Annotated in this window: 56 protein-coding genes and 1 riboswitch (1 of these 57 running past the window's edge); of the genes, 49 read left to right on the top strand and 7 right to left on the bottom strand. The window is 53.4% G+C overall.

Features of this window, described 5'->3' with window-relative positions; all coding sequences use genetic code 11:
• From AAA927_RS10545 to AAA927_RS10480, 14 genes are all read left to right on the top strand, one after another.
• Positions 1–283, top strand: the end of a protein-coding gene (locus tag AAA927_RS10545) for an ABC transporter ATP-binding protein (RefSeq protein WP_338217791.1). It extends 617 nt beyond the left edge of the window; the window shows 283 of its 900 coding nt (coding positions 618–900); its start codon lies beyond the left edge, outside the window; the stop codon is at positions 281–283.
• Entirely contained in the window at positions 276–1,511 is a 1,236-nt protein-coding gene (locus tag AAA927_RS10540; protein ID WP_338217790.1) for an ABC transporter permease, read from the top strand. The genes AAA927_RS10545 and AAA927_RS10540 overlap by 8 nt, the downstream gene beginning before the upstream one ends.
• A 5-nt stretch (positions 1,512–1,516) precedes the next feature.
• Positions 1,517–1,906 (top strand): GntR family transcriptional regulator, encoded by a 390-nt coding sequence (locus AAA927_RS10535; protein ID WP_338217789.1) that lies wholly within the window; start codon positions 1,517–1,519, stop codon positions 1,904–1,906.
• Positions 1,899–2,759 (top strand): ABC transporter ATP-binding protein, encoded by an 861-nt coding sequence (locus AAA927_RS10530; RefSeq protein WP_338217788.1) that lies wholly within the window; start codon positions 1,899–1,901, stop codon positions 2,757–2,759. The genes AAA927_RS10535 and AAA927_RS10530 overlap by 8 nt, the downstream gene beginning before the upstream one ends.
• Positions 2,752–3,390, top strand: coding sequence for an ABC-2 transporter permease (locus AAA927_RS10525; protein ID WP_338217787.1), 639 nt, complete (start codon positions 2,752–2,754; stop codon positions 3,388–3,390). The genes AAA927_RS10530 and AAA927_RS10525 overlap by 8 nt, the downstream gene beginning before the upstream one ends.
• A gap of 115 nt (positions 3,391–3,505) precedes the next feature.
• Positions 3,506–3,847, top strand: a complete 342-nt coding sequence (locus AAA927_RS10520) for a DUF1831 domain-containing protein (protein WP_125581023.1) — start codon at positions 3,506–3,508, stop codon at positions 3,845–3,847.
• 106 nt (positions 3,848–3,953) lie between these two features.
• A complete protein-coding gene (locus AAA927_RS10515; RefSeq protein WP_338217786.1) occupies positions 3,954–4,718 on the top strand; it encodes a nucleoside phosphorylase in 765 nt (254 codons plus the stop codon).
• A gap of 69 nt (positions 4,719–4,787) precedes the next feature.
• Positions 4,788–5,315, top strand: a complete 528-nt coding sequence (locus tag AAA927_RS10510) for a helix-turn-helix transcriptional regulator (RefSeq protein WP_338217785.1) — start codon at positions 4,788–4,790, stop codon at positions 5,313–5,315.
• Positions 5,316–5,417: 102 nt separating this feature from the next.
• On the top strand, positions 5,418–6,548 hold the full coding sequence (mnmA, locus tag AAA927_RS10505) for a tRNA 2-thiouridine(34) synthase MnmA (protein ID WP_125581019.1): 1,131 nt from the start codon (positions 5,418–5,420) through the stop codon (positions 6,546–6,548).
• Between the two features lie 341 nt (positions 6,549–6,889).
• Positions 6,890–7,420: a methylated-DNA--[protein]-cysteine S-methyltransferase gene (locus AAA927_RS10500; protein WP_338217784.1), complete on the top strand. Its 531-nt coding sequence runs from the start codon at positions 6,890–6,892 to the stop codon at positions 7,418–7,420.
• Positions 7,421–7,533: 113 nt separating this feature from the next.
• A complete protein-coding gene (locus tag AAA927_RS10495) occupies positions 7,534–8,202 on the top strand; it encodes a histidine phosphatase family protein (protein ID WP_338217783.1) in 669 nt (222 codons plus the stop codon).
• A gap of 12 nt (positions 8,203–8,214) precedes the next feature.
• Positions 8,215–8,883, top strand: a complete 669-nt coding sequence (locus tag AAA927_RS10490; protein ID WP_338217782.1) for a tetratricopeptide repeat protein — start codon at positions 8,215–8,217, stop codon at positions 8,881–8,883.
• Positions 8,876–11,305, top strand: coding sequence for an SF1B family DNA helicase RecD2 (recD2, locus tag AAA927_RS10485; protein ID WP_338217781.1), 2,430 nt, complete (start codon positions 8,876–8,878; stop codon positions 11,303–11,305). The genes AAA927_RS10490 and recD2 overlap by 8 nt, the downstream gene beginning before the upstream one ends.
• Before the next feature lie 12 nt (positions 11,306–11,317).
• Complete coding sequence (locus AAA927_RS10480; RefSeq protein ID WP_338217780.1) at positions 11,318–12,535, top strand: GNAT family N-acetyltransferase; 1,218 nt, start codon at positions 11,318–11,320, stop codon at positions 12,533–12,535.
• Positions 12,536–12,588: 53 nt separating this feature from the next.
• Here the strand turns inward: AAA927_RS10480 and AAA927_RS10475 are convergent, their stop codons facing one another.
• From AAA927_RS10475 to AAA927_RS10465, 3 genes are all read right to left on the bottom strand, one after another.
• Positions 12,589–13,539, bottom strand: coding sequence for a diacylglycerol/lipid kinase family protein (locus AAA927_RS10475; protein WP_338217779.1), 951 nt, complete (start codon positions 13,537–13,539; stop codon positions 12,589–12,591).
• 125 nt (positions 13,540–13,664) lie between these two features.
• Positions 13,665–15,347, bottom strand: coding sequence for a ribonuclease J1 (gene rnjA / locus AAA927_RS10470; RefSeq protein WP_338217778.1), 1,683 nt, complete (start codon positions 15,345–15,347; stop codon positions 13,665–13,667).
• A 3-nt stretch (positions 15,348–15,350) separates the two neighbouring features.
• Positions 15,351–15,563, bottom strand: coding sequence for a DNA-dependent RNA polymerase subunit epsilon (locus AAA927_RS10465; protein ID WP_125581004.1), 213 nt, complete (start codon positions 15,561–15,563; stop codon positions 15,351–15,353).
• Between the two features lie 205 nt (positions 15,564–15,768).
• Between AAA927_RS10465 and AAA927_RS10460 the strand changes: the two genes are divergently transcribed.
• Positions 15,769–16,215: a hypothetical protein gene (locus AAA927_RS10460; protein ID WP_338217777.1), complete on the top strand. Its 447-nt coding sequence runs from the start codon at positions 15,769–15,771 to the stop codon at positions 16,213–16,215.
• A gap of 37 nt (positions 16,216–16,252) precedes the next feature.
• Here AAA927_RS10460 and def read toward each other — a convergent pair whose 3' ends face one another.
• A complete protein-coding gene (gene def / locus AAA927_RS10455; protein WP_338217776.1) occupies positions 16,253–16,807 on the bottom strand; it encodes a peptide deformylase in 555 nt (184 codons plus the stop codon).
• A gap of 188 nt (positions 16,808–16,995) precedes the next feature.
• A riboswitch (M-box (ykoK) riboswitch) is annotated at positions 16,996–17,159 on the top strand.
• Between the two features lie 236 nt (positions 17,160–17,395).
• Here def and AAA927_RS10450 point away from each other — a divergent pair.
• From AAA927_RS10450 to AAA927_RS10400, 11 genes are all read left to right on the top strand, one after another.
• Positions 17,396–18,208, top strand: coding sequence for a hypothetical protein (locus AAA927_RS10450; RefSeq protein ID WP_338217775.1), 813 nt, complete (start codon positions 17,396–17,398; stop codon positions 18,206–18,208).
• 265 nt (positions 18,209–18,473) lie between these two features.
• Complete coding sequence (pdhA, locus tag AAA927_RS10445; protein ID WP_338217774.1) at positions 18,474–19,580, top strand: pyruvate dehydrogenase (acetyl-transferring) E1 component subunit alpha; 1,107 nt, start codon at positions 18,474–18,476, stop codon at positions 19,578–19,580.
• A gap of 2 nt (positions 19,581–19,582) precedes the next feature.
• Complete coding sequence (locus tag AAA927_RS10440; protein ID WP_338217773.1) at positions 19,583–20,560, top strand: alpha-ketoacid dehydrogenase subunit beta; 978 nt, start codon at positions 19,583–19,585, stop codon at positions 20,558–20,560.
• Positions 20,561–20,575: 15 nt separating this feature from the next.
• The gene (locus AAA927_RS10435; protein ID WP_338217772.1) at positions 20,576–22,198 is read left to right on the top strand and encodes a dihydrolipoyllysine-residue acetyltransferase; all 1,623 of its coding nucleotides are present in this window, start codon (positions 20,576–20,578) and stop codon (positions 22,196–22,198) included.
• 3 nt (positions 22,199–22,201) lie between these two features.
• Positions 22,202–23,605 carry a dihydrolipoyl dehydrogenase gene (gene lpdA / locus AAA927_RS10430; protein ID WP_338217771.1) on the top strand — a complete coding sequence of 468 codons (1,404 nt, stop codon included), beginning with the start codon at positions 22,202–22,204 and terminating at the stop codon, positions 23,603–23,605.
• Positions 23,606–23,736: 131 nt separating this feature from the next.
• Positions 23,737–24,615, top strand: coding sequence for a Rossmann-fold NAD(P)-binding domain-containing protein (locus tag AAA927_RS10425; protein WP_338217770.1), 879 nt, complete (start codon positions 23,737–23,739; stop codon positions 24,613–24,615).
• The gene (locus AAA927_RS10420; protein WP_338217769.1) at positions 24,612–24,890 is read left to right on the top strand and encodes a UPF0223 family protein; all 279 of its coding nucleotides are present in this window, start codon (positions 24,612–24,614) and stop codon (positions 24,888–24,890) included. The genes AAA927_RS10425 and AAA927_RS10420 overlap by 4 nt, the downstream gene beginning before the upstream one ends.
• A 4-nt stretch (positions 24,891–24,894) precedes the next feature.
• The gene (locus tag AAA927_RS10415) at positions 24,895–25,665 is read left to right on the top strand and encodes an inositol monophosphatase family protein (RefSeq protein WP_338217768.1); all 771 of its coding nucleotides are present in this window, start codon (positions 24,895–24,897) and stop codon (positions 25,663–25,665) included.
• 278 nt (positions 25,666–25,943) lie between these two features.
• On the top strand, positions 25,944–27,788 hold the full coding sequence (gene typA, locus AAA927_RS10410) for a translational GTPase TypA (RefSeq protein WP_125580985.1): 1,845 nt from the start codon (positions 25,944–25,946) through the stop codon (positions 27,786–27,788).
• Positions 27,789–27,996: 208 nt separating this feature from the next.
• Entirely contained in the window at positions 27,997–29,337 is a 1,341-nt protein-coding gene (locus AAA927_RS10405; RefSeq protein ID WP_338217800.1) for an Nramp family divalent metal transporter, read from the top strand.
• Between the two features lie 106 nt (positions 29,338–29,443).
• Positions 29,444–29,791 (top strand): hypothetical protein, encoded by a 348-nt coding sequence (locus tag AAA927_RS10400; RefSeq protein WP_338217767.1) that lies wholly within the window; start codon positions 29,444–29,446, stop codon positions 29,789–29,791.
• A gap of 48 nt (positions 29,792–29,839) precedes the next feature.
• Here AAA927_RS10400 and AAA927_RS10395 read toward each other — a convergent pair whose 3' ends face one another.
• Positions 29,840–31,165, bottom strand: a complete 1,326-nt coding sequence (locus AAA927_RS10395; RefSeq protein ID WP_338217766.1) for a C1 family peptidase — start codon at positions 31,163–31,165, stop codon at positions 29,840–29,842.
• Positions 31,166–31,461: 296 nt separating this feature from the next.
• Here AAA927_RS10395 and AAA927_RS10390 point away from each other — a divergent pair, with 296 nt between their 5' ends.
• The 9 genes from AAA927_RS10390 to holA all read left to right on the top strand — a co-directional run bounded on the left by AAA927_RS10390 (position 31,462) and on the right by holA (position 42,398).
• Complete coding sequence (locus AAA927_RS10390) at positions 31,462–32,631, top strand: FtsW/RodA/SpoVE family cell cycle protein (protein ID WP_338217799.1); 1,170 nt, start codon at positions 31,462–31,464, stop codon at positions 32,629–32,631.
• Complete coding sequence (locus AAA927_RS10385; RefSeq protein WP_338217765.1) at positions 32,624–36,061, top strand: pyruvate carboxylase; 3,438 nt, start codon at positions 32,624–32,626, stop codon at positions 36,059–36,061. The genes AAA927_RS10390 and AAA927_RS10385 overlap by 8 nt, the downstream gene beginning before the upstream one ends.
• Positions 36,062–36,088: 27 nt before the next feature.
• Positions 36,089–36,397, top strand: coding sequence for a YlbG family protein (locus AAA927_RS10380; protein ID WP_338217764.1), 309 nt, complete (start codon positions 36,089–36,091; stop codon positions 36,395–36,397).
• The gene (gene rsmD, locus AAA927_RS10375) at positions 36,384–36,941 is read left to right on the top strand and encodes a 16S rRNA (guanine(966)-N(2))-methyltransferase RsmD (protein ID WP_338217763.1); all 558 of its coding nucleotides are present in this window, start codon (positions 36,384–36,386) and stop codon (positions 36,939–36,941) included. Before AAA927_RS10380 ends, rsmD begins: the two co-directional genes overlap by 14 nt.
• Positions 36,942–36,944: 3 nt before the next feature.
• Complete coding sequence (gene coaD, locus AAA927_RS10370) at positions 36,945–37,454, top strand: pantetheine-phosphate adenylyltransferase (protein WP_338217762.1); 510 nt, start codon at positions 36,945–36,947, stop codon at positions 37,452–37,454.
• Complete coding sequence (locus AAA927_RS10365; protein ID WP_435891527.1) at positions 37,429–38,502, top strand: SepM family pheromone-processing serine protease; 1,074 nt, start codon at positions 37,429–37,431, stop codon at positions 38,500–38,502. The genes coaD and AAA927_RS10365 overlap by 26 nt, the downstream gene beginning before the upstream one ends.
• Before the next feature lie 73 nt (positions 38,503–38,575).
• A complete protein-coding gene (locus AAA927_RS10360; RefSeq protein ID WP_338217760.1) occupies positions 38,576–39,193 on the top strand; it encodes a helix-hairpin-helix domain-containing protein in 618 nt (205 codons plus the stop codon).
• A complete protein-coding gene (locus AAA927_RS10355) occupies positions 39,190–41,361 on the top strand; it encodes a DNA internalization-related competence protein ComEC/Rec2 (protein ID WP_338217759.1) in 2,172 nt (723 codons plus the stop codon). The genes AAA927_RS10360 and AAA927_RS10355 overlap by 4 nt, the downstream gene beginning before the upstream one ends.
• Positions 41,358–42,398 carry a DNA polymerase III subunit delta gene (gene holA / locus AAA927_RS10350; protein WP_338217758.1) on the top strand — a complete coding sequence of 347 codons (1,041 nt, stop codon included), beginning with the start codon at positions 41,358–41,360 and terminating at the stop codon, positions 42,396–42,398. The genes AAA927_RS10355 and holA overlap by 4 nt, the downstream gene beginning before the upstream one ends.
• A 103-nt stretch (positions 42,399–42,501) precedes the next feature.
• On the opposite strand, the gene rpsT is transcribed toward holA, so the two are convergent.
• Positions 42,502–42,756 carry a 30S ribosomal protein S20 gene (gene rpsT / locus AAA927_RS10345; RefSeq protein WP_125582876.1) on the bottom strand — a complete coding sequence of 85 codons (255 nt, stop codon included), beginning with the start codon at positions 42,754–42,756 and terminating at the stop codon, positions 42,502–42,504.
• Positions 42,757–43,004: 248 nt separating this feature from the next.
• Between rpsT and rpsO the strand changes: the two genes are divergently transcribed.
• From rpsO to AAA927_RS10285, 12 genes are all read left to right on the top strand, one after another.
• Positions 43,005–43,274: a 30S ribosomal protein S15 gene (rpsO, locus tag AAA927_RS10340; protein ID WP_125582878.1), complete on the top strand. Its 270-nt coding sequence runs from the start codon at positions 43,005–43,007 to the stop codon at positions 43,272–43,274.
• A gap of 499 nt (positions 43,275–43,773) precedes the next feature.
• Positions 43,774–45,456 (top strand): ribonuclease J, encoded by a 1,683-nt coding sequence (locus AAA927_RS10335; protein ID WP_338217757.1) that lies wholly within the window; start codon positions 43,774–43,776, stop codon positions 45,454–45,456.
• A gap of 115 nt (positions 45,457–45,571) precedes the next feature.
• Positions 45,572–46,486, top strand: a complete 915-nt coding sequence (locus AAA927_RS10330) for a hypothetical protein (RefSeq protein ID WP_338217756.1) — start codon at positions 45,572–45,574, stop codon at positions 46,484–46,486.
• A gap of 225 nt (positions 46,487–46,711) precedes the next feature.
• Positions 46,712–47,902, top strand: coding sequence for an elongation factor Tu (tuf, locus tag AAA927_RS10325; RefSeq protein WP_203633885.1), 1,191 nt, complete (start codon positions 46,712–46,714; stop codon positions 47,900–47,902).
• Between the two features lie 152 nt (positions 47,903–48,054).
• Positions 48,055–49,242 (top strand): aminotransferase-like domain-containing protein, encoded by a 1,188-nt coding sequence (locus AAA927_RS10320; RefSeq protein ID WP_338217755.1) that lies wholly within the window; start codon positions 48,055–48,057, stop codon positions 49,240–49,242.
• Positions 49,243–49,368: 126 nt separating this feature from the next.
• Complete coding sequence (locus AAA927_RS10315; RefSeq protein WP_338217754.1) at positions 49,369–50,160, top strand: Cof-type HAD-IIB family hydrolase; 792 nt, start codon at positions 49,369–49,371, stop codon at positions 50,158–50,160.
• A 45-nt stretch (positions 50,161–50,205) separates the two neighbouring features.
• The gene (locus AAA927_RS10310) at positions 50,206–50,772 is read left to right on the top strand and encodes a histidine phosphatase family protein (RefSeq protein WP_338217753.1); all 567 of its coding nucleotides are present in this window, start codon (positions 50,206–50,208) and stop codon (positions 50,770–50,772) included.
• A gap of 116 nt (positions 50,773–50,888) precedes the next feature.
• Positions 50,889–52,226, top strand: a complete 1,338-nt coding sequence (gene tig / locus AAA927_RS10305; protein ID WP_125581678.1) for a trigger factor — start codon at positions 50,889–50,891, stop codon at positions 52,224–52,226.
• A 769-nt stretch (positions 52,227–52,995) separates the two neighbouring features.
• A complete protein-coding gene (gene clpX, locus AAA927_RS10300; RefSeq protein ID WP_204118754.1) occupies positions 52,996–54,249 on the top strand; it encodes an ATP-dependent Clp protease ATP-binding subunit ClpX in 1,254 nt (417 codons plus the stop codon).
• Between the two features lie 145 nt (positions 54,250–54,394).
• A complete protein-coding gene (gene yihA, locus AAA927_RS10295; protein ID WP_338217752.1) occupies positions 54,395–55,006 on the top strand; it encodes a ribosome biogenesis GTP-binding protein YihA/YsxC in 612 nt (203 codons plus the stop codon).
• Positions 54,993–55,283, top strand: coding sequence for a nucleoside triphosphate pyrophosphohydrolase family protein (locus AAA927_RS10290; protein WP_125581686.1), 291 nt, complete (start codon positions 54,993–54,995; stop codon positions 55,281–55,283). The genes yihA and AAA927_RS10290 overlap by 14 nt, the downstream gene beginning before the upstream one ends.
• Positions 55,284–55,351: 68 nt before the next feature.
• Positions 55,352–56,122 (top strand): sulfite exporter TauE/SafE family protein, encoded by a 771-nt coding sequence (locus tag AAA927_RS10285; protein ID WP_338217751.1) that lies wholly within the window; start codon positions 55,352–55,354, stop codon positions 56,120–56,122.
• A gap of 41 nt (positions 56,123–56,163) precedes the next feature.
• On the opposite strand, the gene AAA927_RS10280 is transcribed toward AAA927_RS10285, so the two are convergent.
• Complete coding sequence (locus tag AAA927_RS10280) at positions 56,164–56,316, bottom strand: SPJ_0845 family protein (protein WP_338217750.1); 153 nt, start codon at positions 56,314–56,316, stop codon at positions 56,164–56,166.
• 175 nt (positions 56,317–56,491) lie between these two features.
• On the opposite strand from AAA927_RS10280, the gene AAA927_RS10275 reads away from it, so the two are divergent.
• Together AAA927_RS10275 and AAA927_RS10270 are read left to right on the top strand one after the other, a co-directional pair.
• Positions 56,492–57,241 carry an amino acid ABC transporter ATP-binding protein gene (locus AAA927_RS10275; protein ID WP_125581690.1) on the top strand — a complete coding sequence of 250 codons (750 nt, stop codon included), beginning with the start codon at positions 56,492–56,494 and terminating at the stop codon, positions 57,239–57,241.
• Between the two features lie 74 nt (positions 57,242–57,315).
• The coding region (locus tag AAA927_RS10270; protein ID WP_338215342.1) for a helix-turn-helix domain-containing protein at positions 57,316–57,671 on the top strand (356 nt) is incomplete at its 3' end.

The following is a 57,671-nucleotide window of genomic DNA, read 5'->3' as shown; positions in this document are numbered from 1 at the left end:
GGAGGTGCTGACCGGGACAGTGGCGGAAATTAGAGCCCAGTATGGCCGGGTGCGGATTCACCTCGATGAACCGGCCTTGACCAAAGCCGAACTGGCCGCTTTGCCAGGGGTGGCGCAGGTGACGCAAACCGGTAGCCACTTTGAGCTGGCCTTGGCGGATGAGGCCGCCGGGAAAGCGATTTTTGACCGCGTGACCGCTGGCGGTTATATTGCTGGGTTTCGGCAGCAGGCGCCGTCGCTAGATGAGATTTTCCGGATGAAAGTAGGTGAACCTGATGCGTAAGTTGAACTTGATTGCCAAAATGGTCTTTCGTAAAAACATGCACAGTTTTAGTTGGTGGAGTCTAGTGCTGATGCCACTCATTGCGCTTGCCATCATTGGTGGGATTTCTTGGTATATGGATCAGACCAACCAGCCGGCGCAAGTGGCCGTGGCGGCGCCAGCGGCAGTGCAGGCGAGCTTGAAGCACAGTAGCGACCCAGAGTTTCAGCCAGTAACCAGTGTTTCTGCCGGGCAGAAACTGTTGAAGGCAAGTAAGGTCGATGGCTTGCTGACGGTGGCGCAGGCGACGAGTCCAAGCGTTAAGCTGATGGTGCGCGACGATGGGGAAACCGTCGATCCAGCGACCATTAAAACCACGTTGACGGCGTTGAATACGCAGGCTGTGGCCAAATCGCTTGGTTTATCGCAAGCGGCGCTGGCACAAATGTTGCGGCCCACTCAAGTCAAGGTCAAAACCGTGACGGTGAGCGGCGGTCAGCTTAAAGCTGCCGCCAACAAGTCGGAGGGCCTTAAAAGTATCCTTGCGTTGGCGGTAGGTTTTCTTATGTATCTGTTCCTCATGAGCTATGGCAGCATTGTGGCGCAAGAAATTGCCACCGAAAAAGGGTCGCGCATCGAAGAGTCGATTTTGGCCGCGATCAAAGCGCAAACCCAATTTTATGGCAAGTTATTGGGCATTGCTGAGTTAGTCGGGGTGCAGTTGTCCGCTTATGCGGTGCTGGGCGGCGGGGCGTGGCTGCTACGAAAGCACTGGCCAGCGTTGGATGATCTACTGCGACTGGTCGATTGGCAGCAAATCGGCTGGTCATTTGTCCTGGTGATGCTCGGCTTCTTTGTGCTTGGCATTCTCAGCTACACGATTTTAGCCGCGCTGTGCGGCTCTTTGGTCAGCAATCAGGAGCAAGCGGGTATGGCACTTCAGCCCGTGCTGTATCTGGCGATGATTGGCTACTTTGCGGCGCTGATGGTCAGCAATGGCTCCGGCCCGATTATCAATGTGATGAGTTACCTCCCGTTTCTGAGCCCCATGATTATGCCGGCCCGCTTTGGGGTCGATCAGGTGGGTCTGCTCCAAGTTGGCATCGCCCTTGCCATCAACTTGGTCTTCCTGCTCGGCTTCAGCATTTTTGCCGCGCGGGCTTATCGGGCGAATGTGTTGGTTTACAGCGATAGTGGCATTTTGGCGGCTTTGAAGAAGAGTCGGTCAGTGGCTAAAGCGCAGAGGTGAGTGCGGTGCGAATTGTGATTCAAAATCGAGCGGGCGAGCCGATTTATCAGCAAATTATCGATCAAATCCAAGCCGCTATTTTAAGCGGTGAACTGCAACCGGGCACCTTGCTGCCTTCAATTCGGGGGCTGGCGAAAGACTTGCAAATCAGCGTGATCACGACGACACGTGCCTATCATGATCTGGAACAAGCCGGCCTGGTGCAAAATGTCCAGGGGAAAGGTACCTATGTTCAGCCCCAGGACCCGGCACTGCTACGCGAACAGAGCCTACGTCAAGTGGAAGCAGGTCTGCAAGCGGCCCTTGATGCCGCCAAAATCGGTCAAATTCCGGCGGCAACCCTGCACGAGATGTTGGATAACTTGATAGCAGCGGGAGGTGAGGACCATGAATGAGCGGCTGAACGTGACTAATTTGGCGAAAACCTATCCCGAGTTTGCGCTAGGGCCGTTAACCTTTGATTTGCCGGCTGGGTACATCATGGGTCTGATTGGGCCAAATGGGGCAGGCAAAACCACGACGTTGCGCTTACTCCTGGACATGGCCCAACCCAGTGCCGGCGAGTTTACCTTGAATGGCGCCAAGACCGCCGATGCGCGGCAGCAGGCCCGCGATGACCTCGGGGCGATGCTGGATTCAACCACGCTGCCTGACGTCTGGACCGTCAAGGACATCGATGGCAATATGCACCGCCTCTTTCGGCGCTGGGATTCACAGCAGTTTTTGGAGCTGGTGGCGCAATTTGATATCAACCCGAAAACCATGTATCGTCGCCTGTCCAAAGGCACGCAAAACAAAGTGAACTTGGCGGTGGCGTTAAGCCATCATGCTAAACTCCTGATATTGGATGAACCGATGGCAGGGCTGGATCCGATTGCACGGGATGAATTACGCCAGCTGTTGCAGTCGTATATTCAGGATGGTGAGGCTAGTGTGCTGCTCTCCAGCCATTTAACGGATGATTTAGCGCAGTTTGCAGATTATCTCTTGTATCTAATTCACGGTCAGCAGCGCTTTTTTGGTGAAACAGACACGCTGCTTAGTCGTTATCTGTTAGTGCAAGGTGGCTCGTCAGAGCTGACTGCAGCGCTTAAACACCGTGGGCTGGGCCTGCGCCAAAGCAGCGTTGGGTTCTCTTTGCTTCTGCCGACTACGGACCAAGCGCTGGCTGCAGGGCTGGTCACCTCCACGCCGGATCTGGATACTTTGATGATCTACTTAGGCAAGCGAGGTGAAGACCATGCGTGATATTGCGACGATGATGAGATTAGACTGGACCACCACTAAGCTACATTCAATTTGGTGGATTGTGGGGTTAGCCGACCTCGTGCTGGTGCTTCTGGGCGTCTTTCTGGCTAATACTAGCTTTTTGATGTTAGGGGCCGCAGCGGGGATGGCCAGTTCCGCTTTGATGATGCCGTTTGTAGGCAGTCAGCAGCACGGGCTTGAAGGCATGCTGGCACTGTTGCCGCTGCGCCGGCGGACCGTGGTGTGGGGACATTATGGCTTTGCTTTAAGTTTGGTCGCAGCTTTGGTGTTGAATTTTGCAGTGGTGGACGTGGTCACTGGGCTCATTCGGCCCGCCGAAGCCAATCTCAGCCGCACCCTCGGCGTGGCGGCAGGCGTGTTCTTCTTTTTCGTATTGACCACCGCCATCGAATACCCGATGCTGCTGAAATGGGGCTTTGAACGGGCGCCATTTGCTGTCTATGGCACCTTGTTTGGGCTTTGCGCGGTGTTGGGGCTGGTGGCTTATCTGGATCCCTTTGCGCAGCTGCCAGTGTGGCCCACAGTGGCAGTGGGCCTAGTGGCGTTGCTGGTGGTGCTAAGCGGCTCCTTGATGATTAGTCTGCACGTCTATGAAACTCGTGAAATCTGACGACTGTTTGCTCCTAATCAACGGCTTAGGCCGCGCTCTGGCTTTCAGAAGCGCTTGCATCATGGTAAAATAAGGCTAGAGTAATCACGCATTGGCGTGAAAGGGGAGTGGCAAGATGGCACTAAAAGCAACTGGGGCAGCATTGGGCGACCCGAAAACCTATCAAATTTCACCTAATATCAAGCGCTACACGCTCATGGATTTGGGGTTTGTCAAAACTAAGAATGGCAATTTCCAGCTGGAACGCGCACTGGATCCCAATTCACCATTCACGCAAGCTAACAAGCTGAAAATCACCTTTAAGGCTGACCTGTCTGGTTTCCAAATGGATACCACGACCGCTAATGGCTTGAAGGCCATCAACATTTTCAAGTCAGAGCAGACCAAGGACAATGTTGAGCAGTATCAGTATCTAATTGATAACCTGATTGAGCGCGAAGTCTTAGCGATTCAATAGCCAGTGAGGCACTGCAAACGCAGTGCCTTTTTGATTCTGGCTGGTGCATTGCTGTCGCCATTCATTTATGCTTTAATAAGGCTCAACAATGAAGGAGAGTGGCGCCATGTTACTCGAGGAATTCGATCCTAATCGTCACGCTTTGATCAACCCAGCCGATGTGGCGAAAAGGCAAACTTTTGCGACTGATTTTCCAGAAACGGTGCTATGTCCTTTTTCGGCCAAACTCGTGGCAGCATTGCTGGCAGCCAAGCAATTGACCCAGATTGGTGGCTTGTCTTCCATCAATGGCGTTGAACCGATTTACCAGTATGAAACCGGGGGCAAACGGTTTGCCTTAATCATGCCCCGCATTGGCGCAGCCAATGCGGTGGGGTTGTTGGAAGAGGTGTATGGAGCAGGCGGGCGAAACTTTGTGGTCTTTGGTTCGTGCGGGGTGCTGGATTCGAGCCTTGCCGCTGACACGTTGATCATTCCGACCGAAGCCATTCGTGATGAAGGTACCAGTTATCACTATGCTCCGGCCGCCCCGACGATTGCTGCTGCCCCGGCCGCAGTGACAACGATGAATGCTGCGTTTGATGCGGGTCATTTTGCCCATCAACAAGCAATCACCTGGACCACCGACGCGTTCTATCGGGAAACCGCTGCGCGCAAACAGCGGATGCTGGGGCTAGGCGCGCAGGTCGTGGAAATGGAAGCGGCGGCGCTGTTTGCTTGGAGCCAATTTCGCCACCTTGGTTTGTACCAGTTTTTCTACACTGCGGATCATGTGGCCGAGGCCGGTTGGGACGAACGCAAAGCTGATCGCAAACGCCCGGAACACGACTTTTTTGCCGCCGCAGTAGCAGTGGCCGCAGCCGTTAGCTGAGCGAACACTTTTGTCATCTCGGCTTTTGGCGCCTGATGAGGTGGTATGCTGAAAGCAGAAGGTGATGACATGACATTTCGGATGGGAAAAAATCTCCAGGCGGCGCGTGAAACGTTGAACCTGTCGCCGCAAACCGCGGCATTGCGAATCGGGGTGGCCGCGGCGCAGGTTGAAAACTGGGAAACGAATCGTCAGCAGCCAAGTCTGGCACAGCTGGTCTTGATTAGCCAGCGCCTAGGCCTCACCCCACAAACGATGCTGGGTGTGACGGTGCAGCCAGCGCCACCGGTGATTGGCATGCGCCAGCAAAATCGCAGCATGGCCTGGTCGGCCACGAGTGATGAACTGCGGCGCGGCATGCTGGCGCTTTTGATTCAGCTAGCGGCCAGCCTGACGCAGGTTCAGGCCGCCGCACTGATGCCAGTGCTGAATCAGCATTTTGCCCTGGTGCTGGAAGGGGTCACCAGTGTGCCCAACATCACGACAACGCTGGGACTGGCCCTGAGCAAGGCGATGCGGCAGCAAGGCCTGCGCTTTGAGCCGGCCCAGGACGACATTTTCACGGCCATCATGCGCATGACCCGCAGACGGGTCTAACGCTTACTTTCCGTTAGCGTTGTAATTCTGCGCCGCGCTGGTATAATGAGTACTACTGGAATTGACGACCTTCAAATCGGATAACTCCAGAATCTGATTGAAATGATGGTGATCATTTTGGACAATAGCAACACCCGCGTTGTGGTGGGCATGTCCGGCGGGGTGGATTCTTCCGTCTCGGCGCTTTTGCTCAAGCAGCAAGGGTATGATGTTGTCGGTGTCTTCATGAAAAACTGGGACGACACTGATGAAAATGGCGTTTGTACGGCGACGACAGACTATGAGGATGTCGCCAAAGTCGCCAGCGAAATTGGTATTCCGTACTACGGCATCAACTTTGAAAAAGAGTATTGGGACCGCGTTTTCCAGTACTTTTTGGATGAGTACAAAGCCGGCCGGACGCCAAATCCCGATGTGATGTGCAACAAGGAAATCAAGTTTAAGGCGTTTCTTGACTACGCCGACGAACTGAATGCCGACTACATTGCCATGGGCCACTACGCCCAAACCACAACCGATGCCGACGGTGTGGTGCACATGCTGCGCGGCGCTGATGGCAACAAGGATCAGACCTATTTTCTGAGTCAGCTTTCGCAGGCGCAGTTGGCCAAGTCCATGTTCCCTATCGGTGGCATGCAAAAGTCTGAAGTGCGGCGCATTGCTGAAGAGGCCGGGCTCGCGACGGCACACAAGAAGGATTCAACGGGGATTTGCTTTATCGGTGAGCGGAACTTCAAGCAGTTCCTGTCCACTTATCTGCCGGCTCAGCCAGGCCAGATGATGACTTACGATGGCGAGGTGAAGGGCCAGCACGATGGCCTGATGTACTACACCATCGGTCAGCGCTCGGGCTTGGGCATTGGCGGTAACTCTGAGAATTCCGAGCCTTGGTTCGTCGTTGGTAAGGACTTGGCCAAGAACATTTTGTATGTTGGTCAGGGCTTTAACAATCCGCACCTAATGGCGACGCACTTGGAGGCTTCGCAGATGAACTTCTTCACTGGCCATGCGCCAGCGCAGGACTTCCATTGCACCGCTAAGTTCCGGTATCGCCAAAAGGATACCGGCGTCACCGTGCACATGGATGGCGATAAGGCCACCATCGAGTTTGACGAGCCAGTCCGGGCCATCACGCCAGGGCAGGCAGTCGTCTTGTACGATGGCGACGAGTGCTTCGGTGGCGGGACCATCGAAGTCGCTTATAACGATGCCAAAGTTTTGCAGTATGTCTAGCTTGCAGTGGGGCTGTGACAAAAGGCGGGTTTGGAGCCGACAGGTAGCCTTTCTAACGCATGTCAGCCTGTACGCGCCTCGCGCTACGGGCTGATCAAGCCATCCACCAAGTCCGAACTTTGGACTCGGTGGATGGCGTAGCTGCTGCCGCATGTCAGCCTGTACGTGCTTTGCACTACAGGCTGATCAAGCTGCTCGGCTCCGGCCTTTTGGCACGTAACTCTGCTGGAATATTTGGAGTGAATTTAGGGGCTGTGACAATCGTCACAGCCCTTTTTTTACGATTTTCGCTTCTCCAAACACTTGTTCGCGTGCTACAATTTAACCAAGGAGATGAGCACATGCAAGCGAAAACAAGGATCACTTCGCCGCTGGGAGCCATGACCCTGCTGGCGGATGAGCAAGGTCTGCTCGGGGTGTGGTTTGATGGTCAACAATACTTTGGGGGTCAGTTTGATTTGGCCACGGCGGTTGACACGCAAACACCAATTTTGCGGCAGGCGACCCACTGGCTGCAGCGCTATTTTGAGGTCGGGCCGCAGCCGCTAGGGGATTTGCCGCTGCATTTAACCGGTACGCCCTACCGCCAGCACGTGATGCAAGCGTTGTGCCAAGTGCCAGCGGGGCAGGTGGCGACGTATCAGCAACTGGCAGATCAAATCAGTCAGCAGCAAGGCCATCCGACCGCGGCCCGAGCCATTGGCGGAGCGGTGGGCCACAACCCGCTCAGCGTGATTGTGCCATGCCATCGCATTGTTGGCCAAACCGGCGCTTTGGTTGGGTATGCTGGCGGCCTGGAGCGGAAAGCTTGGCTGCTTAAGCATGAAGGCTTGGCGGTGACTGAAGACGGGTTGCGCCTCGCTGATTGCTAACGCTGCCGATTAGCGCTGTCGGTTAACTGCCACCAGATTTTTAGCCGACCCTTGAATTACTGCGCCTAAATCGCGATAATTGGGAGAGATAGAAGTCAATTGGAGGGTCAGGCGTGACGCGTTTATATTTTGTTCGGCATGGGAAGACAGAGTGGAATCTTGAAGGGCGCTATCAAGGCGCAAACGGCGACTCGCCGCTACTGAAGGAGAGCTACGAGGAAATCAGTCAGCTAGCGCATTACCTCACGGCTCATCAGGTTAAGTTCAGCCACGCTTACGTCAGCCCACTGCCGCGCGCGAAAACGACGGCCCAATATCTGATCAAACAACTGGGGCAAACCATTCCGGTGACCATCACCGTGGGGATGCGCGAGTTTAATCTTGGCCGGATGGAAGGGATGCGCTTTACTGATGTGGCCAAACGTTATCCGCAGGAGCTGTACAGTTTCCGCCATGCTCCGGCTGAGTATGACCCGACCACGATTCAAGGTGAGTCCTTTGCTGAACTGATTGACCGCATGGAGCCAGTCGTGTTAGACGCGGTGAGGGCCGATCACACCGGTGTTGAAAACCTACTGTTCGTCAGTCACGGCGCGGCGCTGACCGCGCTGGTGCAGACGCTTTTGGGTAAGCCCATCAAGGACTTGCGCAAGGCTGGTGGGCTGACCAATAGCAGTGTGACGATTTTGGAAGCACATGGTCCGCAGTTACCCTTCAAACTCATCAAGTGGAACGAGACGTCTTACATCACTAAGAAACTAGAAGCCAGCGATACGATTTGAGGAGGCCAAGCAATGAGTGAACAAGCCATGATCAAGCAGTTCAATCAAGGTGACCATGATGCCGCCATTCGCGCAGCCGTTCAGCGCATCGATGACAAACCGACCGACCCGAAACGCTACGCGGTACTAGCCACGATGCTGATTGGCATTCACGCTTTTGATGAAGCCAGTCAGTTGCTAGTGCGGGCGCTGGGGCTGTTTCCTAACCATCCAGAATTGACGTATGATGCTGGCTTATTGGCTTTCAGTCAAGAAAATTTTGACCTCGCCAGCAAGTACTTCAAGCAACTGGCGCAAGGGCAAGGCAACTTGCAAACCGATGCTCAATACATGCTGGCGCTGAGCGAGCAGCATGCTGGTCGCACCCAAAAAGCCTTGGCTTACGCGCTCACGGCCCATGAAGCCGCTCCGGAAAAGGTGGATGCGGCGCTGCTAGCGGCGCAACTGTTGCTCGGCTTTGGGGCGTTTAGCGATGCCAGTTGCTTGCTCAAGCCGTTTCTTAAAATGAAAGATGTTGGGGTCTTATTCACGTATGGGATGGCGCAGACTGGCGCTGGGATTGATGGGCAAAAGTGGCTGGATGAAGCCAAGGCCCTTGATCCTAAAGGCTACCAAAGTAAAGTCGGTCAGGTCCGCGATATCGCCGGTTTTTTGAAAGCGCAAGGGCAAGCCGATGAATGAGGATGAACAGCCAACCGTCAGTGGTCGGGTCAAGAGTCTTTTCTTCCAAAGCCCGACTTCTTTTTTTAAGATCATTTTGATCACCATCACCAAGACCAACATTCAATGGCCTGATGACGAAATTGTGGTCACCGGGAACTTCGGCGACATCAAAGAAGACGAAACTTACACCTTCGTTGGCAAAGTCGTCAATCATCCGAAATATGGCCTGCAATTTGCCGCTGACAATTATCAGGTGGATAAGCCGACCTCCAAGCAAGGCTTGGTGGCTTATTTGAGTTCCGATCGCTTTCCTGGCATTGGCACCATCACCGCGCAAAAAATTGTGGATGCACTCGGGGTCAAGGCGATTGATAAGATTCTCAAGGACGAAAAGGTCCTGATTCCGTTGGGTTTGAATGCCGCTAAGCGCGCGGTGCTGGTGGATAATTTGCAGCTGAATTTGGGGATGGAACAGGTCATCATTGGCCTCAATGACTTTGGCTTTACGTCCAATATGGCAGCTAAAATCTATCAGCTCTACAAAACCGATGCGCTGGACGTGATTGAGGACAATCCTTACCAGCTGATTGCCGACATCGACGGGATTGGGTTCAAGCGGGCCGACGCGATTGCAGCGCGAATGCACATCGCCCCAGATGCCCAAATTCGCTTAGGTGGCGCGGTATTGGACGAACTGAGTCGCATGACGGATGGCGAAGGCGATACTTATGTTGAGTTGCCCATGCTGATCAATAATGCGGTGGGACTACTTGAAGGCGCACGCAATGTCGAAATCGATCCCAATCAGGTCGGTCAAGCCATTTTAACGCTGACCAAGAAAAATCAACTGTATGTCGATGGCCAAAAGGTGTTCCCGAAGCGGCTTTACGATGCCGAAGGCGAAATTGCCACCCGGCTCAAACAACTGCTCGGCGATGACACCAAGCCGGCCAAGCACACCGCCAAAGTGATCAAACAAGTGGAAAAAGAGCAAGGGATAGCCTATGACGATACCCAGCGCGAAGCGATTCAAACTGCCATCGAACAGCCGCTGTTTTTACTCACTGGTGGTCCTGGAACCGGCAAAACCACGGTCATCAACGGTATTGTGCGCGCGTATGCGGCGCTGAATGATTTGAGCCTTGACGTCAATTCCTATCACGATGAGCCTTTTCCGTTGATGTTGGCGGCGCCGACTGGCCGCGCCAGCAAGCGCATGATGGAAACCACTGGCCTGCCGGCGAGCACGATTCATCGCCTGCTGGGTTTGGCTATTGACACGCAAGATTATGAGCCCAAAGAGTTGCCTGATGGCCTGCTCATTGTCGACGAGATGTCGATGGTGGACACTTATTTGTTCCGCACGCTACTGGCGGCGCTGCATCCTGGTATCAAGTTAATTTTGGTGGGGGATAAAGATCAGCTGCCATCAGTCGGGCCGGGCCAGGTCTTCGCCGACTTGCTCCGCAGTCATACGCTGCCGGCGTTAGAGCTGACGCATATTCACCGCCAAGACGCCGACAGCTCCATCATTCCGCTGGCGCATGCCATCAACACCGGCAAGCTCCCGGCCGATTGGCAGCAAAATCGTGCTGACCGCTCGTTCATTCTGTGCCCGCCGGAGCAATTGCCGCGGGTCGTGGGGCAGGTCGTGGGGCGGGCGGCCCAGCAGTTTGATCCCGCCGATATGCAGGTGCTGGCGCCGATGTATCGCGGCACCGCTGGCATCGATCAGCTTAATCCTTTGATTCAAGATATTCTCAATCCCAAAAAGGATGACCGGACCAAGGAAGTCGATGCGGGCCTGGTGCATTACCGGATTGGTGACAAAGTGCTCCAGCTGGTGAATAGCCCGGAGCAGAACGTCTTTAACGGCGAGCTGGGCATGATCACTGGGATCACCATGGCCAAGCAAGCTGAAAGCAAAACGGATGAATTGACTATCGACTTTGATGGCAACGAGCTGCAGTATAAGCGCAGCGATTGGACGAAAATCACGCTGGCGTATGCCACCACGATTCATAAAGCGCAGGGGAGCGAGTTTCCGGTGGTCATTTTGCCGCTGACTTTAGGCGCGCGGCGGATGCTACGACGTAACTTGCTGTACACGGCGGTGACCCGAGCGCGGAACTTCTTGATTTTGCTCGGCGATCCGCGGGCCTTTGAATTGGCGGTGCAGGCCGTGGCTGATAATCGCAAAACGGCGCTAGTGGCGCGATTAACCGCCGTTTTGCCGGCTAAATTCGACCTGGTCAACGCGGCGACTGGCGCGCCGCCAGTTGACACTCCGCCGAATGCTTTAGATAATGGAACCAAAGCGCCAGCCGCGCCAACCGATTTTCGCTTGACGCCGGCCTTAGTAATGGCGCAGACCATTGACCCGTTGATTGGGCTGAATGGTCTCACGCCGCAGCAGCTTGCCGCTGCAGGCAAAGCCTAGAAGGAGTTTGGTATGGAAGACGATAGTCGAAGCGGGTTAGAAATTCGCCCTGTGACCCCGCACGATCTTGAACAATTTAATAATTTACTGGCCTATGTGTTTCAGGTGACCGCCAAGGAAGTCGAAGAATCCGGCTATGAAGACGGTGAACTGGAACGCGCCAAACGGCCGGTACTGGAAAAATCCGATGTCATCGGTTGGTGGCATGGCGATGAGCTGATTTCTCAGCTTGCCGTCTACCCTTGCCGCGTGAATATTCACGGCCGGGTCTTTCAAATGGGTGGTTTAACTGGCGTTGGGACCTATCCCGAATACGCCGGTCACGGCTTAATGCATGATTTGGTTAAGTTGGCCCTTCAACATATGCGCGAACACCAGCAATGGATTTCTTACCTGTATCCTTACAGCATTCCTTTTTACCGGAAAAAAGGCTGGGAAATCATGTCCGATCATTTGACCTTCGATGTTAAAGACACCCAGCTGCCAAAATCCGTGCCGGATATGCCTGGCCATGTTGAGCGGCTGGAAATTGATGATCCTGATGTGATTGAAACCTACAATCGCTTTGCCTTGCACAATCACGGCGCGATGATTAGAAACCAGCTGAACTGGGACGAATACTGGCGCTGGGAAGACGAAGACGAGCGCATCGCCGGCGTGTACTACGATGAAAATGACCTACCGCAGGGCTATGTCTTGTATTGGATCGCTGATGAGGTCTTCCACATCAAGGAAATGGTGTACAACACCCAAGAAGCCCGCAGTGGCCTGTGGAACTTTGTGGCGGCGCATTTTTCCATGGTGGAGCATGTCAAAGGCAATATCTACAAAAATGAACCGCTGCATTTTCTGCTGGATGATGGCGATATCATGCAAACCATTCACCCGTACTTTATGGCGCGGATTGTCGATGTCGCGGAATTTCTGAAGGCTTATCCGTTTGTGGAACCCGATAAGCCCGTGCACTTTGTGGTCAGCGACCCCTTGGCAGAATGGAACGTGGGCGTCTTTGGCCTGTGGTGGGATGACAAAGGCCAGCTGCATGTGACGGACCGGCCTGTGGGCGAAGAGGTTAAAATCGATATCGCCACCTTGACCACCATGCTGATGAGCTATCGGCGGCCGTCGTATTTGGCCCAAATCGAGCGCCTGCAAGCTAGTCCCGCGGCGATCAAGCTACTGGAGCGGATTATTCCCATGGAAGAACCTTACTTTTCTGATTATTTCTGATTGGAATCAAATACCGGTTGTCGGCTGCTAATGCAGCTTGACAACCGGTATTTTTAATCGAGTTTAAACCAGAAGCGTTGGGTCGTGGTAGTGAACTCAAGCTCAAAGGCCCGGGTCCCCATTTCTTCGCCGTCCATTTGTCCCGGCTCTAGGGCCGTGGTTTCAAGCCGCAGGTGCTTGCCTTTCAGGTAATGCACCTGCGGATATTGCGCGGCCTTGCCCCGAATCATTTGTACGAGCAAAAACAAGAAGGCGAGCCAGTTCGGGTGCTCCACCACCACTAAGTCTAGCAGGCCATCGGTGGGCGTGGCGTGGGGCATGAAGCGAATGCCGCCGCCAAAATAGGGGTGATTGGTGGCATCGACCAGAAAGGCCCGGGGGATGAGCTCCATTTTGCCGGATTGGTCGTAAACGACTACGTCAAAGGTTTTCGTTGTAAAGAAGGTTTTCACCCCGGAGAAGAAATAGGATAGCTTACCTAGGTACAGCCGATTCAAAATTCGTTTGATGCGGCTATGGGTGTTGGAAGCGACCACGGCGGCATCGAAGCCGATGCCGACATTGTTGACGAAATAGCCAGTTTCATGGTGCGTATGCTCGGTGTAGCGGCCAATGTCTAGCGTCAGTGGCTGCTCGGCCGCCAGCACTTGGGCCAAGGCTTTCATCGGATCCTCGCTGAGGCCGACTCCGCGGGCGAAGTCGTTGCCTGAGCCGGCCGGAATGTAACCGACAGGCAGGTCGCTTTGCCGCGTCATGCGCAGGCCGGTGATGGTTTGGTTCAAGGTGCCATCGCCGCCGATGGTCAACACCACCGCGTCCTGGCGCTCATTGAAGCTGCCAATTTGCCGGGCCAGTTGGATGGTATGGCCGGCGTAGCGACTCACGCGCGTTTCATAGGCGATTTGCCGCGCGTCGAGTTCGGCTTTCACGGCGTGGTAGATTTTAACTGCGTTGCCCGAACCGGCAGCGGGGTTGAAAATAATATAGTAGAAGCCAGCGGCCATGTGGGGATCCTCCTCAAAAATCACTAATGCCGATTATACCGATTAGAATAAATTGACACAACTGATTGCCATAATCCACTAAAAAAGCACCCAAATGTTTAAGGTTCACATCTGGGTGCCAGATCTTACAAGGTAATCAGCATTGGCAAAATCACAGGGTGGCGTTCAGTCTTATCAAACAGGAATTCCTGCAAATTAGACGTGATGGCCTCTTTGAGCATGCCTTCGGTGACTTTCTCGTTTTGCTTGAAGGTATTCTTGATGGTCCGGTAGACGCGGTGCTGCGCCTGGTTGATCAGCTCGCCGCTTTCCCGCATATAGATGAAGCCCCGGGACAGCAGGTCGGGACCAGCGAAGACGGCTTGTTTTTGCATGTTGATGGTGGCGACGACCACGACCAAGCCTTCTTCAGATAACAGGCGGCGGTCACGGATGACGGCGTTACCGATGTCGCCAACGCCATTGCCATCGACGTAAACATCGCCAGCCGGGAAGTGGCCAGAACGCCGGACGGTATCAGCGGTTAAGGCCAAGACATCGCCATTGTCCATGATGAAGCAGTTTTCTTCCGGCACGTGGCATTCTTGGGCCAACTCGGTGTGAATTTTCAGCATCCGGTATTCGCCGTGAATGGGCATGAAGAACTTGGGCTTCATCAGCCGCAGCATCAGCTTTTGTTCTTCCTGACCACCGTGACCAGAGGTGTGGACGTTATTGACCTTACCATGGATGACCGTGGCGCCGGCTTCTTCCAGCTCGTTGATGACGTGGTTCACCGAGACGGTGTTACCAGGAATCGGGTTGGACGAGAAAATCACCGTGTCGCCAGGTTGAATGGAAATCTGCCGGTGGGTGCCATTGGCAATCCGCGACAAGGCCGCCATTGGTTCGCCTTGCGAGCCGGTGCAGAGAATCATGACCTGGTCGGCTGGCATTTTGTTTAATTCATGCGGGTCGATCAGTTCGTCATCCTTAACGTCGAGGTAACCGAGTTCCCGACCATTGACCATCGCGGTTTCCATCGACCGGCCGAAGACCGCAATTTTGCGGCCGTGTTCCCGAGCGGCGGAAATGGCTTGGGCCATCCGGCTGATGTTGGACGCGAAGGTGGCAAAAATGATGCGGCCTTCAATGCCATCGAGAATGTGGCGAATCGAGCGGCCGACGAAACGTTCGGATTTGGTGAAGTTAGGAATTTCGGCATTGGTACTGTCTGACATCAACAGCAGTACGCCTTCTTCACCGAGTTTGGCCATGCGCTGCAAGTTAGGGGCGGGCTGATCGCCAACTGGCGTCAAGTCGAACTTATAATCCCCAGTTTCAACGATGGCACCATAAGGGGTGTGCACCGCCACGCCCAGGGTATCTGGGATACTGTGGGTGGTGCGGAAGAAGTCGATCCACAAGTTTTTGAACTTCAGGACGTCTTCTTCTTTGAGTTCATGCAGCTCGGTGGTCCGCAGCAGGCCATGTTCTTCCAGTTTGCCGCGAATCAAAGCCGCCGCCAACGGTGGGGCATAGACGGGAACGTTTGGCACTTCCTTGAGAAAATAAGGAATGCCGCCAATGTGGTCTTCGTGCCCGTGGGTAATGACCAAAGCCTTGATTTGGTCTTGGTGTTCCACCAAATAGGAGTAATCGGAAATCACGTAATCAATCCCAAGCAGGTCATCTTCTGGGAACTTGATCCCAGCATCGATGACGATGATTTCATCTTGGTATTGAACCCCGTACATGTTCTTCCCAATTTCTCCTAAGCCGCCGATGGCAAACACGGCGACTTCGTTTTTCTTAATATTGAGTTTCATAAATTAAAACTCCGTCAGTTTGAAATCAGCAGACTTTTTTTCGTAGTCCAAAAAGTTGCCGGATAGTTCTTGCACGAGCTCGATGTTGTAGGGGGTGTTTTTTTCCACCAACGCCCGCGCAATGGCTGCAGAATCTGCTTCAAGATAAAGGGTCTGGGTGGTTTCCCGCTTCGGGTTGCGCACCTTGTCTGATTGATATAAAACTTTGTAAATCATAAAAAAAGCTCCTTTTTATCCGCGAAAAAGGCGCACCAAGGCGCGCAATTTCGCAATTTTTGCCGGTCAAATGTTGAAAACTCAACAGTTACAAACATTTTAGCATAACTGCGGCGGTTTCGCTATGGACCCCGCAGGCACCGTTAAGCTTCGGTCGGTGCGGCTGGGGCCCAATAGCGTATAATGGAAGAAAGGAAGTGAACGCATGTATGGGTTGATTTTGGTCTTATTGATCGGCATTGTGGCGGCAGTGGTCATCTGGTGGCGCATTATGCGGCGGCGCCAGGCTTTACGTTTGTTTATGCATCACAGTCAAAAACTGACGGATCAAATCGTGGCGGAGAGCCTGACCGCCTTGCATTGGCCGTATCAACCGCCGCTGCGTTCCGCACCAGTGGCGGATGTCTGGGGCCATGGGATTATGGGCTTTGAATACGAAACAGCCACCCCTAAAATCACCATTACCGCCGGCCAGCTGCAAAATCAGTTGAAACTCATTGCTACGCAGCAGCATATTGCCAGCTCCGATCCGCAATATCCCGCTTTTGTGGTCACCGATTTTTGGCAGCGCGCCGGTGTTGTTCACTTTGATGTCGCGTTTGTGACCAATGCGCCGACCATCGCTTATTTGCAGGATATTCAGCGGGTTTAGGGCAGAAAAAAACCGGCGCGCCGGCCGGTCAAATCACTTAGTCGATCAAAACACCTTCAGGAGTCATCTTGAACGGTGTTTTTTTGTTGATGTGGTCATAGAACAAGATCCCATTTAAGTGGTCGATTTCATGTTGGCAAACAATCGCCGCATAGTTCTTGAGCCGCACCTTTTTGGTTTCGCCTTCAAGGTTTTGGTAGCGAATGGTGATGCGATCATGCCGCACGACGTAACCTTCAATGTCTTTGTCCACGCTCAGGCAGCCTTCGCCTTCAGAGAGGGCGGCATCTTGCACCGAGTTGGAAATGATGACTGGGTTGATGAGGGTTTCTTGGAATAAAATCGTGTCATCTGGGCCGGGCACGAGCACGGCGGCCATGCATTCAGAAACGCCGACTTGCGGCGCGGCCAAGCCAACACCGGGCCGCAGTTTGTATTGCTTGTTTTCCTCTTCGTCTTGGCTGATCACCAAGTATTCCATCAGGTCGTGGGCGAGTTGTTGGTCGGTCTCAGATAAGGGGAATTCTACTTTCGCTGCCCGCTTACGCAGGACTGGATCGCCGTCGCGGGTAATGTCTTTCATTAGATACAAGGTTGTGACCCTCCAGTTTGTCAATTTCTTTTCTACTCTAGCACAATTAGCCGCCGCGGTGAACGGATGGCGGCTAAAAATTCGCTGTGCTGAGAGATGAGAAAATGCTCATTTATGCCGGTACAGCAGCGTTTGCAGTTGACTTTTTCAGTTCAAGCCGGTATAGTAATAAGCGTAGGTAAATAACTGGTGCTTCCCGTTAGGTGAGGCTCCTATACGAACAATGCTGCTGCTCAGAAACATCCAGAGATGCCAATGAGTCAACTGCGCTTGTCTACAAAGGCTTGCGCTAACGTAGCTGAAGATTTTTTTCTAGGCGTATAGTGCTAAAACTAAACGATTGGGATGCAAGAACTGCGCGCATACTCAATCGGTGTGCGTTTTTTCTGTTTCGCAGAAAAATAACCCAAGGTGGAACTTGGGGGCACAACGGCGAGTGAATGAAAGAAGGTGAGCACATGAAACAAGCAGTTGATGGTGGTAGTCCGGACAATGCAGATCCCGGAAGGCTTGATCGTGTGCCACCACTTATATGCCATAAGTCATAAGGCGCATCGCTAAGCCTCTCTGGGAAGAGAGGAGCATACGATGTTGATGCAAGTACAAAGCGGCTTGAGTCAAGCTCAAGTCCAAAAAATCCAATTTGGCACCAGCCAGCGTGCCCAGACCCTGCGGCCAACCTTTCCACTGCGTCAGCTCGCGGTGCTGACGCTTGGCCTCGCATTGTTGGCGGACCGCCTGTTTGACCAAGCCTGGCTGGGCCTGGTACCGGTTGTCGTAGCCGCAATCCTGATCTTGGCCGCACGCCATGTGTTTAACCAATGGACCAAGCGGCTCGACGCTGATCGCCCAGTGCTCGTGATTCGCGACGGGTTGCGCCGGGCAATGAAGCGCAACAGTTTGGTCGTCGGTGACGTGGTTGAATTCAACGCTGACACGGTTTTGCCGTTTGATGTTGAAACCAGCGCACCGGTGCAGGTTGCAGGCTGGCTCAAAGTTATTTTGACCTTGACCAACCAGACTTGTGCCGCAGGAATCGCCCCGGCTGGCAGCACCTTGCTGGCCGATGCCCAGGTGGTCATTGTGGCCACCGGTGATCAGCGGCTCGGTGTGCAACTGACCCACGCCGTTTTTTCTGGACAGCAGGCGTTAAGCCTGTGGGCCTTTGCTAAGATGGGGCTTCACCTCTTACTTAGTCAATGCAAAGCGGTTGGCCAATGGTTCGTTGGCCTGCGCTTTAGTCAAGTTAAAGCCGTATCAGGCTGGGTTTTGCCTGATGCGCAAGGTTTTACCCCGATCGTGTTCGATTGGTCCCTGGTAGAAAACCAGCAGGCCGCGAAAGAAGCAGCCTTCCGGTACCACCAGGATCCTGTCACGTCGCCCAGTCTCGTGGCCGGTTAATGCTTAATGCTCTAAAGTCCTCACCTCAAAGTGAGGACTATTTTTTTTGCCTTTTGAACACCACTGTTATCAGGCAAAACTTAAAACTGTTTCAACAAGATTGTGAGGCCTTTCACAGTTGTTGTAAAGGCATTTCACTTTTCTAATCTTAAATGTAAAACGCTTGCATTCCGCATTTTGTGATGATAGGCTTGATTTGTAGGAAATGTAACTAATACAGTTACACAAAAATAGTGAAACAGTACAACGAAAAGAGGGACTGATTATGGCAAAGCATGCAGCGGTTGATTTTGAGCAGTTGTTAAGCGGCCAGGCAACAGATTTTCCTGAGATCCAGATTCTTAATGAAACTGGCGAGGTGGTAAATCCTGACTTGATGCCTGACTTAGAGGATGATCAGCTGGTGGCGCTGATGCGGCAAATGGTGTGGTCACGGGTCCTTGACCAGCGGGCCACGGCTTTGAACCGGCAAGGGCGCTTAGGCTTTTATGCGCCGACGGCTGGTGAAGAAGCCAGTCAGTTAGCCAGTGCCTTTGCAATGAAGAAAACGGACTGGTTGCTGGGTGGCTATCGTGATGTCCCGCAGCTGATTCAACATGGCCTCCCGCTGGCGAAGGCGTTCTTATGGTCACGGGGCCATGTGGTCGGCAATGAGTATCCTGCAGACCTCCACGCCTTACCGCCTCAAATCATCATCGGCGCTCAGTATGTGCAAACTGCTGGGGTGGCTTTGGGCCTGAAGAAAAACGGCAGCGATGAAGTGGCCTGGACGTATACCGGTGATGGTGGCACTTCACAAGGGGACTTCTATGAAGGGGTCAACTTTGCCGGGGCCTTCAAAGCCCCTGCGATTTTTGTGGTGCAAAACAATGGCTTTGCGATTTCTGTCCCGCGGGCCAAGCAAACCGCGGCAGAAACCTTGGCGCAAAAAGCGGTGGCCATGGGAATTCCAGGGATTCAAGTCGATGGCATGGACGCCCTAGCCGTTTATGAAGTGATGAAAGAGGCGCGGGCGTTCACGGCCGCGGGCAATGGCCCAGTGCTGATTGAAACACTGACTTATCGTTATGGGCCACACACCTTGTCTGGAGACGACCCAACCCGTTATCGCAGCAAGGAAACCGATGAACTTTGGCAAAAGCGCGATCCGCTGATTCGGATGCGCCAGTTCCTCACCGCCAAGGGATTGTGGGACAAGGAGCAGGAAGATGCATTGATTGAGCAAACCAAAGCCGAAATCAAAGCGGCCATCAATGAGGCGGATCAAGCCCCGAAACAAACCGTTTCCCGTTTCCTGAAAGATACCTATGAAGTTGCACCGCAGAATGTCAAAGCCCAGCTAGCGGCCTATGAAGCAAAGGAGGCTAAGTAATCATGACTCAGAAAACGATGATTCAAGCGATTACCGATGCCCTGGATATCGCCCTGAAAGATGATCCGAAAACCCTCGTCTTCGGTGAAGATGTCGGCAAAAACGGCGGGGTCTTCCGTGCCACCGATGGCTTGCAGGCCAAGCATGGCGAAGACCGGGTGTTTGATACGCCGCTGGCGGAAAGTGGCATTGGCGGCTTGGCGATTGGCCTAGCCTTAACTGGTTGGCGGCCGATTCCTGAAATTCAATTTTATGGGTTTATTTTTGAAGTGATGGATAGTATCGGCGGGCAAATGTCGCGGATGCGGTATCGCATGGGCAACACCCGGCAGATGCCAATTACCATTCGCGCACCGTTTGGTGGCGGCGTGCACACGCCGGAAATGCACTCGGATAACTTCGAAGGGCTAGTTGCCCAATTCCCAGGCATGCGCGTGGTGGTACCAAGTAATCCCTATGATGCCAAAGGGTTGCTACTGGCTTCAATTCAAAGCAATGATCCCGTCCTGTTTCTCGAACACATGAAACTGTATCGCTCCTTCCGCGGCGAAGTGCCTGAAGGTAGTTACACCGTGCCGCTGGATCAAGCGGCCGTGACCCGGGAAGGCACAGACATTACCGTCGTGACCTATGGCGCGATGGTGCGCGAAGCGATCAAGGCCGCAGATGAACTGGCCAAAGAAAATATCAGTGTGGAAATTATTGACCTGCGTACAATTGCCCCACTGGACACGGCTACAATTATCCACTCGGTAGAAAAGACCCATCATGCGGTGGTGGCCCAAGAAGCCCAGCGCATGGGCGGCGTCGCCAGCACCGTGATTGCCGAAATTTCGGAGCACGCCATTTTGAGCTTGGATGCCCCAATCGGGCGGGTCGCAGCGCCAGATACGCCGTTTCCATTTGGTGAAGCGGAATCCATCTGGCTCCCGAACGCGAAGGATATTGCGGCCCAAGTCAAAGCGACGTTGGCATTTTAAGAAAGGGACATCATCATGGCATACGAATTTAAATTACCTGATATTGGCGAAGGTATCGCTGAAGGCGAAATCGTCAAATGGCACGTGCAGCCTGGCGATACCGTTGAAGAAGACGATACCTTAGTCGAAATTCAAAACGACAAATCAGTCGAAGAAATCCCTTCTCCAGTGAGTGGGAAGATTTTGAAGGTCCTGGTACCGGAAGGGGAAACTGCCACCGTTGGCGAAACTCTGGTGGAAATTGATGATGGTAGCGGATCGGCAGCAGAAACAGTACCCGCTGCCCCTGCCTCAGCCGCGCCTGCCGCACCAGCGCCGGCGAGTGGTGAAGGCCGCTACGAATTCAAATTACCGGATATCGGTGAAGGGATTGCTGAAGGGGAAATCGTCAAGTGGCACGTCAAAGTTGGCGATCACGTCGAAGAAGACGACACCTTACTTGAGGTCCAAAACGACAAATCAGTGGAAGAAATTCCTTCACCAGTCACCGGCACCGTCACCAACATTCTGGTAGCAGAAGGCGAGACTGCCACGGTGGGACAAACTTTGATCGAATTAGATGCGCCAGGGCACAACGCACCAGCCGCCGCCTCGGCGACTGCCCCAGCTACTCCGGCTGCCCCTGCACCTGCGACCCAGGCCGCGCCAGCGCCAGCGGCACCAGCCGCGCCAGTGGCGGCAGTTGATCCCAATCGTGAAATTTTGGCCATGCCTTCCGTGCGGCAGTATGCTCGCCAGCAAGGCGTTGACTTAAGTCAGGTGCCAGGTACTGGCAACCGCGGCCGAATTTTGAAGGCTGATATTGATGCCTTTAAAGCGGCCCCAGCCGCGCCGGTGGCGGCCGCGGCACCCCAGGCGGCACCAGCCCCTGCGGCTAAGCCAGCCCCAGCTAAGCCAGCGGTCGCGGCCTATGCGCCAGCCGCAGACGTTGCAGCGCTGGAAACGCGCGAAAAGATGACGCCAACGCGCAAGGCCATTGCCAAAGCCATGTTGGCCTCCAAGGCTCGCAGCCCGCATGTGACGAGCTTTGATGACGTTGAAGTCTCTAAGCTCATGGCCCACCGCAAAGCCTACAAGCAGATTGCGGCCGATAAAGGCATCAAGTTGACCTTCCTGCCGTACATTGTCAAGGCTTTGGTCACGATTTTGCGCGACTTCCCAGCGCTGAATGCCTCGATTGATGACAGCACCGATGAAATTGTGTACAAGCACTATTTCAATGTTGGCATCGCCACGAACACCGAGCACGGTTTGTATGTGCCAGTCATTAAAGACGCGGACCGCAAATCAGTCTTTCAAATTGCCAAGGAAATCAGCGAAAATGCCCAAAAGGCCTATGATCAGAAATTGCGGCCCAACGAAATGACCGGCGGCTCGATGACCATCTCGAACGTTGGCTCGATTGGCGGCGGCTGGTTCACGCCAGTCATCAATCAGCCGGAAGTCGCCATTTTAGGCGTGGGCAAAATTGCCAAAGAGCCATGGGTCAATCCGGAAGGCGAAATCGTGGTGGGCAACATGCTCAAGTTGTCGTTGAGCTATGACCACCGCCTGATTGATGGCGCGCTGGCCCAAAACGCGTTGAATGAACTGAAGACACTGCTGGCAGATCCTGATCTGCTGCTGATGGAGGGATAACACATGGTCGTTGGAGATTTCGCAATTGATTTGGACACGGTTGTCATCGGTTCTGGCCCTGGCGGCTATGTGGCGGCGATTCGCGCGGCGCAAATGGGCCAGAAAGTGACGGTGATTGAAAATACCTTCATCGGCGGGGTGTGTCTGAATGTCGGCTGCATTCCCAGCAAGGCCTTGATCAATGCTGGTCACGCTTTTCAGGCGGCGCAAGGCGGCAGCGTCTTTGGGGTTCAAAGCCAAGGCGCAACCCTGGATTTTGCCAAAACCCAAGACTGGAAGCAACATCAGGTCGTGGAGAAACTCACCGGGGGCGTGGGAATGTTATTCAAGAAGCATCATATTGACGTGGTGTGGGGCACTGCCTTTTTGAAAGATGACCACAGCCTGCGCGTGATGCAAAAAGATTCGGCGCAGACCTACACGTTCAAAAACCTGATCATCGCGACTGGCTCGCGGCCGATTGAAATCAAAGGTTTCAAGTTCGGTCCGCATGTGCTTGATTCCACGGGTGGTCTGAATCTGCCAGCAGTGCCGAAGGAGTTTGTGATTATTGGCGGCGGCTACGTGGGTTCGGAACTGGCCAGCGCCTACGCCAATCTGGGTGCTCATGTCACAATTTTGGAAGGCACGCCATCAATTTTGCCGAACTTTGAAAAAGACATGGTGCAACTGGTCACAAAATCGTTCCAAAAGCGCGGTGTGACTGTCATTACCTCAGCCATGGCGAAACAGGCGGAAGAGACTGCCGATGGCGTCAAGGTCACCTACACAGTGGACGGCCAGGATCAAACCATTGCGGCGGATGCCGTGATGGTCACGGTGGGCCGGCGCCCGAATACCGACAACCTTGGCTTGGAAATTGTGGGCATCAAAACCACTGAGCGGGGATTGATCGAAGTCAACGCCCAAGGGCAAACCAACGTGCCTAACATTTATGCGATTGGCGATATCGTCGCCGGCGCCGCTTTGGCCCACAAGGCCAGCTACGAAGGCAAAATCGCAGCTGAAGCCATCAGTGGCAAATCAGTCGCAGTGGACTACAAGGCGATGCCAGCAGTGTGCTTCACAGATCCGGAACTCGCCACGACTGGCCAGACCTTGGCGGAAGCCAAAGCGGCCGGCATCAAGGCGAAGGCTTCTAAGTTCCCGTTTGCTGCCAATGGCCGGGCCATCAGTCTGGATCAAACCGATGGCTTTGTGCGGATGGTCACCAATGAGAACGGCACCTTGATTGGCGCCCAGGTGGCGGGCCCTGGCGCTTCAGATCTGATTTCCGAATTGACCTTAGCCGTGGAAACCGGGATGAACGCCGAAGATATTGCGCTCACCATCCACCCGCATCCAACCTTAGGGGAAGCCATCATGGACGATGCCGAATTGGCCTTGGGCATGCCGGTGAACATTTAATCTCGCTTCATCAGGTGCGGCTTTGCCATTGGCGGAGCCGCATTTTTGTGGGCGCGGTAATTTGTGACCTAAATGTATTAATATTCTTCCTTAAAATTAGATAAAATTGACTTTATCTGGGAGGACATTTTATGAAAAAAGTTGTGGTATGTGGGCAAAGTGTTGCCACGGCCGAAATTGCCAGTCGATTAATCCAAAGTCGCTTGCCGCTGGCGGTGATGGTAAGCGCCGCCCAGCCTGAGGCACTAGGCTTAGCGGCCTTGAGCGCGTTGAGTGCGGTGTGTGACAATCCGTTTAGCAAAGCCACGCCGAAGCAATTCGCGACGGCTGACGTCTTGGTGCTGACGGACTACGCTGAGGCCGGGGACCTCACCGCGAATTTGGCGGGGATGCGCAAAGTGATTAACGAAGCGATGGCGGCTGGTTTTGCTGGCAAAGTGATTGTCGCGATGCAAGCTAGTGAGTTGGGGACTTACTTCGCGCAACGCTTTTCGGGTTTACCCAAAACCGCGGTGCTGGGACTCGGCACCATGGCGCTGACCCAATGCTTCGAGCGCCAAATTGCCAACGCGTTTGACGTGCCTGCCGATGCGGTCACGGCGTATGCGGTAGGAACGCAGCAGGATTTTGCCTTGCTTTGGAGTCGGGCATTTATTGGCGCGACGGCGGTGATGAGCTTATTGCAAGGTGAAGATGGCGCTGCTTTGATGGCGCAGTGCACTGAGGCCTGCACGACCTTCGCAGAGCATGTTGACGCCACTGTCGCTGGCCGGTTAGTGGAGCGCTTGCTGGCGGCCTTATTTGGGCGCGCCTTGATTGCACCGGTGGCGAGCCTGTATGATAATGAGGCCAAGCCGACGGTATACGCGCGGCCGGTGCAAATTGATGCCCGCGGCGTGACGCCAGCTTTTGAAGTCAAAGGCTCTGAAGCCGAGAACACTCAGCTGGAGGCGTGCCTTACCCGGCTGGCTGCACAAATCGCGGCAGTGGAAGCAGGAGAGAAAGCATGAAACCGAATTATGAATACCCGCTAGACTTAGACTGGTCGCAGGCTGAGATGGTCAAAGTGACGACGTTTTATCAGCTGGTGGAGGATGCTTATGAAAAAGGGGTCAACCGGGCTAACTTGCAAGCCGCTTATCAAGGTTTTAAGCAGGTGGTGCCGACGAAAGGCGAAGAACGCCAGCTTGGCCGTGCCTTTGAGGCGGTATCTGGTTACTCGTTCTACCGGGTCGTCAAGCAGGCGCAGGCTACCACGAGTAATCGCTTTAAAATGAAGGAGTGACATTGTGGATATCAAAGCCCTCGATGAAACGGTCAAAGGCTGGCTGCAAGTGAGCCGCCAGCAAATTCTGGCGGCGATGCAGCAACCACTGACCGTAGCCACCAAAAGCAATCGCAATGATTTAGTCACGAATGTCGACAAAGCCAACCAAGCCTTTCTGATTAAGGAAATTCACGCCGCTTTTCCCGATGCCAGTATTGAAGGGGAAGAAGGGCAGGCGGCCAAGGCTGATCGCCTGGCCGGGCTGGTGTTCTTCGTTGATCCGATTGATGGCACGATGAACTTCGTCAAGCAGCAGGCCAACTTTGCCGTGATGATTGGCGTCTACCAAGACGGTCAGCCGCTATATGGCGCAATCATGGATGTGATGCGCAACGAGGTGATTACCGGTGGGCCGAACCTAGCGCCGAACCTGAATGGTGAGCCATTGACGCCGCCGCTGGATCGGCCTTTTGAAGCCAGTTTGGTAGGCATCAGCGGGCCGATGGCAATCAAAAACCGCCTGCATCTCGGCGAGTTAGGCTTGGCCTCCTCTGGCGTGCGGATGTCTGGCAGCGCAGGGATGGAGTTTAAAAGTATCGCCTTGGGCCGGTTAGGCGGCTATGTGTCATGGCTCCAGCCTTGGGATGTGGCAGCGGGGCTTGCCATCGGTCAAGGGTTCGGCCTAGTGGTGACCCGCGGCGATGGCCAACCGCTTGATTTACTGGAAGCCGGGGTCGTCGTGGCAGGCATGCCTCAAGTCCACGCGGCCTTTATTGCCGGCATGAATGCGTAATCAGGAAACCTAGGCGGGGTTTCTTTTCAGAAAGTCTATCCACACCCCCGCCTTTGTGCTATAATTTCAAAACGAAGACTGCCTCGCATGAGGCATGTTTTTTTGAGCAAAAAAAGCGGTGTGCTTGCGGGAACGACGAAAGCCGCCGTCTGAGTCAGGACCCAAAATCTCCTGATGGCCTGGCGGTAAAACCGCGCAGGTCGTGCAGCCGATGAGGCGAGGCAGCAGTCAAGTCGTGCCCTTGAAAAGCAAGGCACGCTGAAAGGAAGTTTAGATACTTGAAGACACGTGACGATATTCGGAATATTGCGATCATTGCCCACGTCGACCATGGTAAGACCACCTTGGTTAACGAAATGTTGAAGCAATCCGATACCTTACCAGAACACACCCAAATTGGCGATCGGGCAATGGACACCAATGCCATCGAAAAAGAACGTGGGATCACGATTCTGTCCAAGAACACCGCCGTGAAGTATGGCGATACCACGATTAACATCGTGGATACCCCAGGGCACGCGGACTTTGGTGGTGAAGTGGAACGGATCATGAAGATGGTCGACGGCGTTTTGTTGGTCGTGGATGCGTTTGAAGGCACCATGCCTCAGACTCGTTTCGTTTTGAAAAAGGCGCTGGAGCAGCACCTGACCCCAATTGTGGTCATTAACAAAATCGATCGTCCCGGTGCTCGTCCCGCCGAAGTGGTGGATGAAGTGCTCGAACTCTTCATCGAACTTGGCGCTGACGAAGACCAGCTTGAATTCCCAATCGTTTATGCTTCCGCGCTGAACGGGACTTCCAGCTACTCCGATGATCCGGCTGACCAAAAGCACACCATGGTGCCTTTGTTCGACACCATTTTGAAGACCATTCCGGCGCCGGTCGATAATTCCGACGAACCGCTGCAATTCCAAGTGTCCATGTTGGACTACAACGACTATGTGGGCCGGATCGGGATTGGCCGCGTGTTCCGCGGCACGATTTCCGTTGGGGATAATGTTACCGTCATGAAGCTTGATGGCAGCAAGAAGAACTTCCGCGTCACCAAGATCTTTGGGTTCTTTGGTTTGAAGCGCGTCGAGGTCCAAACCGCTAAAGCCGGCGACTTGATTGCCGTGTCCGGGATGGAAGACATCTACGTTGGTGAAACCGTCGCCGCAGCCGATACCCCAGAAGCGTTGCCAATTCTGCGGATCGATCCACCGACCTTGCAGATGATGTTCATGCAAAATGACAGTCCGTTTGCCGGCCGTGAAGGCGACAAAGTGACCGCCCGCAAGCTGGAAGACCGGCTGAAGGCGCAGCTGCAAACTGACGTGTCCTTGCGCGTTGAAGACACGGACCGCGCCGGCGCCTGGATGGTTTCCGGCCGTGGTGAATTGCACTTGTCCATCTTGGTGGAAGAAATGCGCCGCGATGGCTTCGAGCTGCAACTGGGCCGCCCAGAAGTTATTTATCGCGAAATCGATGGCCAAATGATGGAACCTTACGAAGAAGTCCAAATCGACGTGCCAAGCCAATACACTGGTACGGTCATCGATGCGATGGCGCAACGTAAAGGTGAAATGCAAGACATGGCCGATGAAGGCAATGGCCAAACCCGGCTGGTGTTCTTAGCGCCATCACGCGGCTTGATTGGTTACTCCACCGAGTTCCTTTCATCCACCGGTGGTTACGGGATCATGAACCACACCTTCGAAAAGTACATGCCAGTCGTTAAGAACTGGACGCCAGGCCGGACTAACGGGGCCTTGGTTTCCATCAACGCCGGCACGGCGACAACCTATTCCCTGCAAAGCATTGAGGAACGTGGGCAACTGTTCATCGATGCCGGGGTTGAAGTTTATGAAGGCATGATTGTCGGCATGAATAACCGGGAAACCGACATCGCGGTTAACGCGACGAAGGGGAAGAACCTGACCAACACCCGGGCAGCTGGTAAAGACCATGCTGCTGCCATCAAGACGCCAAAGGACATGAGCTTGGAAGAGTCCATCGAATTCTTGAATGACGACGAGCTATGTGAAGTGACCCCAGAAAGTGTTCGCCTACGCAAGAAGATTTTGAACACCGGCGAACGTCAAAAAGCAGATAAGCGCAAGAAGATTGCGGCTTCGAAGTAATGAAGCACCAGGCAGCCGCCAACCAGCGCATGGTTGGCGGCTGTTTTTTATGGCCGGTTTTGGTTGGCTAAATCAAGGGAAAAAGGTTTCAGAACCGGCCGCAGACCGGTATACTTAAACCAGCAAAGCCGAATAGTAGAAACAATGAAAAAGCGTGGTACTTGGAGGTGGGAAGATGGCCAAGCCATCCCGGAAAGACAAACAGGTGATGTTTGCCGAGGAAACGCCAGGGAGTAAAAGCCTTGACGAGATTAACGGTAGTATCGCCGTGCCCAAGGACGCCGGCTTTTGGCGGACGCTCTTCACTTACACTGGCCCTGGCATTTTAATCGCCGTGGGTTACATGGATCCAGGGAACTGGATCACTTCGATTGCCGGGGGCGCGCAGTTCAAATACACGTTGCTCACTGTGGTTTTGATTTCCAGTTTAACGGCCATGTTGCTACAGGCCATGGCGGCTCGGCTTGGGATTGTCACCGGCAAAGACCTCGCCCAACTGACCCGCGAACGCACGGGCAAAAAGACGGGCATTGTGCTGTGGATCATTACCGAACTCGCGATTATGGCCACTGACGTCGCAGAAATCATTGGTTCCGGGATTGCCCTGGAGCTCTTGTTCAAAATCCCGCTGATTGTCGGCATCTTGATTACCGCTGCTGACGTCCTGATCTTGCTGGTACTGATGCGGCTGGGCTTTCGGAAAATCGAAGCGATCGTGGCGGTGTTGGTGGCCGTGATTTTGCTGGTGTTCTCCTATGAGGTGCTCCTCTCCAACCCAAGCGTCGGGGATATTCTCCGAGGCTATATCCCCAGTCCGACGATTTTAACTAACCGTTCCGAACTTTACTTGGCGCTGGGGATTGTCGGGGCCACGGTGATGCCCCATGACTTGTACCTGGGCTCTTCCATTTCCCAAACGCGCGCGGTGGATCGCAAGGATCGCGCTGCCGTCAAAAAGGCGATTCGCTTCACGACAATTGATTCCAACATCCAGCTGACCATTGCGTTTGTCGTTAACAGTTTGCTGCTGATATTAGGGGCGGCGCTGTTCTTCGGCACGAATTCCGATTTAGGGCGCTTTGTGGATCTGTTCAACGCCTTGCAGGACCGGCAGGTGGTGGGGGCAATTGCCAGTCCGGTACTGTCGATGCTGTTCGCCGTGGCGCTGTTGTCTTCCGGGCAAAGCTCCACCATCACCGGCACGTTAGCCGGCCAGATTATCATGGAAGGCTTCATTCGCCTGAAGATGCCGCTGTGGGCGCAGCGCCTGTTGACGCGGTTGCTTTCGGTGACGCCGGTGCTGATTTTTGCCATTATCTTCAAAGGTGACGAAGCCAAAATCGAAGGTTTATTGACCTTTTCGCAGGTCTTTCTCAGCGTGGCCTTACCGTTCGCGGTGATTCCGCTGGTGCTTTACACCTCGAATCGGGATTTGATGGGTGAATTCACCAACCGCGCGTGGGTTAAATACACGGCCTGGTTTATTACCGTCGTGCTGATTATCTTGAATATCTGGTTGATTTTACAAACCTTTGGGCTGACCGCCTAAGCCGATGAAGCTGCTGTGATGGCAGCTTTTTTGGTCGGCTGCGAAGGCCTTTTGCTTGCGCCGGCGCCGCGCAGTCTTTAAAGTGCAGGGCAAAGGGGGAGAGCAGATGTTAGATGTGAAGGATAGTTTAGCTAACTTAACTTGGACCACCACGCACCATTTGGCCCACATTCAAAACCGGCATCCATTTATGCGCCGCTGGGCGGTGCAGTTTGAACTGGCGTACACCGACTTTCGCGTGATTCAAATTGCCTTGCAACTGGAGGGCCATCACCACGACCTGCTGGCTGATTTTGCGCAAACGTATGAGGCCATTCACCGGTATGAATTTGCCTTTGCCGGCGACGGATTAGAAGGGTTTGATCAACAATACGGTGATCAATTGCCAGATTACGCCGCCCAAGTTGATCATTTCGAGGATCTGGTGGCCCAAATTCGCGATTTGCAAGCATAAGAAAACGCCTCAGCCATGCGGCTGAGGCGTTTCGTTGTCTTCATCAAGTTAGTTCAATTCATCCCAGGCTTCCAACGCAATCGGCGTGGTTTGGGTCGCGGCCAAAATCTTTTCGCTGAGTAAATCCTTGCGAATGGCGACTTCATAGGCATATTTTTCAAACCAATCCTGGTCGGCAACGTAATAGCCGTCGTTGCCGCGCTCTTTCCCCCAGGAGTTTTCCACCTTCCAGCGGGTTGGCTGGCCGTTTTCGAGATTGACCCCGGTCAGGGTCATAGCGTGAGTGACGGCCGCTTCGCGAGTCGCAAAGCGTTCGGCCAGCGGCATGGTGACGTCAAACCCAAACAAGGTGGAATAGTCATACAAGCCGCCGGTCAAGGTGCCAGTATCGCGATCCACGTCTTGGCCGACATCATTGCCGAACCAAACCGCGGCGCCGGCTTGCAGCTGACTGATGGCCATCGCTTGCAGGTCTTCGCGCGGGACGTTGACGAAAATAATCGGCCGCCCGCCGACCACAGTGTTTTGACTCGGCAGGGTGTAAGCCTGGTAGTACTGTTTGGTTGGCCGCGGATCAGCGACTAACAGCACAAACTGGCTCAAATCCCAGCCTACATACTTCTCATAGAAAGTCTTAGGCGTGAGGCCCCGGTCTTCATGGAAATTATTCTTGTCATCACGGTAGCTAAAGTCGAAGCTTGCCGGCGGATTACCGTAGGCATAAGCGACGACGCGATAGATTTCGGAGAGTTGCTCTTGTTTCAGGGCGCGCAAGGCGTCATCGTCTTGACCAGCTTGGGCCGCTTTTTGAATTTCGGCGGCGGCTTGACGCAGCTTTAAATTCAACACTGAATTGACTTCGCCCGTTTTGGAGCTGTTGTAGGTTTCAGGCATCACCGACTTCGGGACAATCCCATATTTTTCAATCAAAGCCGGGGCGTTGTCGAATTGGCCGCCATCACCATCGGGCTGTTTGAGCAATTCCGCCAAGGTCCGGTCCTCAGTGGGGGAGGCAGCTTTCAGTTCAATGACATGTTCCAAAAACAAGTTGGCCTTTTCAATGCGGTCATAGAAGGCCAGGAAGGCTTGGGAGAATTCCAGGTCCTTCAAGCCGAGCTTTTCGCCGGCAAAATGGCGCATGGTGTTCAACTCGGAAAACAGCCAGCAACGGCCAGACTGCTTTTGGTTCGTGACCGCGCCGGTGCTTAGTTCTAGGGAAAAAGCCGGTTTAATGGCCTTATCATTCAGCGGGCCGCGGGCTGCTTGGTCTGGACCCACGTTCTGCGTGGCTTTACTCAAAGCTTTACTGGCGGGATCGTTAGCCAGTGCTGCTTGATAGCGGTTGATCTGTCCAAATGAAATCGGTTGTGCCAATCCAATCACTCCTCACAAAATTCAATAGCCCCAGTCTACCGCTTTTCTATGAGCACGCCAATAAGGAGATGAGAGATTTATTAAAAATTCGCATCAGAACGAGCCGAAAATTAATTGGGTGTTCGGCTGTTTTTTTAACGAAACCATGGCAAATCGACTGACTTTTTTGATAATGTTCGGCTTTCACGCGAACAATTTTTGCTGGCAACCACCTTCATGCCTGGTAAAACCGGCTTGGCGAGGCGGGGTATATGCTATAATAGTCACAACTTTGCCGCGAAAGGGCGATTTCGGTGCTGAAGAAACTGCATTTTCTCGATTACTACATCCTAGTTCCTTATTTGGTTTTGTGTGCCATTGGCGTCGTGATGGTCTATTCAGCCAGTGCATACTGGATTCAAACCCAGTATCACATGGCCGATTACAGTTACATGGTCAAGCAGCTCGTGTTTGTGCTGCTGGGGCTGTTGTTAACGTGCTTTTTCTACTACTTTAAGCTGTCGGTGCTACGGCATCCGCGCGTGCAGCTGGTGATGTGGGTCGTGCTGTTTGCCATGCTCATTTACCTGCTAGCCTTTGGGAAAAGTGTTAACGGGGCGGCGGCCTGGATTCCGCTCGGGCCGATTCACTTGCAACCGACTGAATTTGCCAAGTTAGGCATCGTCATCTACCTGGCCTATATGTTTACCCAGCGCCAGGAAATCATGCGGCGGCCTGATTTCTCAGTGAAACAGCTAAGTAAACCGCTGATCTTGGTGGGCGTTTGTATCATGTTGGTGGTGCTGGAACCTGATGTTGGGGGGATGGCGATTTTAGCCGGCATTACGCTGGTGATGCTGGCCGCTAGTGGTATTTCACTGCGCTACGGGGTGACCGGGGCTGGCGTGTTGGCGGCGTTAATTGCCGCTCTGTATTGGGTGCTGGCCAATGTGCAGCTACCAGGCTGGTTGACCAAATACTATCAGGTGAAGCGGTTGGAAGCGGCGGTCCACCCCTTTGCCCAAAGCAAGCATGCTGGCCTGCAGGTGGTGAATTCGCTGCTCGCCATCAATCATGGCGGCTTTTGGGGCGTGGGGTTAGGTAATGGCACCCAAAAACTTGGCTACTTGCCCGAGCCGCAAACCGACTTTATCTTGGCCGTGATTGCTGAGGAACTGGGGCTAGTCGGGGTCGTCGTGGTGCTGGGGCTGATTTTCTTTCTGATCATGCGCTTCTACCTGATTGGCATTCGCACCAAAAATACTTATTATTCCTTGCTTGCTTATGGGATTGCAACCATGATGCTGATTCAAACCTTGTTCAATGTTGGGGCGGTGAGCGGCGTGCTGCCTGTCACTGGGGTCACGCTACCATTCGTCTCTTATGGCGGGTCCAGTATGTTGGTCTTAGCCATCTGTGTGGGCATTATGCTGAATATTTCTGCCAGTGAAAAGCAGCTGAAAGAAAGGACGTTGACACATGCGTAAGGTGCTCGTAGCAAACCGTGGCGAAATTGCGGTGCGGATTTTTCGCGCCAGTGAAGAACTCGGCCTCAAAACAGTGGGGATTTTCGCCAAGGAAGATGAATTGAACATCCATCGCTTCAAAGCGCAGGAAAGCTACCAAGTTGGCGCCGGCGAAGGCCCAATTGCGGCCTATCTCGACATGGATGATATCATCCGCATTGCCAAAATCAGTGGTGCGGATGCCATCCACCCCGGCTATGGCTTACTGTCGGAAAATGCGACTTTTGCCCGGAAAGTCGAAGCGGCTGGTCTCACCTTTGTTGGCCCCCGACCGGAGCTGCTGGAGATGTTTGGCGATAAAGTGGCAGCCAAAAAAGCCGCCGTTGCCGCCGGGCTGCAAACGATTCCCGGCATGACCACGCCGACGCGAGATTTTGCCGATATTTTGGCTTTTACCCAAGAACATGGCTTTCCCATCATGCTGAAAGCGGCCAGTGGCGGCGGCGGTAAAGGGATGCGGATTGTGCATACCGAATCCGAGCTGAAGCAGGTCTATCAAAATGCCGTGAACGAAGCGGTGTCGAGTTTTGGCGACGACCGCATGTATGTTGAGCGCTATCTGAAAGATGCCAAACACATTGAGGTTCAGATTTTAGGCGACCACTACGGCAATATGCTGCACCTGTTCGAGCGGGACTGCTCGGTGCAGCGCCGCAACCAAAAAGTGATTGAAATTGCGCCGGCAGTTGGCCTGGCGCCGGCTTTGCGGGCAGCCATTTGCGATGCGGCGGTGCAGCTGATGGCCAGTGTGCACTATGACAATGCCGCGACGGTTGAATTCTTGGTGGAAGGCGACAAGTTCTATTTCATCGAGGTCAACCCACGGGTGCAAGTGGAGCACACCATCACCGAACTGATTACCGATGTCGATATCGTGCAGTCCCAGCTGCGCATTGCGGCCGGGGAAGACATGTTCAAGGATATCGGCTTGCCCCACCAGGCTGATCTGACCTACCGCGGCGCGGCTATTCAGTGTCGCATCACGACAGAAGATCCGACCAACCATTTCATGCCAGATACCGGCACCATCACGACCTATCGCTCCCCAGGGGGCAACGGCGTGCGGCTGGATGTCGGCAACGCTTATGCCGGGGCCGTCATCAGCCCATTTTATGATTCACTGCTGGTGAAAACTTCGGTCCATTCCGGTACTTACCTAGGCGCTGTGGCTAAAATGCAGCGCGCTTTGAGTGAATTCCGCATTAGTGGGGTGAAAACCAACCTGGCTTTTCTGCTGAATGTCCTAGAAAGCGCCCCGTTCCGGAGCGGCGCTGCCACTACCACCTTTATCGACGACACGCCAAGCTTGTTTAAACTGCGGCCGGTGGAAAGCCGCACCGTTCAGCTGATGACCTATATCGGTAACACTACGGTGAATGGCTTCCCTGGGGTTCATCAACACTCGCAAAAGCTGCTAGCAGATTTTGATTATCAATCCCGTTTTCCAGCAACGACGCCCGCCACAGATTTGGTGGCGCTACTGCATGATGGCGGGCCGGCAGCGGTGACCGCCTGGGTCAGCGCGCAAAAGCGGGTACTCCTTACCGATACTACGCTCCGCGACGGGCACCAAAGCTTATTTGCCACGCGGATGCGGACGCGGGATATGGTGCGCATCGCCCCTGACTTAGGTAATGCGCTGCCGAACTTGTTTTCCGCAGAAATGTGGGGCGGCGCCACTTTTGATGTGGCTTATCGCTTCTTAACGGAAGATCCTTGGACGCGGCTTGATCAGCTGCGTGAGCTGATGCCTCATACGTTGCTGCAAATGCTGTTCCGCGGCAGCAATGCGGTGGGTTATCAGAATTACCCGGATAATGTGATCAAAAAGTTCATCGAAACCGCCGCGGCTCACGGCATCGACGTCTTTCGAATTTTTGACTCCCTGAATTGGGTGCCGCAGTTGACCCATTCGATTGATGCGGTTAAAACCACCGGCAAGCTGGCAGAAGGGACCATGTGTTACACCGGCGATATTCTGGCTAGCACACACCCGAAATACAGCCTTCAGTATTATGTTGATCTAGCCAAAGAGCTGGTCAACGCCGGCGCCGACATCCTGGCGATTAAGGATATGGCGGGGCTACTCAAGCCGCAAGCCGCGTATGAACTGGTCGCGGCCTTGAAAGACGCCGTGAGCGTGCCGATTCACTTGCACACCCATGACACCACTGGTAATGGGATTGCCACCTATGGCCAGGCCATTGCCGCCGGGGTCGATATTGTCGATGTGGCGCAATCCGCCTTTTCTGGCACCACCAGCCAGCCGAGCATGGAAAGTCTTTACTATGCTTTGGCGAATGACCCGCGGCAACCTGATCTTGACGTGCAAGCCGCCGAAAAACTGAATCAGTATTTTGAACAAGTGCGGCCGTACTATGCCGATTTTGCCAATGGCGTCACTGGTCCGCTAACGGATATTTACACCGTGCAGATGCCAGGCGGCCAGTACAGCAACTTGCAACAACAAGCGCAAAGCATGGATTTGAACGATTTTGAAGCCGTGAAGGCCATGTACGCTCAGGTTAACGAGCTATTCGGCGATATTGTCAAAGTCACTCCGTCCTCTAAAGTGGTTGGGGATATGGCCTTGTTCATGTTGCAAAACCAGTTGACGCCACAGGATGTGCTGGACCATGGCGAAACCATGGACTTTCCAGCGTCAGTGGTGGACTTTTTCAAAGGTGACCTCGGTCAACCGGTTGGCGGCTTCCCTAAGCAACTGCAAGCCAAGATTCTGAAAGGCCAAGCCCCGCTGACTGAACGGCCTGGCGCTCTGGCTCAGCCCGTGGACTTTGAAGCGGTACGCAGCCGCATCAGCAAAGGAGAGGTCGCTTCAGATGCGCAAGTTCTGAGTGCGATTTTGTACCCAGAGGTTTACGACCAGTATGTCCAAAATCGGGAGCAATATGGGCCCGTGACGGCTTTGGATAGTCAAACCTACTTCCAAGGGATGCGCACCGGGGAACGCATTGCCATTGATATTCGCCCGGGCCTGCAGGTCATTGTTCAACTTGATGCCATTTCTGAGCCAGATGCTAGCGGTAAACGCACGCTGTATTTCACGGTGAATGGCCAAAAGCGGGAAGTGCAAATTCAGGACAATCACGTTCAACATCAAGCCAGCACGCTGCGCATGGCCGAACCAACGGATCCTGAGCAAATTGGCGCGCCAATGGGTGGCCGGCTGCTCAGCGTTGAAGTGGCAGTGGGTGATCAAGTGACGCAAGGCGACCCGTTGTTTGTGACCGAGGCGATGAAGATGGAAACCACCGTCCACGCCCCGTTCACCGGCACGGTTAAGCATTTGTACGCTGCGGCAGGCGATATGATTGAAACCGGCGAATTGTTGGCCAAGTTGAAGCAAACCGCGCCGGCGGCATTGGATTAAGTCATTAATAAAAAAGGAGGCGAGCAGATGTTCACAATCACCCCGCGCCAAGGGCTGGTGGTTTGGGTCTACTCACTCAAGCAAAGTAAAGCGCTTCGGCATTATGGCACCATCATCTATACGTCCAAGCGCATGAAATATGTTTACCTGTATCTTGACCAGGCGGATCTGACGGCAACCATGACCAAGCTGAAGAAATTACGCTTCGTCAAAGCCGTCAGTCCCTCGCAAAAACCATTTTTGGCGACTGAATACAGCGGCGAAACCAGCCTAGCCGCACTAGAAGACGACGAGGACGACGACGCTCCAACGGAGGCTAACCATGCGCGTGATTAGTGGCGCCTTTCGCGGCCGGCGGTTGGTGGCTGTAGCGGGTAACGCCACCCGGCCCACTGCCGATAAAGTCAAAGAGTCTATGTTCAATATGCTTGGCCCCTATTTTGATGGCGGTCAAGCGTTGGACTTGTACGCCGGGACCGGCGCGTTGGGCATTGAAGCCGTGTCGCGGGGCATGACGCATGCGACCTTGGTCGATAAGGCTTATCCGGCAATCAAAGTCATTCAGCAAAATGTGGCTTTGACGCATGCAGAGGACCAATTCACCGTGCTTAAAGCGCCGGTTGAACGCGCGTTGACCAGCTTGGCGGCGACGCACCAGCAGTTTGACTTGGTGATGGCGGATCCGCCTTATGCCAAGCAGGCCGCTTTGACGCAGCTGCAGGAGCTGGTTGACCTGAACTTGGTCACGCCTGGCGGGCTGGTGATGTTTGAAACCGGCATGGATGTGGTTTACCCTGCGGCCATCGCCGGTTTTACCATTTTACGTCGGCAAACTTATGGCGTAGCGCAAGTGTTAATTTTGAAGCGAAACGAGGCGTAATCCGTGACGACAATCGCATTATTTCCAGGGAGTTTTGATCCCTTTACGAATGGTCACTTGAACTTGGTCACGCGGGCAGCAGGCTTGTTTGATCAGGTGATCGTGGCGGTGATGACCAACACCAGCAAAAAGCCGTTGTTTACCGGCGAGGAAAAACTGGCCTTGATCACGGCGGCGACGCAACACCTCGCCAACGTCACGGTCACGGCCGCGCCGCGACTGTTGACGGTAGCTTATGCCCAGCAGCTCGGCGCCACGGTATTGGTGCGCGGGGTGCGCGATGCCAAAGACTTCAGCTACGAAACCGATATTGCGGATATGAACCAAACGCTGGCGCCATCCGTGGAAACCGTGTTACTGCTGGCGGACAAGCAGTATCGTTATCTGTCTTCTAGTCTAATCAAGGAAGTGGCGCAATTCGGTGGTGATGTCAGCAGCTTGCTACCAAGCAATGTGAATGCTGCCTTAAAGCAAAAGCTGGCAGGTGATGGCCATGAAACGCAACCGCAATAAACGCCGGCTTTGGCTCTGGCTGGGAAGCCTCGTGGCGGTCTTGTTGGCCTTGGGCTTGGTGTTTTTCCCTACCAACTACTATGCGGAAGTACCAGGCTCTGCTGAATCGCTGAAGCCTTATGTCAAAGTCGCCGGCCATCCCGATACCGCCAAAGGGAGCTATATGTTGACTACGGTGGGCATTGTTGGCCCAGCCTCACCAGCGGTTTTGCTTTGGGCCAAGCTGCAGCCTTACTCCGAGATTTTATCCAAGCGGGAGTTGATGGGCGATGATGACTCAGCCGAATACAATTTACTTCAAAAGTTGTACATCGAAAGCGCGGCCAATGGCGCCATTGAAGCGGCCTTCAAAACTGCTGGCCAGCCGGCGACCCTCAATCACCTCGGCATTTATGTGATGTCGATTTTAGCCGGTTCGCCATTCAAAGGCCAACTCAAACTAGGGGATACCATCACCGCCTTGGATGGCAAGCACTATGCCTCTGCCGACGCCTATGTCAAAGCCATCAGCGCTCGCAAAGTGGGCAGCCGCTTGACCTTGACGTATCTACGCAAAGGTAAACAGCACCAAGCCACTGGCAAACTAATGCGGCTCCCAGGCACGCACAAAGCCGGCATCGGCATTACCTTGACGGAACATACTACGTTGACGACCAAACCCAAGGTCACGATTGACGCCGGCGAAATTGGCGGCCCCAGTGCGGGCTTGATGTTTGCCGTGCAGGTCTACACGCAGCTGACTGGCCAAAATCTTCGCCGCGGGCAAAAAATTGCCGGCACCGGCACCATTGATGGCGCTGGCACGGTCGGTCAAATCGGCGGCATCGACAAGAAGGTTTACATGGCCGATCAGGAAGGTGCTAAGGTGTTCTTCGCGCCTGATCAACCGGCAACGAAAGCCCTGTTAAAAGCTGATCCCAGCTACGAAAATAATTATGCCGTGGCCAAACGCACGGCCAAAGCGCTCAAAACCAAGATGAAAATTGTCCCGGTCAAAACGTTAAAGGACGCTTTGACCTACCTGCAGGCTGATTTGAGTCAACCGTAGTTTCACGCTGCGCCGCTTTCTTTCGGGAGAGCGGCGCTTTGAGTTTGCGAAATCTCTTCTTGGAGGTGAGCAAATGACAACGGCGAAAGCGTGGCTGCAGGAATACTGGTATGTGCCACTGGTGGTGCTGGGGCTAGGCGGATTTTTTTGGTGGCAAAGTCGCCAGTCAGTGGCCATTGAACCGGCGCCAGCTGCTAGTAGTGTCAGTGTTAGCAGCACGACGGCTGGCAGTATGAGTAGTGAGCCCCCGAAAAGTGGTTTTGTGCATATTAAAGGCGCCGTTGCCAATCCCGGCTTGTATCCCGTGACTGGTACGACGCGCTGGCAGGCGGTGGTCGAAGCGGCAGGCGGTCTGACGGCAGACGCCGATGTCACGGCAATTAATTTGGCCAAAATTGCTGTTGATCAAGAAAGCTTATATATTCCGGTTCAAGGCGAAGCGGTGCCGGCTGCCACTGGCGCCGCAGCTGCTAGTCCCGCCGCGAGCAGCACCGCGCTGGTTAATCTGAACACGGCCAGCGAAGCAGAATTGCAGACCCTAAGCGGCATCGGGCCTGCCAAGGCGGCGGATATCATTGCCTACCGGGAATCCAGCGGCGGCTTCAAAAGCGTTGAGGATTTGATGAATGTCAGCGGCATTGGTGAAAAGACTTATGAGCGCCTGGCCCCTTTGGTCACCGTGGGGCCATGAGCCGGCGCGGGCTCTTTTGGCTGACCAGTTTTCTGGCTGGGCTGTTGCTGGTGATTGGTCCGACGGTGGTGGGGCTATTGCTGCTGGCCTGGACCGGGTTTAAGGCTTATCAACTCACCCGCTGGCCGCTGGTGGTCTGTTTTGCGTGCGGGCTAGGCTGGGGCCTGCGAACGGCTAACTTAACCGCGGCGCCGCCCAAGCCCAGTGGTATGGCCACTGTCATGCCCACGGCTTGGACGGTTAGCAATGGTTTAGCTTATTACACCGGGCGCGCCGGTAATGTGCCGATTAGTGGCAGTGTCACGGTGGATGAGGACCAAGCGGCGCTGTTAGCCAATCTCACGCTGCCGGCAGAGGTGAGTTGGACAGGCGAGTTAACGCGCCTTACCGGGGCCCGCAACTTATTCGAGTTCGACTATGCGACATACGCTTGGCAACAGCAGCAGTTGGCCTGGCAAAGCCCCAAGCAAGCGCTACAGATTACCATTCGCCAGCCGCGGGGCATCATTGAATGGCTGTATCATGTGCGCGCAAGCGTGATGCAACGCTTAAAGCAGCTGCGTCCTCGCACTCAGGCTTATGCGAAGGGCTTGCTGCTAGGGGTGGTGGATTCAGATTTTGATGAGCAACGTGAAACCTTTGTCACGCTAGGCATTTTTCATTTATTCTCGGTGTCTGGGTTGCATCTGTATGCGTTGATTGGCGCCCTGTACTGGCTCACTGATCGTTTGCGCTTGCCCAAGGAAGGGGTGGATTGGGCGCTGCTAGGGCTGTTGCCAACGCTGCTGATTTTGATTCCGCCAGCGGCGGGAATTATGCGGGCGGTGTGGCTGCGGATGGTGGCCATGCTGAACCGGCGCTTAAATTGGCAGCTGTCGGGGCTAGATTGTTTCAGCTTGGTGCTGGGGCTCAACTTGTTGGTTCAGCCCTATGTGTTGCATACCATGGGCGGCCAGCTGACGTATTTGCTGTGCTTAGGCCTCATTTTGCTGCCAGCCAATCGCTGGGGGCTGACTTGGCGGCTGGTACTCCTGAGCACACCAGTGGTGCTGGCGCATACTTATCGGTTTCACTTGCTTGCCGCAGGGTTCAGCTATCTCTTGATGCCCCTGTTTGAAGTAGGGTTGATGCCCGTGCTGGTAATCATGGTTCTGTGGCCGCAGTTACCTGGTGGGGCGCTAATTGAAACGACCATCAAAACGCTGGAGGCTGGCCTGACGCAGTTGGCCCGCTTGCCCGGCGAAGTGATTTTTGGGGCCGTGCCATGGGCCTGGGCTTTGGCCGGAGTGCTACTGATTTTGATAGGCTTGGCGACGCACCACTGGTGGCCGCTGGTGAGCTGGGCAGTGATGGCTTGGTTAGTGGTGAATATGCATCCGGAGACGCGGGTGACTATGTTCGACGTCGGCCAAGGCGATGCCATTTTGATTGAAGCACCATTCAAACAAGGCACCATCCTGATTGATACTGGTGGCCGAGGCTTTGGCACGGTGCGCAACCCACCGGCGAAGCGGGCGATTGTGAATTACCTGCACGCGCGGGGCATTGATCACCTCGATCTGCTGGTGTTGACGCATGCGGATGCCGATCATGTGGGGGATGCCGGCTTGCTCACGCAGCTGATGCCGGTGCGGACTTTGGTCACCACGCCGCTGGCGGCTGACCATGCCTATATGCAAGCCGCCATGGCCGGGCAAGTCACTCAACAGCGCACGGTTTTGGCCGGCGAGACCCTCACCCTAGGGCCGTTGCAGTTGCAGGTGGTGGCGCCAAACGATGCCTCAGCCACCGAGAAAAACGCGGACTCAATCGTGCTGTATGGTAAGATAGGAGACGGCAATTGGCTTTTCACCGGCGATGCGGATGCTGGCGTGGAAACGCGCGAGCTGATGCCCCAGGCGCTTGCGGTCGATTATTTGAAGGTGGGCCACCATGGCTCGAAAACCTCGAGTGATCCTGCGTTCATCGCCCAAATCGCCCCGCAATTAGCCTTGATTTCAGCGGGGGTGGCTAATCGCTACGGCCACCCGAATGCGGAAACATTAACCACCTTCGCTAACGCGCAAGTGCCTTGGCTGAATACGGCCAGCAGTGGCATGATTTGGCTAGATTTTACGGCTAACAGCCACAGCGTGCATGAATTTTTATTGGAGGGACAGTCGCAATGACCGTACAGGAACTGATTCAACAACTTAAAACCGGCAACCTGCCGCGGTTAGTGCTACTCATGGGGACCGAGCAGATTTTGCTTGATCAAGCGTTGACCGCCTTAAAGCAGGTGATTCCGCCTGATCAGCAAACCATGAATCTTGCTAGTTATGACATGCGGCAAACCGAAGTGGGGGTGGCGCTGGATGATGCCACCTCCCCGCCATTTTTCGGCGACTGGCGCGAAGTCATTATCACCGATCCGTATTTTTTGACCGGGGAAAATCCTAAAACCACCTTGAATCAAGACGTGGATGGACTGACGACTTATTTTCAGCAACCTGTGGATTCAACTTTAATGGTGATTGTTGCGGCTTACGAGAAGTTGGATGCCCGCAAAAACGTGGTGAAGGCGCTGAAAAAAGCGGCGCTGGTGGTGGATGTGGCGCCGCTGGATGCCCGGGCGGCTCAACAGGCCGTAAAACGCGCTTTGGCCAAGCAACAAATTGACGTTGCACCGGCTGCCCTAGAGGCTTTTGCCCAACGCACCGGCGGCGACTACACCGCGATGATGCATGAATTGCCGAAACTGAAACTCTATGCTGGCGGTGGCGCCAGTTTGGATGTGGCAGCCATTGACCAGCTCGTGCCCAAGCAGCTGACCGATCGGGTGTTTGACCTGGTGGATGCGGTGGTGCGCAAACAGCCTGACCGTGCCTTGAAACTGTACCGCGACCTACTGCTCCAAAAAGAAGAACCGATTGCGCTAAACGCGTTGATGGTTGGCCAGTTTCGGTTGCTACTCCAAGTGAAAATTCTGGCTACCAAAGGCTACAGCCAAGGCAACATTCAGCAGACCTTAAAAGTGCATCCTTTCCGCATCAAAAAAGCGCTCCAAGAAAGCCGGCCAGTGCCGCTGACCACACTGGCCCGCGCCTACAAAGGCCTAGTGGAAACCGAAACCGCTATGAAAACCGGGCGCGTGGATAAGGCCTTGGCCTTTGAACTATTTGTTTTGCAGTACACGAGTAATCAGCCCATCACGGTAGGGCAATAGCCGCTAGCTAACTGCTAGTGGTTTTTGATTCGGGCGCGCAAAAAAGCGCCTCGGCAGTAGCCGAAGCGCAAAAATAAAAAAACCTGCCACTGGCAGGTTTTGCTTACTTGTTCAAAAGTGCAGCAAGACGGCTCTTATCGCGGCCAGCCTTGTTCTTGTGGATCAGGTGCTTTGATGCAGCCATGTCCAAGGCGCGAGTCGCTTCCTTGTACAAGTCCTGCGCATTGTCAGCGCCGGCGGCAGCAGCGGCACGGAACTTCTTCACGGTTGTACGCATATCGCTCTTTTGCGAGATGTTACGTTGGCGAGAAGCCTCTTGCGTCTTAACGCGCTTGATTGCTTGTTTGATTTGTGGCATGAATTTCACCTCCGGGCTGAGATTTGTAATGCGAATTATTGTTTCAACAGATAGCATTATACCGAAGGCCCAGCTGCAATGCAATAAAAACTTGTAAAGGAAAAATCCTTGATAGCATTGAAAAAACTTGCATCTAAGCCTTGCGTACGGTAAAGTAATTGAGTGATTTGAACCTGATACTTAGCTTAGCGGTTCACCGCGCTTCCCTCAGTTTCAGGCAATTATGAAAACGAAAGGTGGAATTTTCCATGGCAATCACAAAAGAACAAAAAGATGCGATCATCAAGCAATACGCCCGCAAAGACGGCGACACTGGCTCACCAGAAGTCCAGATTGCGCTGCTCACTGCTGACATCAAGAACTTGACGGATCACATGTCCAAGCACAAGAAGGACTATCACTCTTACGTGGGTGAAATGAAGAAGATCGGCCAACGCCGTAACTTGCTTCGCTACCTTCGCAACAAGGACATTAACCGCTACCGTGAACTGATCCAAAGCCTCGGCCTGCGTCGTTAATTTCAATTTGCAAAACCAAACACATCGCTGCGGCGGTGTGTTTTTTTGTGCAGTTTTAACGACATTCGTAATGGGTGTTGCTGTGTCATCATGAATGATTTCAATGTGAAACAGCCGAATTGAACAAGCAAGATCGGGGTGCATTGGCGTAAGGAGGTCGAATAGAAGAGAGAATATCAATGTAGGGCTGGGAAGCCGGAGCAGAAATGGCTCGAGGTGTTATTGTTCTTAGCCAACGGGTTTAGTTGGCTTAGAACAAGCCGCGACTTTGAGACTCGGAGAGGCTCAAAGCGCTGGCCACCACGTTCCAGCCATTTCTGTGGAGGCAGCCCTGCCCGGCAGTTAAAACGATTCAAGTCATTCGACCACGAACGCTACCTCGTCGCTGCCTGCTGGCTAGAATAGGTATTTCACGGCCTGTGTGGTACACTGTTAAAAGGAATAATTCGTTGCCAAGCGATTGGCGAAAGAACCTAATCTAATTTAACGAGGTGCTCACATGAGTAAAATCAAAGTGGTCGCACTCGGCGGCGTGCGTGAGAACGGTAAAAATATGTACGCCATCGAAGTAGACGACCAAATTTTCGTTGCCGATTTTGGGCTGAAATACCCAGACAACGAACTGCTGGGAATCGATGTTGTGATTCCTGATCTCACTTACTTGGAAGAAAACGCGGATAAAATCGCCGGCATTTTTCTGACTCACGGCCATGCCGACGCGATTGGGGCGTTGCCTTATTTTGTCAGCGAACATCCAGTGCCGGTCTTTGGTTCGGAGCTGACGATTGCGATGGCCAAGCTCAACATGACCGCCAGCCCAAAAGCTAAGAAATTCCGCGACTTCCATGTGATCACTGAGAAGTCGGTGATCGATTTCGGTAAGATCAAGGTTTCCTTCTTCCCAACAACTCACAGCATTCCTGGGAGCTTAGGGATTGTCATTGAAACGCCCAATGGTTCGATTGTTTACACCGGGGACTTCAAGTTTGACCAAAGTGCCTCCCCGAAGTACCACACGGACCTGTCGCGTTTGGCCAAAATCGGTGACCGCAAAGTGTTAGCATTGCTGTCTGATTCCAACAATGCGGAATCGCCATACCGCAGTGCAAGCGAACACGAAATTTATGATCATATCAACGAGACCTTCCGCTACCATGAAGGCCGAGTGATTGTGGCTAGTGTTGCCAATAACATTCAGCGCATCCAGCAGGTCATCAATGCTGCCGCGGCCAATAACCGCCGGGTGGTTTTGACTGGCCGCGAAGTGGAGCGGGTCGTTAAAACTGCCATTCGCCTCAAGGATATCGTGTTGCCAGACGAAGGCATCATTGCGACCACCAAGGAACTGAAAACTATGAAGCCGGAAGAAACCGTGGTACTTGAAACCGGGCGCATGGGCGAACCGCTGAAGTCACTGCAAAGGATGGCCACCAATAAGCATCGGCTGGTGCACATTCACGAAGGCGACTTGGTTTACATCACCACCACCATTTCACACGCCATGGAAACCATGGCGGCCCGCACCCGCGACATGATTTATCGCGCTGGTGGTGAAGTCAAGGCCATCTCGGAAGACATCCACGCCAGCGGCCATGCCAACAAGGACGACTTGCAGTTGATGATCAACCTGTTGCGGCCACGCTTCGTCATTCCCGTGGAAGGTGAGTATCGCCTGCTGGAAGCCCATGCTGAGATTGCCAAGGATGCCGGTATTCCGGACGAGAATGTCATCATTCCCAACGTCGGCGACATTATCAGCTACGAAAAAGGCAAGATGCATATCTCTGGCCATGTCGACGCTGGTAATACCATGATTGACGGTATCGGCGTCGGCGACATCGGTAACATCGTGTTGCGTGACCGCAAGATGCTGGCTGAAGATGGGATTTTCATTGCAGTGGTCACCATCGACCGCAAAAAGAAGAAGATCGTGGCCAAACCAAAAATTCAAAGTCGCGGTTTTGTTTACATGAAGACTTCGCGTGACCTGCTTAACGAAAGCGGCGAACTCGTGGCCAAAACCGTGCAAAAGCAACTGGACAATAAGTCCTTTGACTGGAGCACCTTGAAGCAAGCGGTGCGTGATGATTTGAGCCGGTTCTTGTTCGATCACACGAAGCGCCGGCCGGTGATTTTGCCCGTGATTATGGAAGTGAACCAAAATAGTGCTAAGCGGCAGTAGCCGTTCAAACCTGGAGCCTAGCTTCAGGTTTTTTTTATGCTTGGAAGCGCTCAAGTGGGATATTTTTTTCTGAAGCAAACATTGGTATGATGTTAACCAAAGGGGAGTGAAGCGCATGGGAAAAATCGTGCCTTTGCCAAATAGTGGCAGCCGCCATATGAGCCTTGGCGTTTCTGCCTTGCAAAAGCAGAACTACGCCAGCGCTGTGGCACATTTAGAAAAGGCGTACAAGGAAACGCCGGTGTTCGAGGTGGCCCGGCCACTGGTCAAAGCACTGGTGGGGTTGCATCAAAGCAGCGAAGCGTTGCCTTACGTCAGTGAGTATATGGAAGATTTCTTGGCCAGTGATAGCACCACCAAGTTGTTGTTTGAAGTGTTGTTGGACCTGCCTGATTACCGGTTTGCCTGGGCGGTGTTGCACCATGTTGAGAGCAGCAAAGCCGCAGCCTTTGAGCAGCAAATCACGGCTGCCGAAACGGCTGATCTCACCGCGCACGGGGATGAGATTGCTGACCTAGCTCGGCGGTTGCGCCATCTGGGTGGGTTGAGCCCACATGAGCAGGAGCAGTTGATTCAGCAACTTGGCCGGTTGCCGAAAGTCAAAATCATCGAGGCGGCCAAGCCTAATCTAGTTGATCCTGATGTCCATCCGGCTATTCGCGTCAGCTTACTGGACGCGCTGACGGCGGTAGGCGAAGCAACGCCGGTGGAAGTGACGAGCTACCAGACCACTGCCGAGGTCATTCCCAGTGCACTACCTGGTGTGATGAATGATCCGACCATGCTGCAGGTGCTGAATCAAATTCAGCTCCAAGTCGGCTTAGCGGATCCCGAGCTGATGAAGGCCACCGTGGAAACTTTGCGCTTTGAACTGGGTTATCTTTATCCCTTTATTGGCGAAGCCGTCCCAGATCCCAAGCATTTTGCGGCCAGTTACCTCAACCGCGACCGCCCTGAGGTGACCGCCGAGGAGCACGCCTTGTTTGACTGGTTAGGGACGCAGACCCAGGCCTTGACCGCCCTTAGTTGAGCGGGTGAACGGTAGCCGGAGCGACTCAAAAGACGTGTAAAGCAAAAAAACTTGACTAGGATGGTTTACAAAACCGGGGGTTCTCGGTATAATCATTTTCGGAATTCATTTCCAGCCAAAATATTGTTTTGGTATTTTGGCGTGAATGTAGTAAGATAGAACGTAAAGGATTACGGGCGGCTTTGCCTGTGTCTTTACGAAAATATACAGGAGGTTCGTTTTTTCATGGCTGAAAAAGAACACTATGAACGCACTAAGCCCCACGTAAACATTGGTACGATTGGGCACGTTGACCACGGTAAGACTACTTTGACCGCGGCTATCACCAAGGTACTTTCCGAAAAGGGCCTCGCTAAGGCGCAGGACTACGCATCAATCGATGCTGCCCCAGAAGAAAAGGAACGTGGCATCACGATCAACACCGCCCACGTTGAATACGAAACCGAAAAGCGTCACTATGCGCATATCGATGCCCCAGGGCACGCGGACTACGTTAAGAACATGATCACCGGCGCTGCTCAGATGGATGGTGCGATCTTGGTTGTTGCGGCTACTGATGGCCCAATGCCACAGACCCGTGAACACATCCTGCTGGCTCGTCAGGTTGGTGTTGACTACATCGTTGTCTTCTTGAACAAGACCGACTTGGTTGACGATGACGAATTGATCGACTTGGTTGAAATGGAAGTTCGTGAACTTCTGTCCGAATACGATTTCCCTGGTGACGATATTCCTGTTATCCGTGGTTCAGCCCTCAAGGCCCTTGAAGGCGACAAGGAACAAGAAAAAGTTATCGAAGAACTCATGGACACCGTTGATGAATACATCCCAACGCCAGTTCGTGATACCGACAAGCCTTTCTTGATGCCTGTTGAAGACGTCTTCACCATTACTGGTCGTGGGACGGTTGCTTCTGGTCGTATCGACCGTGGTACCGTCAAGATCGGTGACGAAGTCGAAATCGTTGGTCTGAAGGACGAAGTTCTGAAGTCCACCGTTACCGGCCTTGAAATGTTCCGTAAGACCCTTGACTTGGGTGAAGCCGGCGATAACGTTGGTGTTCTGCTTCGTGGTGTTAACCGCGACCAAGTTGTTCGTGGTCAGGTCCTGGCAAAGCCAGGTTCCATCCAGACCCACAAGAAGTTCAAGGGTGAAGTTTATATCCTGACGAAGGAAGAAGGCGGCCGTCACACGCCATTCTTCTCCAACTACCGTCCTCAGTTCTACTTCCACACCACCGACGTTACCGGTGTGATCGAACTGCCAGAAGGTGTTGAAATGGTTATGCCTGGCGACAACGTTACGTTCGAAGTCGACATGATCGCGCCAGTTGCTCTTGAAAAAGGTACGAAGTTCACCGTTCGTGAAGGTGGCCGTACTGTTGGTGCCGGGGTCGTTTCTGAAATCCTCGACTAATTCAACCTTTAACAGCGTTTCGCTTCGGCGAAGCGCTGTTTTTGATTGTTTAAATGAAAATCTTTCAATCTAAAATAAATAAGATGAGTTTTACTTAACCTCGGCAGCCCGGTACCATGGAGTTATCGTAAGATACGAAAGGACGCGGTCACATGAAGTTTGCCAGTCGAGTTGCCACCACCATGCAGTCAGGGTTAGATGAACTCTTTACTGCCCCAGATCCGGCACTCATCTCGTTTGCCGGCGGGTATCCTGACGCCACCATGTTTCCCCAGGGAGCATTGCAGGCGGCTTTTGCACAAGCCACTGCTGAACCGGCTGCTTTTCAATATGGCGATAGTTGGGGATTACCTAAGCTGCGCAAGCACATTGCCCAGTGGCTACAAGCAGATGGCATTGGGGCCTCGGCGCAGGATGTGCTTTTGACCCAAGGGGCGCAGCAAGGCATTGATCTCGTGGCCAAGATGCTCCTTAATCCTGGTGACGGTTTGGTGGTCGAGGCGCCAACCTACTTAGGCGCGCTGGCTGCTTTCAACGCGTATGAACCGCATTACTATGAAGTCCCCATGGCCAGTGATGGTATGGATCTAGGCGAGCTACAAAAGGTTTTGATGACCCACGACGTCAAAATGATTTATACCGTGCCGGATTTTCAGAATCCGACAGGCGCGGTGATGTCTTTGGCCAAACGTAAAGCCCTGATCGCGTTGGCCAACCAGTATGACGTCATCATTCTGGAGGACGGGCCATATCGCTGGTTGCGGTATCAAGGCGAGTCGCTGCCACCGCTGAAGCATTTTGACACCCAAGGGCGCGTGATTTTTCTCGGTAGCATGTCCAAAATTCTGGCGCCGAGCTTGCGGTTAGGGTGGATGGTCGCCGCCCCGAAGCTGCTAGCGGCGGCAGCGGCGTTGCGCGGGGCTAGTGATGTCGAATCGAGCCAGTTGGTCCATCGCGCCGTGGCGCTGTACCTGGAGCAAAATGACTTTGATGCTCATCTGGACCAGCTCCGCCAGTGCTATGGCGCCAAGCTCGAGCTGATGCATCATGCCATCAGCGCGCAACTCCCAGCAGGGTATCAGCTGAGTCAGCCGGCGGGTGGGTTCTTCCTGTGGTTGACGGCGCCCGCTGGTGTGGATATGACGGTGCTGCAGGCGCAGCGGTTGACCCCAGCGCATGTGAGTGTCGTGCCGAGCAAAAATCTCACCCCTTCGCATCAGTTGCTCAATGGCGCGCGATTGACCTTTGCGGCGCCGCCAACGGCCAAGATTGAACCAGGCAGTGCCCGGTTGACCGCCGCCTTAGCGGCCACTGCGACAGCCCAGGCCCATCGTGCTTAGCGTTCATACCGGCTTGATGCCGGTTTTTTTGTGGGGAATTTGACCATAACCGCTGCGAAAATTGACCGCTTGCTAGGTTGAAGTTTGCTACAATGAGATATGAAAACGTCACCACAGGAGGTCTTTATGTTTCAACTTGTTGCAGTGGATATGGATGGCACTTTTTTGCGCTCTGATCAGGACTATGATCGGGCCCGTTTTGCCAAGGTCCATCAAATGCTAACTGATCACGGCGTGCGCTTCGTGGTCGCCAGTGGTAATCAGTATTATCAGCTAAAAAGCTTTTTTGAAGCTTATCCGGAGACGATTTATGTGGCCGAAAATGGCGCCTACATCCGCGATGAAACGCAAACCTATGCGGTGCACACCTTTACCCCAGCAGAAACGGCCAAGATTACTGCGATTCTGACCAGCCATCCCGAATTGAAAATCGTCGCGTGCGGGGTGAAAAGCGGGTACGTCCGCGCCAGTGAAGGCGAGGCCTTTATCACCAACACCAGGCGCTACTATCACCGGCTGGCGGTGCAGCCAACCCTTGAGGTGACGGATGATGACATTCTCAAGTTTGGGATGAACTTTCCGCCTGAGCGCACCGAGGAATTTCTGCAGGTGCTTGGTGAAGAGCTCAAGGGCTTGGCGGTGGCGACTTCCAGTGGCCATGGCGATATTGATATTATTCAGCCCGGCCGGCATAAAGCCGCTGGGCTGGCTGAACTAGGCAAGGTGCTCAATATTCCGCTGGCCAATATGGCAGCCTTTGGGGACGGGGGCAACGACCTCGAAATGATCAAGGAAGTTGGCTTAGGCGTGGCGATGGCCAACGCCCAACCTGCAGTCAAGCAAGCGGCAGATGCGCAGACTGGCGATAATAACGCGCAAGGCGTGCTGGCGTTTCTCGAAGATTATTTTAAAGATTAAGCATGGCGCCGCGGGAGACGCGGCGTTTTTTAATGAGGCGAGGATATGAAGACGTTATATTTGATGCGGCATGGAGAAACGTTATTTAATGAATTGCGGCGCATTCAAGGCTGGTGTGATTCACCCTTGACCGCCAGAGGTATTGGCCAAGCTTTGGCCGCCAGACAGTGGTTTGCAACGCAGGGCATAACGCTGGATGAGGCCTTTTGTTCCACGGCAGAGCGGGCGTCAGACACGTTGGAGCTGGTCACCAAACTGCCTTATCAACGCAAAAAAGGCTTGCGCGAGCATGGTTTTGGTCAATTTGAAGGCCAACCGGAATATCTGAACCCGACGCCGCCCTATGGGGACTTTTTCGTGCCTTGGGGCGGGGAAAGCGATGCTCAGCTTGAAGCGCGCATCACCCAAACCATCGGTAACATCATGGCGGCGGCCACCGGATCAAACATTTTAGTGGTGTCGCATGCTGGGGCGTGTCACACATTTTTGCAGCATTATGCCCCTAATCAGTTGCATCAGCGCTTGCCAAATGCGGGGATTATCATCTTTGATTACGCGCAAGGGAACTTTAAGCTACGCCAGATTGTTGACCCGCAAAATGCCGAGGCGTGATTGTGACGTAAAGTTTTTTTACTTGTCAGCCCGCGTTGCGTTTACAAATGCGGGTTTTTCGCGTATGATATGAAAAGTATGCAATACGAATAACATAATTTAGTCGGAGGGATATCATGGCTGCAAATTGGGAAAAGAAGGGCGACACAGACGGCGTCCTGACTTTTGAAATCGCACAAGATAAGATCAAAGAAGGTCTGGACAAAGCGTTCAACCGCGTTAAGAAGAACCTGAACATTCCAGGTTTCCGGAAGGGCCACGTGTCTCGCACCGTGTTCGACCGCATGTATGGCGAAGCGGCATTGTACGAAGATGCCTTGAACATTGTTTTGCCAGACGCTTACGATGCTGCTATCGCTGAAGCCGGCATTAATGCCGTTGATCAGCCAAAAATCGACATCGACAGCATGGACGAAGGCAAGCCTTGGGTGATCAAGGCCACCGTCACCGTGGCGCCAGAAGTAACGCTGGGCGACTACAAGGGCATCACCGTTGACAAGCAGGACCGCACCATCAGCGATGCTGACGTTGATGCTGAACTGACCAAGAAGCAGGAAAGCCAAGCCGAACTGGTGCTCAAGGAAGACGGCGCCGCTGAAAAAGGCGACACGTTGACCATCGATTATGTCGGCACTGTTGACGGCAAGGAATTCGATGGCGGCTCCGCTAAGAACTACGCCTTGGAATTGGGCTCTAACTCCTTCATTCCTGGTTTTGAAGATCAACTGATTGGGGCCAAGGCGGGCGATGAAGTCACCGTTAAGGTTACCTTCCCAGAAGATTACCAAGCCAAGGATTTGGCTGGCAAGGATGCTGAATTCAAGACCACCGTTCACGAAATCAAGAGCAAGGAATTGCCTGCTTTGGACGACGATTTTGCCAAGGATCTGGACGACGAAGACGTTGAAACCCTGGAAGAACTGAAGCTGAAGATCAAGTCTGACTTGCAAGCCAAGAAGGACGAAGAAGCAGACGATGCCATTCAGGAACAGGCGATTGCGAAGGTCGTTGACAACGCCACGATTCCAGCTATTCCCCAAGCCATGATTGACACCGAAGTGGACAACCAGATGAACCAATACCTGGGTTCCATGCAGCAACAGGGCATCGATCCAAAGATGTACTACCAGCTGACTGGCACTTCCGAAGCCGACCTGAAGAAGCAATTTGCTTCTAACGCTGAAAGCCGCGTCAAGACTAACTTGGTCCTTGAAGCAGTCGTTAAAGCGGAAAAGATCGAACCAACCGAAGACCAAGTTAAGGGTGAAATCAAGCGCTTGGCTGGCGAATACAACATGGAAGAAAAGGCCGTTCGTCGTGCCTTGACCGATGACATGTTGAAGCATGATATCGGCGTTCAAGATGCCATCACCGTCATCACCGACTCAGTGAAGGAAGTTGCCCCAAAGGCAGCTGACAAAGCCGATGCCGATAAGGAAGACGCTGACAAGTAACCTTGGGCCTTGCAAGGGCACTCCTCCGCTTTAGGGGGGAGTGCTTTTTGCATCTTGGAGGCAATATGATACGAATCATGCGCTTATTTGTCCGCTTAGTCGGCGGCCCAGAAAAACGTGCGCTTTTGATGATGCTAAGCGGGGTCGCGCTATTCCTCCTAGCCCGCCGGCGTCAGTGGCGCCCAACCGCCCGCAAATTGCTGCTGACATTGGCCGCAGCAGTAGTGACAGCAGGAATACTGATTTTAGTCTTGGGATATTAGCGCTTCAGTCAGCTCGATATTTCACATGCGAAGGCTGCATAACAGGCTGAAATCGCCCGTCGAAAGGCTATGTCCTGGATTGGGGTACCCCAGAGTCAGCCAACTGGAGCAGGTATGGGCTCAGTGGTGAAATTGTTCTTAGCCAGTGGGCTGTGCTGGCTTAGAACAAGCTGCGACGTTGAGACAAGCAAAGCTTGGCTCAAAGCGCTGGCCACCACGTTCCAGCCCCTGGCTGCGGAGGTTAGCTGACTCGGCAGTGTAGTGCCCCTCCGCAGCATAGTCGCGCTGCGGTCGGCAACGTCCGAGCGATTAGCTACGCACCAAGCCTCACCATCAAAGAGCGATGGCAATGCTTGGCGCTAGGCTACTCGTCGGACTAAGCCCGCCGACCTCCGCGGCCTAGCTTTTGACAAACTCGGTTTTGTTGTGCTACGCTGTTGCGGTTTGACTAGGCATGGTGCCGCGGTTTTGGTATCATGAAGGTAACAAGAAGGGGTTGAAGATTAATGTTTGACAACGTTGAAACCACCGGTCCGGTGACCTGCTCATTTTGCGGGAAATCCCAAGATCAGGTGAAGAAAATCGTTGCTGGCCCTGGGGTTTATATTTGCAATGAATGTATCGACCTCTGCAAGGAAATCATCGACGAAGAATTCAAGGCTGACGCCGCTTCCAACATGTTGGAAGTACCAAAGCCAATCGACATTTTGAGCATTTTGAATGACTATGTCATCGGTCAAGATGCCGCTAAAAAAGCACTCGCCGTGGCGGTTTATAACCACTACAAGCGGGTTAACCAAATGGAAGTCGCTGACAAAGGCGACACTGAGCTACAAAAGTCCAACATCGCGTTGATCGGACCAACCGGGTCAGGGAAGACTTTCTTGGCCCAGAGTTTGGCGCGGATTTTGAATGTGCCATTTGCTATTGCCGATGCGACCACCTTGACTGAGGCGGGTTATGTCGGCGAAGACGTCGAGAACATTTTGCTCAAGCTGCTGCAAAACGCCGATTACGACGTGGAGCGGGCCGAAAAGGGCATTATCTACATCGACGAAATCGATAAGATCGCCAAGAAGTCTGAGAACGTCTCCATCACCCGCGATGTTTCTGGTGAAGGCGTGCAGCAAGCCTTGCTGAAGATTTTGGAAGGCACGATTGCCAACGTGCCACCGCAGGGCGGGCGTAAGCATCCGCAACAGGAATTCATCCAAATCGACACCACGAATATTTTGTTCATTGTTGGTGGGGCGTTTGACGGCATCGAAGGTATCGTCAAGAACCGCCTCGGTGAAAAGACCATTGGCTTCGGCAAGAATTCAGACAACACCGAAGTTGATGAGCAAAAGTCACTGATGCAGCAAATCGTGCCGGAAGATTTGATGAAGTTCGGGATCATCCCTGAATTTATCGGCCGGATTCCGATTATTGCGTCCCTTGAGAAGCTGACGGAAGACGATTTGGTGCGGATTTTGACCGAACCAAAGAACGCCTTGGTCAAGCAGTATCAAAAGCTGCTCTCGCTGGATGACACTAAGCTGGAATTCACCCAAGGCGCGCTTCACGCCATTGCCCATAAGGCGATTGTGCGCGACACTGGGGCCCGTGGTTTGCGGAGCATCATTGAAGCCGTGATGCAAGATATGATGTTCACGTTGCCAAGTGAACCAGATGTGGTTAAGGCCGTCGTGACCAAGGCGGCGGTTGAAGGCACTGGGAAGCCGGAGCTGATTAAAGCCGACGATCGTAAAGCCTCATAAGTTTGAAATAAGCTAGGCCAAGCTGATGATCAGCTTGGTCTTTTTTTATGCAATCAATTTTGTCCTGGGTTTGTTTACCGATGCTGGGGCCCCTTTTGCCAGCTGGTATGATACACTTAATGGCGAAAGATTTTAGGAGGTCACCATGAAAGTCAATAACGTGAGCCTGACCATCAGTGCGGTTAGTGCCAAGCAATACCCGGAAACAGGTTACCCCGAAATTGCCTTTGTCGGCCGCAGTAATGTCGGCAAATCGAGCTTGATCAATCGCCTGATCGATCGCAAAAGCATGGCCCGGACTTCGAGTGTCCCGGGCAAAACCCAGACCCTGAACTTCTACGACATTGAAGACCAATTGTATTTTGTCGATGTCCCTGGCTATGGCTTTGCTAAGGTATCCAAAGCGGCACGGGCGAAGTTTGCGGCTATGATTGAGGAATACTTAAGCACCCGGCAGCAGCTGCACGGCGCGGTGTTATTGGTCGATGCCCGACATTTGCCAAGTGCCGATGATGTGTCGATGTATCAGTATCTGAAGTATTTCAACATCGATGTATTGGTGATCGGCACTAAGGTCGACAAAACCAGCAAGGCACGGCGGCAAACCATCATGCGTGACATTAAAAAGACCTTGGATCTGAACCAAACCGATCAGCTGATTATGTTTTCCGCCGAAACTGGGGAAGGTAAAGACGCGGTCTGGGCCTGGTTAGAAGCGCAAGCAAATATTGGAGGCAATGATCATGGAATTGAATGAGTATCAGGAAAAGGCCAATAAGACCCTGGCCGGCAATGAGCATGTGCTGACCAACCTCGCCTTGGGGTTGGCTTCAGATGGCGGGCAAGTGGTCGATCGCATCAAGCGCTACACCTTCCAAGGGCAGGACCTCGATCAAGAACAGCTTAAAGCCGAGCTTGGCGATGTCCTTTGGTACTTATCCCAAATCGCCTTATGGGCTGATATTCCATTTGAGGAAGTCGCCAAAGCGAATCTGCAGACCTTAGCCAAGAAGTATCCCAATATCAAGCTATAAACTAGTCATAACGCAGCCAGCGGCCTGCCGATTTTCAGTCTGGCCGCTGGTTTTATCATGAGGCGCAAATGAATCCAATTCTATTAACTTTAATTCTATTACTGACTGGGGTGGCTGGTGGGCTAATCAGCTCCACCGCTGGCATGGCCTCGCTGGTCACGTATCCAGTGTTGCTGGCGTTAGGCGTGCCGCCAGTGTCGGCCAATGTTACTAACACGGCGGCGATGATTTTCACGGGAGTGGGTTCCGGGCTGGCGTCCACTCAAGAGCTCTCGGCGCATCGCAAATTGATGTGGCAGGTCGGCGTCTGGGCTGTGATCGGCGGCATCGTCGGCGCATTGATTTTGGCAGTGGCGCCGGCTTCCAGTTTTGAGAAAGTAGTGCCGTTTCTGATTGCCATTGCCGGGGTGCTGATGTTGTCATCGCTGCGTCAAAAGCCCGCGCCTGAGCAGGTCGGTCACACCGTTCGCGGCTGGCGTTTGGTTGGCCGTAATTTCCTAATTTTCTTGGTTGGGGTGTATATCGGCTACTTCGGGGCTTCGGCTGGCGTGATGATGGTCTCCATTTTGGCGGTGACCTTACCCGTCAGTTTTGCCGTCAGCAACGCGTTGAAAAACTTCGCGACGTTGCTGACCAATATCGTCTCGCTGGTGATTTACGCCTTCACCACCAAAGTCTACTGGTTGATGGTGATTCCGCTGGGGCTGGGGATGTTTGCCGGCGGCCTGCTGGGTCCGGTGGTGGTGCGCCATGTTTCTAATCGCCTAATCAGATTGTTGATTGGCATTGGTGCTTTCGCCTTGGCGGGATATTTCTTTTATACCGCGTATGTTCTGTGAATCAAAAATGCCGAGCGCGAGGCTCGGCATTTTTGATTCGTTCATTTCTTAGCGGCTTTTTTGGCCTTGGCGGCTTTCGCCTGGTCTTCTTGCTTTTTCGGATCATTGCCAGTGGCTTTTGCTTCATCAGGCACCGTGGCAAACTTATCAAACATTTCGCCCCAGTCGGTTTTGGTATTCACTTTTAAGCCCATAATGTTGTGCTCCTTCCGCCTTGCTTTTGGCGCTAGTATAGCACGCAGCGGCGACGGACGCCAAATGTTGAATAAAAATAGAATAGATATTGCATAAATACTAATTTGCGTGTATAGTAAACGACATGATAGTCAAGATGCCGGTAAAATTCGGCCGTGAAGGGAAGAATGGGTTATGAGCGTTGAACAACCATTGATTCAAGTGAACCATCTCGTTAAAAAGTTTGGCGATAACATTGTCTTGAATGACATTACCGAAACCATCAACAAAGGCGACGTCATTGTTGTCATTGGGGCGTCAGGCGGTGGGAAAAGTACCTTCCTGCGCAGTCTCAATTTGCTGAATCAGCCGACCTCTGGCCAGGTGCTGTTTGAAGGCACCGACTTGACCTCCCTGAGCGAAAAGCAGCTCGATGTGGTGCGGGAAAAAATGGGGATGGTGTTCCAGCAGTTCAACCTGTTCCCGAACATGACCGTCTTGGATAATATCAAGTTGGCCCCGATGAAAGTCAAGGCGCAAAGCGAGGCCGATGCCACGGCTAAAGCCAAGGCGCTACTGGCGCAAGTCGGCCTGGAAGATAAGGCCGATGCTTTCCCGACCAGCTTATCTGGGGGCCAAATGCAGCGGGTGGCCATTGCCCGCGCTTTGGCCATGGAACCGGATGTGATGCTGTTTGACGAACCGACCTCAGCCCTGGATCCAGAAATGGTGGGCGAAGTGCTGAAGGTCATGGAAGATCTAGCCAAGTCGGGCATGACCATGGTCATTGTGACCCACGAAATGGGCTTTGCCCGGGAAGTGGCCAATGAAGTGTGGTTCATGGATGACGGCATCATTGCCGAAAAAGGCAAGCCAGAAGCGATTTTCTCACATCCAGAGCATCCACGGACCCAAGACTTCCTCAGCAAAGTCTTGGCGCAATAATAAAAGATCCTGGCCGACATTGAAGTGCCCTACAATTGTTAGACAAGAAGTCTAACGATTGTGGGGCATTTCTTGTGACCAAATATAGTAACGAATTAAAGGCAAAAGTGGTTTCTGAATACTTGAAAGGCGGTATTGGTTACAGAGAGCTCAGCGTTCGATATGGTATTCCTTCGCGCGCTAATATTCGAACCTGGGTCAATCAAGCTAAGGCTCATGGTCTCGAATCTCTGAAAGTTAAGCATACAAAAGTTGAATACTCTCAAGCATTCAAGATTGCCGTGGTAGAGTATGTGCATACACATCAAGTAAGTCGTGCGCAAACTGCGGCTCATTTCGGTATCTCTCCCAGCCAGGTTAATTCTTGGTATCGCATCGTCAGAGATCAAGGCGTGGCTGGTTTGCGCTCTACTCACAAAGGGAGACCAGC

The sequence above is a fragment of the Lacticaseibacillus salsurivasis genome, from assembly GCF_036246225.1.
Taxonomy (GTDB): Bacteria; Bacillota; Bacilli; order Lactobacillales; family Lactobacillaceae; genus Lacticaseibacillus; species Lacticaseibacillus salsurivasis.
Note: the sequence above shows the minus strand (reverse complement) of the source record. Positions and strands in the feature narration are given on the sequence as shown.

Bases quoted from the DNA above. Each gene is read 5' to 3' on its own strand.
- pdhA (WP_338217774.1), top strand. From the start codon at position 18,474: ATGGCAAAGCATGCAGCGGTTGATTTTGAGCAGTTGTTAAGCGGCCAG.
- tig (WP_125581678.1), top strand. From the start codon at position 50,889: ATGGCTGCAAATTGGGAAAAGAAGGGCGACACAGACGGCGTCCTGACT.
- AAA927_RS10440 (WP_338217773.1), top strand. From the start codon at position 19,583: ATGACTCAGAAAACGATGATTCAAGCGATTACCGATGCCCTGGATATC.
- AAA927_RS10365 (WP_435891527.1), top strand. From the start codon at position 37,429: ATGGCCATGAAACGCAACCGCAATAAACGCCGGCTTTGGCTCTGGCTG.
- rsmD (WP_338217763.1), top strand. From the start codon at position 36,384: ATGCGCGTGATTAGTGGCGCCTTTCGCGGCCGGCGGTTGGTGGCTGTA.
- AAA927_RS10290 (WP_125581686.1), top strand. From the start codon at position 54,993: ATGGAATTGAATGAGTATCAGGAAAAGGCCAATAAGACCCTGGCCGGC.
- AAA927_RS10330 (WP_338217756.1), top strand. From the start codon at position 45,572: ATGGGAAAAATCGTGCCTTTGCCAAATAGTGGCAGCCGCCATATGAGC.
- AAA927_RS10285 (WP_338217751.1), top strand. From the start codon at position 55,352: ATGAATCCAATTCTATTAACTTTAATTCTATTACTGACTGGGGTGGCT.
- AAA927_RS10335 (WP_338217757.1), top strand. From the start codon at position 43,774: ATGAGTAAAATCAAAGTGGTCGCACTCGGCGGCGTGCGTGAGAACGGT.
- AAA927_RS10515 (WP_338217786.1), top strand. From the start codon at position 3,954: ATGTTACTCGAGGAATTCGATCCTAATCGTCACGCTTTGATCAACCCA.
- tuf (WP_203633885.1), top strand. From the start codon at position 46,712: ATGGCTGAAAAAGAACACTATGAACGCACTAAGCCCCACGTAAACATT.
- AAA927_RS10405 (WP_338217800.1), top strand. From the start codon at position 27,997: ATGTTTGCCGAGGAAACGCCAGGGAGTAAAAGCCTTGACGAGATTAAC.
- AAA927_RS10450 (WP_338217775.1), top strand. From the start codon at position 17,396: ATGTTGATGCAAGTACAAAGCGGCTTGAGTCAAGCTCAAGTCCAAAAA.
- recD2 (WP_338217781.1), top strand. From the start codon at position 8,876: ATGAATGAGGATGAACAGCCAACCGTCAGTGGTCGGGTCAAGAGTCTT.
- rpsO (WP_125582878.1), top strand. From the start codon at position 43,005: ATGGCAATCACAAAAGAACAAAAAGATGCGATCATCAAGCAATACGCC.
- rpsT (WP_125582876.1), bottom strand. From the start codon at position 42,756: ATGCCACAAATCAAACAAGCAATCAAGCGCGTTAAGACGCAAGAGGCT.
- AAA927_RS10320 (WP_338217755.1), top strand. From the start codon at position 48,055: ATGAAGTTTGCCAGTCGAGTTGCCACCACCATGCAGTCAGGGTTAGAT.
- AAA927_RS10460 (WP_338217777.1), top strand. From the start codon at position 15,769: ATGTATGGGTTGATTTTGGTCTTATTGATCGGCATTGTGGCGGCAGTG.
- AAA927_RS10310 (WP_338217753.1), top strand. From the start codon at position 50,206: ATGAAGACGTTATATTTGATGCGGCATGGAGAAACGTTATTTAATGAA.
- AAA927_RS10475 (WP_338217779.1), bottom strand. From the start codon at position 13,539: ATGGCCGCTGGCTTCTACTATATTATTTTCAACCCCGCTGCCGGTTCG.
- AAA927_RS10380 (WP_338217764.1), top strand. From the start codon at position 36,089: ATGTTCACAATCACCCCGCGCCAAGGGCTGGTGGTTTGGGTCTACTCA.
- AAA927_RS10525 (WP_338217787.1), top strand. From the start codon at position 2,752: ATGCGTGATATTGCGACGATGATGAGATTAGACTGGACCACCACTAAG.
- AAA927_RS10480 (WP_338217780.1), top strand. From the start codon at position 11,318: ATGGAAGACGATAGTCGAAGCGGGTTAGAAATTCGCCCTGTGACCCCG.
- clpX (WP_204118754.1), top strand. From the start codon at position 52,996: ATGTTTGACAACGTTGAAACCACCGGTCCGGTGACCTGCTCATTTTGC.
- yihA (WP_338217752.1), top strand. From the start codon at position 54,395: ATGAAAGTCAATAACGTGAGCCTGACCATCAGTGCGGTTAGTGCCAAG.
- AAA927_RS10435 (WP_338217772.1), top strand. From the start codon at position 20,576: ATGGCATACGAATTTAAATTACCTGATATTGGCGAAGGTATCGCTGAA.
- lpdA (WP_338217771.1), top strand. From the start codon at position 22,202: ATGGTCGTTGGAGATTTCGCAATTGATTTGGACACGGTTGTCATCGGT.
- AAA927_RS10400 (WP_338217767.1), top strand. From the start codon at position 29,444: ATGTTAGATGTGAAGGATAGTTTAGCTAACTTAACTTGGACCACCACG.
- AAA927_RS10420 (WP_338217769.1), top strand. From the start codon at position 24,612: ATGAAACCGAATTATGAATACCCGCTAGACTTAGACTGGTCGCAGGCT.
- AAA927_RS10540 (WP_338217790.1), top strand. From the start codon at position 276: ATGCGTAAGTTGAACTTGATTGCCAAAATGGTCTTTCGTAAAAACATG.
- AAA927_RS10510 (WP_338217785.1), top strand. From the start codon at position 4,788: ATGACATTTCGGATGGGAAAAAATCTCCAGGCGGCGCGTGAAACGTTG.
- AAA927_RS10315 (WP_338217754.1), top strand. From the start codon at position 49,369: ATGTTTCAACTTGTTGCAGTGGATATGGATGGCACTTTTTTGCGCTCT.
- mnmA (WP_125581019.1), top strand. From the start codon at position 5,418: ATGATGGTGATCATTTTGGACAATAGCAACACCCGCGTTGTGGTGGGC.
- AAA927_RS10500 (WP_338217784.1), top strand. From the start codon at position 6,890: ATGCAAGCGAAAACAAGGATCACTTCGCCGCTGGGAGCCATGACCCTG.
- AAA927_RS10360 (WP_338217760.1), top strand. From the start codon at position 38,576: ATGACAACGGCGAAAGCGTGGCTGCAGGAATACTGGTATGTGCCACTG.
- AAA927_RS10425 (WP_338217770.1), top strand. From the start codon at position 23,737: ATGAAAAAAGTTGTGGTATGTGGGCAAAGTGTTGCCACGGCCGAAATT.
- AAA927_RS10280 (WP_338217750.1), bottom strand. From the start codon at position 56,316: ATGGGCTTAAAAGTGAATACCAAAACCGACTGGGGCGAAATGTTTGAT.
- AAA927_RS10385 (WP_338217765.1), top strand. From the start codon at position 32,624: ATGCGTAAGGTGCTCGTAGCAAACCGTGGCGAAATTGCGGTGCGGATT.
- AAA927_RS10355 (WP_338217759.1), top strand. From the start codon at position 39,190: ATGAGCCGGCGCGGGCTCTTTTGGCTGACCAGTTTTCTGGCTGGGCTG.
- AAA927_RS10520 (WP_125581023.1), top strand. From the start codon at position 3,506: ATGGCACTAAAAGCAACTGGGGCAGCATTGGGCGACCCGAAAACCTAT.
- rnjA (WP_338217778.1), bottom strand. From the start codon at position 15,347: ATGAAACTCAATATTAAGAAAAACGAAGTCGCCGTGTTTGCCATCGGC.
- AAA927_RS10490 (WP_338217782.1), top strand. From the start codon at position 8,215: ATGAGTGAACAAGCCATGATCAAGCAGTTCAATCAAGGTGACCATGAT.
- AAA927_RS10465 (WP_125581004.1), bottom strand. From the start codon at position 15,563: ATGATTTACAAAGTTTTATATCAATCAGACAAGGTGCGCAACCCGAAG.
- AAA927_RS10275 (WP_125581690.1), top strand. From the start codon at position 56,492: ATGAGCGTTGAACAACCATTGATTCAAGTGAACCATCTCGTTAAAAAG.
- AAA927_RS10530 (WP_338217788.1), top strand. From the start codon at position 1,899: ATGAATGAGCGGCTGAACGTGACTAATTTGGCGAAAACCTATCCCGAG.
- holA (WP_338217758.1), top strand. From the start codon at position 41,358: ATGACCGTACAGGAACTGATTCAACAACTTAAAACCGGCAACCTGCCG.